Source organism: Erythrobacter colymbi, assembly GCF_002155685.1.
GTDB classification, from domain to species: Bacteria; Pseudomonadota; Alphaproteobacteria; order Sphingomonadales; family Sphingomonadaceae; genus Erythrobacter; species Erythrobacter colymbi.
In genome coordinates, this window is record NZ_MUYK01000016.1 from 1 (window position 1) to 51,709 (window position 51,709).

Annotated in this window: 44 protein-coding genes; 17 read left to right on the forward strand and 27 right to left on the reverse strand. The window is 60.8% G+C overall.

Annotated features, from left to right (window positions below; genetic code table 11):
* Window positions 1-74: 74 nt before the first annotated feature.
* Window positions 75-1,441 (reverse strand): IS3 family transposase gene (locus BZF57_RS17620; RefSeq protein ID WP_120222458.1). Its coding sequence is split into 2 segments (ribosomal slippage): window positions 75-1,090 and window positions 1,090-1,441, totalling 1,368 coding nucleotides; the frame shifts between segments, so codons are not numbered across the junction.
* Window positions 1,442-1,506: 65 nt separating this feature from the next.
* On the opposite strand from BZF57_RS17620, the gene BZF57_RS17625 reads away from it, so the two are divergent.
* From BZF57_RS17625 to BZF57_RS17650, 6 genes are read left to right on the forward strand one after another with little or no spacing between them, the layout of a single operon-like run.
* Window positions 1,507-1,857: a type-F conjugative transfer system pilin assembly protein TrbC gene (locus tag BZF57_RS17625; protein WP_420810223.1), complete on the forward strand. Its 351-nt coding sequence runs from the start codon at window positions 1,507-1,509 to the stop codon at window positions 1,855-1,857.
* Between the two features lie 50 nt (window positions 1,858-1,907).
* Window positions 1,908-3,899 (forward strand): conjugal transfer protein TraN, encoded by a 1,992-nt coding sequence (locus tag BZF57_RS21550; protein ID WP_086740541.1) that lies wholly within the window; start codon window positions 1,908-1,910, stop codon window positions 3,897-3,899.
* Window positions 3,900-3,949: 50 nt separating this feature from the next.
* Entirely contained in the window at window positions 3,950-4,501 is a 552-nt protein-coding gene (locus tag BZF57_RS17635; protein WP_162291043.1) for a hypothetical protein, read from the forward strand.
* Window positions 4,502-4,505: 4 nt separating this feature from the next.
* A complete protein-coding gene (gene traF / locus BZF57_RS17640; protein ID WP_086740477.1) occupies window positions 4,506-5,333 on the forward strand; it encodes a conjugal transfer protein TraF in 828 nt (275 codons plus the stop codon).
* Window positions 5,333-6,790, forward strand: a complete 1,458-nt coding sequence (locus BZF57_RS17645; RefSeq protein ID WP_240506036.1) for a conjugal transfer protein TraH — start codon at window positions 5,333-5,335, stop codon at window positions 6,788-6,790. The genes traF and BZF57_RS17645 overlap by 1 nt, the downstream gene beginning before the upstream one ends.
* Window positions 6,791-6,823: 33 nt before the next feature.
* A complete protein-coding gene (locus tag BZF57_RS17650) occupies window positions 6,824-10,132 on the forward strand; it encodes a conjugal transfer protein TraG N-terminal domain-containing protein (RefSeq protein ID WP_086740482.1) in 3,309 nt (1,102 codons plus the stop codon).
* Here the strand turns inward: BZF57_RS17650 and BZF57_RS20930 are convergent, their stop codons facing one another.
* The 9 genes from BZF57_RS20930 to BZF57_RS17690 all read right to left on the reverse strand — a co-directional run bounded on the left by BZF57_RS20930 (window position 10,133) and on the right by BZF57_RS17690 (window position 22,195).
* The gene (locus BZF57_RS20930; RefSeq protein ID WP_143738557.1) at window positions 10,133-10,354 is read right to left on the reverse strand and encodes a hypothetical protein; all 222 of its coding nucleotides are present in this window, start codon (window positions 10,352-10,354) and stop codon (window positions 10,133-10,135) included.
* Window positions 10,355-10,441: 87 nt separating this feature from the next.
* On the reverse strand, window positions 10,442-10,657 hold the full coding sequence (locus BZF57_RS17655; RefSeq protein WP_086740484.1) for a hypothetical protein: 216 nt from the start codon (window positions 10,655-10,657) through the stop codon (window positions 10,442-10,444).
* A gap of 61 nt (window positions 10,658-10,718) precedes the next feature.
* The gene (locus BZF57_RS17660; RefSeq protein ID WP_086740487.1) at window positions 10,719-11,057 is read right to left on the reverse strand and encodes a hypothetical protein; all 339 of its coding nucleotides are present in this window, start codon (window positions 11,055-11,057) and stop codon (window positions 10,719-10,721) included.
* Window positions 11,058-11,359: 302 nt separating this feature from the next.
* Window positions 11,360-11,845, reverse strand: a complete 486-nt coding sequence (locus tag BZF57_RS17665) for a hypothetical protein (RefSeq protein WP_086740489.1) — start codon at window positions 11,843-11,845, stop codon at window positions 11,360-11,362.
* A 572-nt stretch (window positions 11,846-12,417) separates the two neighbouring features.
* The gene (locus BZF57_RS17670; protein WP_086740491.1) at window positions 12,418-13,512 is read right to left on the reverse strand and encodes a hypothetical protein; all 1,095 of its coding nucleotides are present in this window, start codon (window positions 13,510-13,512) and stop codon (window positions 12,418-12,420) included.
* 15 nt (window positions 13,513-13,527) lie between these two features.
* A complete protein-coding gene (locus BZF57_RS17675; RefSeq protein WP_086740493.1) occupies window positions 13,528-16,968 on the reverse strand; it encodes an ATP-binding protein in 3,441 nt (1,146 codons plus the stop codon).
* A 2-nt stretch (window positions 16,969-16,970) separates the two neighbouring features.
* A complete protein-coding gene (locus BZF57_RS17680) occupies window positions 16,971-18,221 on the reverse strand; it encodes a metallophosphoesterase family protein (RefSeq protein WP_206073295.1) in 1,251 nt (416 codons plus the stop codon).
* Window positions 18,222-18,363: 142 nt separating this feature from the next.
* Window positions 18,364-20,127 (reverse strand): UvrD-helicase domain-containing protein, encoded by a 1,764-nt coding sequence (locus BZF57_RS17685; RefSeq protein ID WP_086740545.1) that lies wholly within the window; start codon window positions 20,125-20,127, stop codon window positions 18,364-18,366.
* Window positions 20,120-22,195: an ATP-dependent nuclease gene (locus BZF57_RS17690; protein WP_086740496.1), complete on the reverse strand. Its 2,076-nt coding sequence runs from the start codon at window positions 22,193-22,195 to the stop codon at window positions 20,120-20,122. Before BZF57_RS17690 ends, BZF57_RS17685 begins: the two co-directional genes overlap by 8 nt.
* A gap of 901 nt (window positions 22,196-23,096) precedes the next feature.
* On the opposite strand from BZF57_RS17690, the gene BZF57_RS17695 reads away from it, so the two are divergent.
* Together BZF57_RS17695 and BZF57_RS17700 are read left to right on the forward strand one after the other, a co-directional pair.
* Window positions 23,097-24,683 carry an AAA family ATPase gene (locus BZF57_RS17695; protein ID WP_086740498.1) on the forward strand — a complete coding sequence of 529 codons (1,587 nt, stop codon included), beginning with the start codon at window positions 23,097-23,099 and terminating at the stop codon, window positions 24,681-24,683.
* Between the two features lie 28 nt (window positions 24,684-24,711).
* Window positions 24,712-25,530 carry an HNH endonuclease gene (locus BZF57_RS17700; RefSeq protein ID WP_143738558.1) on the forward strand — a complete coding sequence of 273 codons (819 nt, stop codon included), beginning with the start codon at window positions 24,712-24,714 and terminating at the stop codon, window positions 25,528-25,530.
* 188 nt (window positions 25,531-25,718) lie between these two features.
* Here the strand turns inward: BZF57_RS17700 and BZF57_RS17705 are convergent, their stop codons facing one another.
* The 9 genes from BZF57_RS17705 to BZF57_RS17745 form a co-directional block, all read right to left on the reverse strand.
* A complete protein-coding gene (locus BZF57_RS17705; protein WP_086740504.1) occupies window positions 25,719-26,828 on the reverse strand; it encodes a Fic family protein in 1,110 nt (369 codons plus the stop codon).
* A gap of 295 nt (window positions 26,829-27,123) precedes the next feature.
* Window positions 27,124-27,504, reverse strand: a complete 381-nt coding sequence (locus BZF57_RS17710; RefSeq protein WP_086740506.1) for a hypothetical protein — start codon at window positions 27,502-27,504, stop codon at window positions 27,124-27,126.
* A 12-nt stretch (window positions 27,505-27,516) separates the two neighbouring features.
* Complete coding sequence (locus BZF57_RS17715; protein ID WP_086740509.1) at window positions 27,517-28,320, reverse strand: restriction endonuclease; 804 nt, start codon at window positions 28,318-28,320, stop codon at window positions 27,517-27,519.
* Entirely contained in the window at window positions 28,320-29,366 is a 1,047-nt protein-coding gene (locus BZF57_RS17720; RefSeq protein WP_086740511.1) for a restriction endonuclease, read from the reverse strand. Before BZF57_RS17720 ends, BZF57_RS17715 begins: the two co-directional genes overlap by 1 nt.
* Window positions 29,363-30,625, reverse strand: a complete 1,263-nt coding sequence (locus BZF57_RS17725; protein WP_086740513.1) for a three-Cys-motif partner protein TcmP — start codon at window positions 30,623-30,625, stop codon at window positions 29,363-29,365. Before BZF57_RS17725 ends, BZF57_RS17720 begins: the two co-directional genes overlap by 4 nt.
* 22 nt (window positions 30,626-30,647) lie before the next feature.
* Window positions 30,648-31,427 (reverse strand): DUF5131 family protein, encoded by a 780-nt coding sequence (locus BZF57_RS17730; protein ID WP_086740515.1) that lies wholly within the window; start codon window positions 31,425-31,427, stop codon window positions 30,648-30,650.
* Between the two features lie 455 nt (window positions 31,428-31,882).
* Window positions 31,883-35,359 carry a class I SAM-dependent DNA methyltransferase gene (locus BZF57_RS17735; protein ID WP_240506037.1) on the reverse strand — a complete coding sequence of 1,159 codons (3,477 nt, stop codon included), beginning with the start codon at window positions 35,357-35,359 and terminating at the stop codon, window positions 31,883-31,885.
* 93 nt (window positions 35,360-35,452) lie between these two features.
* Window positions 35,453-36,223, reverse strand: a complete 771-nt coding sequence (locus BZF57_RS17740) for a WYL domain-containing protein (RefSeq protein ID WP_143738559.1) — start codon at window positions 36,221-36,223, stop codon at window positions 35,453-35,455.
* 85 nt (window positions 36,224-36,308) lie between these two features.
* A complete protein-coding gene (locus BZF57_RS17745) occupies window positions 36,309-36,905 on the reverse strand; it encodes a recombinase family protein (protein ID WP_086740547.1) in 597 nt (198 codons plus the stop codon).
* A 139-nt stretch (window positions 36,906-37,044) separates the two neighbouring features.
* Here BZF57_RS17745 and BZF57_RS17750 point away from each other — a divergent pair, with 139 nt between their 5' ends.
* From BZF57_RS17750 to BZF57_RS17780, 7 genes are all read left to right on the forward strand, one after another.
* A complete protein-coding gene (locus tag BZF57_RS17750) occupies window positions 37,045-38,706 on the forward strand; it encodes a Mu transposase C-terminal domain-containing protein (protein ID WP_086740523.1) in 1,662 nt (553 codons plus the stop codon).
* Window positions 38,707-38,712: 6 nt separating this feature from the next.
* Window positions 38,713-39,609, forward strand: a complete 897-nt coding sequence (locus BZF57_RS17755) for a TniB family NTP-binding protein (RefSeq protein ID WP_086740525.1) — start codon at window positions 38,713-38,715, stop codon at window positions 39,607-39,609.
* Window positions 39,609-39,953, forward strand: a complete 345-nt coding sequence (locus tag BZF57_RS17760; RefSeq protein ID WP_086740528.1) for a TniQ family protein — start codon at window positions 39,609-39,611, stop codon at window positions 39,951-39,953. Before BZF57_RS17755 ends, BZF57_RS17760 begins: the two co-directional genes overlap by 1 nt.
* A 119-nt stretch (window positions 39,954-40,072) precedes the next feature.
* A complete protein-coding gene (locus BZF57_RS17765) occupies window positions 40,073-40,624 on the forward strand; it encodes a recombinase family protein (RefSeq protein WP_086740530.1) in 552 nt (183 codons plus the stop codon).
* Window positions 40,625-40,879: 255 nt separating this feature from the next.
* Window positions 40,880-42,184: a serpin family protein gene (locus BZF57_RS17770; RefSeq protein ID WP_162291045.1), complete on the forward strand. Its 1,305-nt coding sequence runs from the start codon at window positions 40,880-40,882 to the stop codon at window positions 42,182-42,184.
* A gap of 509 nt (window positions 42,185-42,693) precedes the next feature.
* A complete protein-coding gene (locus BZF57_RS21795; RefSeq protein WP_419470498.1) occupies window positions 42,694-43,140 on the forward strand; it encodes an AbrB/MazE/SpoVT family DNA-binding domain-containing protein in 447 nt (148 codons plus the stop codon).
* Between the two features lie 16 nt (window positions 43,141-43,156).
* On the forward strand, window positions 43,157-44,275 hold the full coding sequence (locus tag BZF57_RS17780) for a glutathione S-transferase family protein (protein WP_086740535.1): 1,119 nt from the start codon (window positions 43,157-43,159) through the stop codon (window positions 44,273-44,275).
* Window positions 44,276-44,373: 98 nt separating this feature from the next.
* Here BZF57_RS17780 and BZF57_RS17785 read toward each other — a convergent pair whose 3' ends face one another.
* From BZF57_RS17785 to BZF57_RS17800, 4 genes are read right to left on the reverse strand one after another with little or no spacing between them, the layout of a single operon-like run.
* Window positions 44,374-44,775 (reverse strand): carboxymuconolactone decarboxylase family protein, encoded by a 402-nt coding sequence (locus tag BZF57_RS17785; RefSeq protein ID WP_081096823.1) that lies wholly within the window; start codon window positions 44,773-44,775, stop codon window positions 44,374-44,376.
* Window positions 44,772-44,990, reverse strand: a complete 219-nt coding sequence (locus tag BZF57_RS17790) for a putative antibiotic biosynthesis monooxygenase (RefSeq protein WP_086740537.1) — start codon at window positions 44,988-44,990, stop codon at window positions 44,772-44,774. Before BZF57_RS17790 ends, BZF57_RS17785 begins: the two co-directional genes overlap by 4 nt.
* Window positions 44,987-45,397 (reverse strand): MarR family winged helix-turn-helix transcriptional regulator, encoded by a 411-nt coding sequence (locus BZF57_RS17795; protein ID WP_230959651.1) that lies wholly within the window; start codon window positions 45,395-45,397, stop codon window positions 44,987-44,989. Before BZF57_RS17795 ends, BZF57_RS17790 begins: the two co-directional genes overlap by 4 nt.
* A 38-nt stretch (window positions 45,398-45,435) precedes the next feature.
* Complete coding sequence (locus BZF57_RS17800) at window positions 45,436-45,729, reverse strand: putative quinol monooxygenase (protein WP_062342971.1); 294 nt, start codon at window positions 45,727-45,729, stop codon at window positions 45,436-45,438.
* A 256-nt stretch (window positions 45,730-45,985) separates the two neighbouring features.
* Between BZF57_RS17800 and BZF57_RS17805 the strand changes: the two genes are divergently transcribed.
* The gene (locus BZF57_RS17805; RefSeq protein WP_067403134.1) at window positions 45,986-46,279 is read left to right on the forward strand and encodes a hypothetical protein; all 294 of its coding nucleotides are present in this window, start codon (window positions 45,986-45,988) and stop codon (window positions 46,277-46,279) included.
* A 185-nt stretch (window positions 46,280-46,464) separates the two neighbouring features.
* Here BZF57_RS17805 and BZF57_RS20940 read toward each other — a convergent pair whose 3' ends face one another.
* Window positions 46,465-47,097: an imm11 family protein gene (locus BZF57_RS20940; protein WP_067399893.1), complete on the reverse strand. Its 633-nt coding sequence runs from the start codon at window positions 47,095-47,097 to the stop codon at window positions 46,465-46,467.
* Between the two features lie 198 nt (window positions 47,098-47,295).
* A complete protein-coding gene (locus BZF57_RS17810; RefSeq protein WP_053556534.1) occupies window positions 47,296-47,928 on the reverse strand; it encodes a tyrosine-type recombinase/integrase in 633 nt (210 codons plus the stop codon).
* A gap of 279 nt (window positions 47,929-48,207) precedes the next feature.
* Between BZF57_RS17810 and BZF57_RS17815 the strand changes: the two genes are divergently transcribed.
* Entirely contained in the window at window positions 48,208-49,113 is a 906-nt protein-coding gene (locus BZF57_RS17815) for an alpha/beta fold hydrolase (RefSeq protein WP_086740539.1), read from the forward strand.
* Window positions 49,114-49,291: 178 nt separating this feature from the next.
* Here BZF57_RS17815 and istB read toward each other — a convergent pair whose 3' ends face one another.
* On the reverse strand, window positions 49,292-50,032 hold the full coding sequence (gene istB / locus BZF57_RS17820) for an IS21-like element helper ATPase IstB (RefSeq protein WP_086738086.1): 741 nt from the start codon (window positions 50,030-50,032) through the stop codon (window positions 49,292-49,294).
* A gap of 11 nt (window positions 50,033-50,043) precedes the next feature.
* On the reverse strand, window positions 50,044-51,570 hold the full coding sequence (gene istA / locus BZF57_RS17825; protein ID WP_162290999.1) for an IS21 family transposase: 1,527 nt from the start codon (window positions 51,568-51,570) through the stop codon (window positions 50,044-50,046).
* Between the last annotated feature and the right edge of the window lie 139 nt (window positions 51,571-51,709).

The window sequence follows — 51,709 nt, forward strand, 5'->3', positions numbered from 1 at the left end:
TGTCCGTCGTCAGAACATTTGGCACAGGTCGCGGCGTAAATTAGCGGAGTGCGGGCCTCGTCTGTTGTTGGGTTTTAGGCGGCGAGCTTACGGTGTTGCAAGCGCCGATGTTCAATGGTCTGTCGCTTGATCCTTTCGCGTTGTTTGATGATGGCTGGTGCCCTGCCGAAGTAGGCGTCTGCGGGCGTCACGTTGTTTAGGCTCTCGTGGTATCGGCGGTGGTTGTAGTGCTCGACGAAGGTCTCGATCTGGGCCTCAAGGTCGCCGGGCAGGAAGTAGTTCTCGAGCAGGATGCGGTTTTTAAGGGTCTGGTGCCAGCGCTCGATCTTGCCCTGGGTCTGGGGGTGCATCGGGGCGCCGCGCACGTGGCTCATCTTGTTGGCCTCGATGTATTCAGCCAGTTCGCCCGCGATGTAGCTGGGACCATTGTCGCTGAGCAGCCGGGGCTTGTGCAACACCGTGGCGCTGTCGCATCCGGATGCGACCAACGCTACATCCAGCGTGTCGGTCACATCCTCGGCCCGCATGTTGGTGCACAACTTCCAGGCGATGATGTAGCGCGAGAAGTCGTCGAGCACGGTGGAGAGATACATCCAGCCCCACCCGATGATCTTGAAGTAGGTAAAATCGGTCTGCCACATCTCGTTCGGCCGGGTCGTCTTGGTATGGAACGCATCAGCCGCTTTCACCACGACGTATGCCGGGCTGGTGATCAGATCGTGGGCCTTGAGCAGGCGGTAAACCGTAGCTTCGGACACAAAGTATTGGCGCTCATCGGTAAATCGCACCGCCAGTTCGCGCGGTGACAGCTCGGACTGCTCCAGCGCCATTTCGACGATCTGGTCCTGCACCTCGGGCGCGATCCGGTTCCACACCCGGCCTGGAGCCGATGGCCGATCCGCCAACGCCTCCGGGCCGCCTGCGAGGTAGCGGTCATACCAGCGGTAGAACGTCCGCCGGGCGATGCCGAGTTGGTCCAGCGTTCGCTTGGCAGGCAGGTGGGACTGCTCGACGATCCTGATGATCTCGAGCTTCTCGGATGCGGGATACCTCATTCTTCGTCGCCCCCATCCGCGATCATGCTTTTTTTGAGCAAACGGTTTTCCAGCGTCAGGTCGGCCACGCATTCCTTCAGGGCGCGGGCTTCGCGGCGCAGATCCTGCACCTCGCCAGTGGTCGCGGCACGGGCGGTATCACCGGCCAACCGGCGCTTACCTGCTTCCATAAACTCCTTCGACCAAGTGTAATACAGGCTCTGGGCGATGCCTTCCTTGCGGCACAGCTCTGCGATGCTGTCCTCACCACGCAGGCCGTCCAGCACGATGCGGATCTTTTCTTCGGCAGAGAAATGGCGCCGGGTTGCTCGGCGGATATCCTTGACCACCCGCTCAGCTGGGGCCTTCTTGGGAGGGGATTTTTTCACGGAGGGTTGGGTCTTCATCTTCGTTCCTTCGTCACTACGACGAAGCCCCAACCCTCCTTAAATCACAACCTCAAATCTGTGCCATTGGTGCTGACGGGGGACACGTCGTGTTTCGGGGCTTCCCGAACAATTCGGCCAAGCACTTCATCGCCGGGATGAGCAAGGTCATCAGCAATGACGACCAGTTCGCCTCGATCGGCGTCGATCCGCGTCTGTTTCGTGCTTTCGGTATCCAGGCGGTCCCGACCTATGTGGCGGTCTCGAGCGACTTCATGCCATGCGACGGCCTGAATTGCACCACCACCCCGCCGCCCTTCGACGCCATGAGCGGTAACGTCACCGTGCGCTATGCGCTCGAGACCTTCTCCGACGATAATGGCCCGGGCGCGCTGGTTGCGCGCACTGCGTTGGCCAATATGGCGCGCGCGCGGTGAGGGTAGGGCTCGCCTCGACCCTGGCAGGTGCCGCGTGTCTCGCACTAACCATGCCGTTAGCCGCTTTGGCCCAATCGGCGCAGCCTGCCCCCAGCGGCGGTTTTTACGATTTCGATGACTACACCTATTTTCCGCCAGCGCAGCCGCAACGCAATCCACTTGAACCGATACTCCCTGTGCTGCCCGACGATCCGATCACGACGATCGATCCTCTGCCTGCGCCGACCCCCGCGCCGTCGCCCGTTCCGAATCCCACCCCCAGCCCCACCCCCGCGCCATCACCGTTCAGCCCGCCGCCCTCGGGCGGAGGGGGAGGGGGGACAGTCCCGGTTGCTCCCTATGTTCCTGGAGGCCCGCTTACTTTTCCCAAGGGCGACATCAACGCGGCCAAGGCCGACGGCAAGGCGTTCGGCACCGGCGCTCGTTCCGACAATCGGCAGATTACGACCTCGACCAGTCTCACGGGGACGATCCCCGGATACACAGGCCAGAGGCTTCCCGAAGAGGCGCTTGGCGATGATCCGGATCGGCTGACGTCGCAGGGGGCCGCGGGAGCGCTGGGCAGTGATCCATGGCGTCTTGTGACCAACCCTGATCGGACAGTCGTCACGCTTGACCGGGACGGCCTGTTGCGTGCGCGGGCGGTCGAGGAAGACCCTGACGCCTATCTGGCAGGTTCGAGCCTTGGCGCTGCGAATGCGCAGTGTCAGCCGCTGCCGCCCTCCGGTGCGGGCACCGAGTATTACGAGGCTACCTGCGAGCAGGGTGCGAAGCCAATCGATGAGGCTCGTACGTGCCGTGTCCCGCTGGTCGTTCAGGCCGATGGTTCGCAGTATTGGGAGTACAGCTGCTATTCCGATGAGCCCCAGCCCGGCCATGCCGGCGTCTGTTGGAACATCGCGAGTGCGCTTCAGGGCGGCGGCTGCACCCTCATCGACCGCGAGAGGATCGGATTTTCCTGCCTGCAATGGGTCTATCCTGAAAGGGGAGGTCGCCCTTGGTGCGCCGAGCCCGGTGGCCCCAATTTTCGCGAGGTTTGGTCTTGCCCCGCGCAGCTCCCCGGGGTGCGCGGTGGGTTCCTTCGCAACACCACCCGGATTGTCAGCGAGACCCGTGATGAGGCGATGTGTCAGGCGGCGACCGATGGTCTGACCTGCACCCAGTCAGGCGAGGTCTGCACCGGACAGCCTGAGACCCGGACCATCAACGGACTTGCTGTCACGCGGTCGTGCTGGGAGTGGGAGCGCACCTATCAGTGTTCGGGGACGACGCAGGCGTCGGACTGTGGAGACATTGTGGGCAACCCGCAATGCACTTTCCTGCGGGAGGAGTGCCTTGACGATCCTCAGGAGGGAGCCTGTCAGGTTGCCACGCGGGTTTATCGTTGCCCGATCCCGGGCGGCGGCACCACCGATCCGGCGCAGTATATCTGCGGCGACGACGTCTACTGCATCGACGGCGAGTGTGAGCCTATCGAGCGCGAGGCCTCGACCGAATTCAAGGATGCGCTCGTTGGCCTCCACACGCTCGGACAGGCCAATGCCGAGTTCAACGAGGCCGACTTCACCCTGTTTTCGGGCTCGCGTGAGACCTGCTCGAAGAAGGTGTTTGGACTGTCGAACTGCTGTTCGGGGAAGGGCGTCCCCCTGCTGACACCCTTTCTTTGCAATGCCGCCGAGCGTGAGCTCGACAAGAAGGACGACAAGGGTCTGTGTCACAGGGTCGGATCTTATTGTTCGAGCCGTGTGCTGGGCGTCTGCACGACGCGAAGGGATGCCTATTGCTGCTTTGAATCCAAATTGAGCCGCATCCTGCAGCAGCAGGGTCGTACCCAGATTGGTAAGCCGTGGGGCGCGCCGAAGAGCGAGACCTGCAAGGGCTTCACCCTCGAAGAGTTCTCCCGGCTCGACCTGGCGGTGATGGATTTCACCGAGGTCTACGCCGACTTTCTCGACGCTGCGAAGGTCCCAGATGAATTGGACACGTCCCGGCAAATCCAGCAACGCATAGAGGACTATTTGCAGCAAAATGGACGGCCATAATGGAAACCGTAACCCCGCTCTCCAGCGGACGTGCGTTGCCCGACCTCAGTGTGGTCGAGTTCGCGATCATGATTGCTTTGATGCGCCTCGGCCCGCAGCCAGCGCCTGTATTGCTGCCGACCCTATCGGATTGGTTCGGCTTTGCAATTTCGCTCGGCCACATCCGCCCTTCTCTTCGCAGGCTCGAGCATCAGGGTTACCTGACGACGCTGGAGGACGGGACGCTGCGTCCTCGCCGGGCAGCGTCCGAGCCTGTGGCGCTCTCGTTTACCGCGCTGATCCGAATCGTCGGAAGCGAGTTCGGCCGTGCGCTGAAGAAGGTCGATCCGCCGCTTCTGGCGCATCTCGCGAAGAAATCCGTGGAGGACGAGGCGGTCGAAGCCGAGGAGGCCCTGCGCAAGCGGCAGGGCAAGCCGAACCTCACGGACGTGCAGCGCGAGGGCATTCGCGAGCACGCCCGGCACGAGGCGCGGGTTACCCGCGAGGCTTCCCGCAAGGTCAAGCCTGGGGCCGGGACGGTCGGCCGCAAGAGCGCTGGCAAGGGCAAGGGCAAGGGCAAGGGCAAGGGGCAGGAGGCCCCGAGCGACAGCAGCAAGGAATAGGGCTATGAAACGGATATTGGGCGGTGTGCTGAGCGCGGCGATCCTCAGCACGGCAATCGCGCCTTCCTTCGTGATGGCGCAGGTGAGCGACGAGGGCGACGACGGTCTCATCCGGGTTCAGCAAGGCGATGATTTCTATTGCCGCGAGCGCAACCTGGGCCAGTGGTTCTACTGCGAGAAGCCCAAGCCCGATCCTGACAGTCCTCCCCAGAACCAGCCCAACTTCCCGGCCGCCGCCCGGCTCAAGGCGATCAGCGAAAAGCTCGACGAGCTTAAGGCGAGGGCGATCCTCGAGCCCACCACGCAGAACGTGCAGGCCTATATCTCCTTCCAGCGCGAGCAGCTCGACCGGGCTTCGGACTTTGCCGACGTCTGGCGCCGCGCGATCTGGCAGAACCCCGAGCTCGACTACACGCTCGAGCGGCCCATCAATGCGCTCGGCAAGAAGACTTGGACGACGCAGCGCACTGCGCAGCGCGACGCTGCGTTGGCGGCTATCAGCCAGCGCTACGGCGTCTTCTATTTCTACTCCTCCGGCTGCGCGGCCTGCGAGGTGTTCTCGCCCATCATGAGGGGCGTCTCCGACCGGTTCGGCATGACCGTCATGGCGGTCTCGATCGATGGCGGCCCGAACGCTGCATTCCCCAACTACCTGATCGATACGGGTCAATTCGAGGCGATGGGGATGGCGGGCAAGCAGGTGCCGGCGCTCGTGCTTTTCGACACCGTGACCAAGCAGCCGATGCCGATCGGTTACGGGGTCATGGCCGCCGATGATGTTATGGACCGGATCTTCACCCTCACCAACACCGAGCCGGGGAGTGACTTCTGATGAGCCGTTCTGAACAATCCTTCTGGCGCCGCGGCTTTCGCATCGCCGGATGTTCGCTCGCTTGCCTTGCTGCTTTGAGCATGTCGGCGTCGCCCGCTCTTGCCAATGTCGAGGGCGCGATGAATTCGTACTTCAACTCGGCAGGGGCAGCGGCCAATGGCACCGGGCCCTCGGCTTTCGACGGGCAGGCGGCCGGTTATTACTCAGGCGGCAGCCTTTGGACCCGCTTTCCGACCAAGCAGATCAATCCGGTGAATCTTCAACTGCCCCGCGCGAGCGGCGGCTGCGGCGGGATCGATCTGTTCGGTGGCTCCTTCAGCTTCATCAACACCGACGAGATCGTCGCGACCCTGAAGGCGACGGCCAACAATGCGATCGGCTTCGCGTTCCAGCTCGCCATCGACTCCATCTCCGCTCAGATCGGCGGGGTGATGAAGGACATGTCCCACAAGATCCAGCAGATGAACGAGTTCAACATGAACTCCTGCCAGTTTGCCCAGGAAGCGGTCGGAGCGCTCTGGCCCAAGATGGATGGTGCGAGCCAGACGATATGCCAGAACCTCGGTCGCAGCTCCGGTCTCTTCTCCGATGAGGCCAAGGCCCGGCACGAATGTCAGAATCAGAGTGCGCGCAACGCCGCGACCGACGGAAGCACCGATCCTCAGGCCGAGATCGCCAAGAGCAAGAACTATACGTGGAAGGCATTGATGAGCAATTCGGCGACGAGGCCGGACGAGGATTACGCCGAATGGCTGATGACGATGGTAGGCACGATCATCTACAATAAGCCGCAGAGCGATAGCGTCCCGGGGACGTTCCGCTTCATTGCACCAGCGAGCTGGGACACCTACACCGCGCTTCTCGACGGCACGTCAGTTGCGCCCGCTCAGATTTATCGTTGCAGCGATGGAAGCGGTCCCGACCAATGTCTCAACCCGCAGCCAAGGCCACTGAATGTCGGCCCCAATACGGCCTACAAGGCGCGAGTGAAGGCGATGATGCAAAGCATCGCTGGGAAGATCCGCAACAACACATCCTTGTCGAACGACGAGGTCAATCTCCTCGGCCTGTCCTCGATCCCGATCTACAAGATTCTGGTCGTCAACGCTGCGTCACAATTCGGCCTCGGCGCAGGCGAACTCGACTCGCTCGCCGAGATCGTCGCGGTCGAGGTCCTGCTCGGCAATATCGATCGCATGCTCGATGACATCGCCCGTTCGCAGATCGGCTTCGATGCGCCCGAGCAGAAGAACTTCGATGATTGGCGCCGTCAGGTGCAGGATGTGCGCATCAACCTGAACGCCAAGCGGGTCGAAATGTCGGGCAAGCTGAGCGACACCTATCAGATCATCCAGCGCACGCAGCTTCTGGAGGCGTCGCTGAAAAACACCATGAGTCCGCAGATATCGGCATCCCTGCGGTTCGGTCGCGGCCTTTCGGCGCAAGGCATCAGGTAGACCCTTTGGCGGGTGTGAGGGAAGGGTAGGGCGATGCTTGAGGTCTTTACGGTCGGCGGCGGCGAGTACATCGTCAACGTCCTCAATGCCGTCGCCGCATGGTCTGGCGGGGGGGGCTTCCGCTCCATGATCCAGGTCGTGTTCGTGATGGGCCTGATCTACTCGCTGCTGGTGCTCGCCTTCAATTTCGACTGGCGGGCATGGCTGAACTGGTTCCTGCAAGCGACCGCCATCTACATGATGTTGCTGGTGCCGACCGTGACCATCAAGGTCACCGATCGCATCGACCCGGGCCTTGCTCCTGCTACGGTCGCCAATGTGCCCTTGGGGTTAGGTGTTATGGCATCTTTCACCAGTCAGTTCGGGGACTGGATGACGCGCACCGCAGAAACCGTATTTGTCATGCCCGACGCGCTTAAGATGACCAACAATGGCATCATCTATGGTGCCCGCCTGCTCGAGAAGGCGCAGACATTCCAGATCACGGATCCCATTTTCCGCGCCAATCTCGACGAGCAATTTAAGCAATGCGTCTTCTATGACGTGCTGCTCGGCTTTAAGCCGATGGAAACGCTCACGACCAGCAACAATCTTTGGCGCGATATCGGGCCGGGTAGTCCGGCGCGTGCCCAGAAATTCCTTGCTCGAAGCGGGACGACAGTGACGTCGTCGATCATTCGGTGCGACGCAGCCTATGCAGCGCTTGACGCACAGTGGACTGCTGAAATCGATTCCGATCTGCCTCTGTTCGCGAAGGGTGCCTACCCCGATCTGCTCGACACCATTGCCGCGCAGCGCCTGAGAACGGACCTCGGCATCGTCGCTGGAAGCCTGCACGGGACATCGACCGATCCCTACGCCTACCTTCAGCAGGTCTCGGTCATGGACGCCTTCATGGCAGCGCGCGAGAGCTTCTCCGATGCGGGCTGGGATGCCTATGCCGCCCAGCGCGCCGACGCGCAGGCACGCAACACCTACACCTCGATCGCGCAGCAAGCGATGACCTGGGTGCCGCTCCTCGGCATTGTTCTTCACGTCGTTTTCTACGCGATGTTCCCGGTGATCTTCCCGCTCTTTCTCTTCCCGCGCACCGGCGTCACGACATTGCGCGGCTATGGGATGGGGTTCTTCTATCTCGCGAGCTGGGGGCCGCTCTATGTGGTCCTCCATATGTTCGTGATGAACCGTGCCGCCAGCGCCTACGCGGCCGTCTCGCCCAATGGGCCGACGCTGCTCGTCAGCAATGGCATCACGAACGTGAATAATGACATCGCCACGATTGCCGGCTTCATGATGATGAGCGTGCCTTTCATCGCAGCAGGTATGGCGCGCGGCGCGATGGCGATCGCAGGCCAGGCGACATCGCTGCTCGGTCCGGCACAGGCTGCGGGGCAGGCTGCAGCCGCCGAGCGCACGCTCGGGAACTATGCTCTCGGCAACACCTCTTTCCAGAACCTTAGTGCGAACAACAGCAGCCTCAACAAGCACGATGACACGTTCAGAGTTGCTTCCGGCTTTGGGACGAGCTCCTTTACCGGCAGCAATGGCGTGATCACCAATGGCTTTGCGGATGGGTCGTCCGCCTTTGATGCCCGCCCGGCGATTTCGAGCTTCGCGACCACGCCGACGCGGACGAGCAGCTTCGAGCAACGGATCAACCAGACGTATTCGGAGGGGCAGTCGAACGTAGATCGGCTGAGCCGGGAGGCATCCGAAAGCTGGTCGGCTGTCGCAAGCAGAGGCACCGACCTGATGAAGACGGCTGAGCGCCGTGCCTCGAGCGGAACCGAAAATGGGTCTGGCATCGCCAGTAGCATCAGCCGGATGAACACAGTTAGCGACAATCTCGCCTCCAAGCTGTCGACCACCTTCGGGTTTTCAGAGGCTGAGAGCCGTGAGATTGCCAACTCATCTAACGTAACAGGGAGCGCGGATGCAGGCATCCATGCCGCTGGTACCTTGTGGCAAGACAAAGAAAATGGACATGCGCTTACTACGAAGGGGGATATCAGCGCAAAAATTGCGAGCATCGTCCAAGAGACAACTGGCCGTCGTGTTACAGCCGATCAGGCTTACAACGAAGTGCGGGACTTCGTCAGAAGCGAGATCAATTCCGAGGAAGCTCGTTCAGCGCGAGACAGTTTCAGCCGAGACACGAGTTCGATCACCAATTCTACCGGGGAATCGCTCACAGAGCGCCTCGGGGCGAGCATCAGTCATGCCAATGAGGTCTCGGCCCGCTCTAGCAGGGCCGAGGAAGCTTTCGAACGCTTCAGCAAGGACAACTCGATCTCTGCCGGGTCGGGGTACAGTGTGTCTGGCAATGACTCGCAGGAGTTCGCCAATTTCGCGACGGAGCGCCTGCTTTCCGACAGCACTCTGCGGCAATTCGGTCCTGTGCCCCAAATTCTTCATCCGCGAACGCCCGAGCAAGCTCAGGTTCGCGATGTGCTTCTCGGGGAGTTCGTCACCAAGAAGCATGACGAACTCAACCAGTTGCGGCGAGAGATGGGCCTCGATACCCCCGGACCGCCGGGGCAAACCCTCGCTCCACCGCCACTGACTACCTCGGGTCAGGTGCAGAGCTTCGGTGAGCGGAATCGAGCAGCAGTTCGCGGGGAAGCGCCTGACGTGAGTGTCCGCGGAGACTCGGCGGACGCTGGTCTCGTGGGTGAGGTCGAGGGACGTATCACCAGCGGTGCTCAGCGCATCGAAGCCGGGCGTAATGTTCTCGCTAACGAGAACTCGGCCGCACAAGGACGAGCAGCGGATCTCGCAACCTCAATATCTGATCGGGAGGACGGCGGCGTTTTGGGCAACATTCCCTATGTTTCTCCCTTGGTTGAAGGGACCTGGAATGGCGCAGGAAACGTCATTGGCTGGGCTGCCGACAAGATTGGTCTTGGGGGTGGCAAGAGCAGTGTTGCTCCTCTTGAGCCCGGTGAACGTGCGATTTTCCCTGTCAGCGGTCGCATCACGTCTGACATGGGCATGCGCAACCATCCCATCACCGGAAAGGCAGCGATGCATCAGGGCATCGATATCGCAGCGAGCGAGGGCACTCCTATCTACGCACGTGCATCGGGTGAGGTCATACGATCGGGCCACACGCCAGCGCGCGGAAACTTCGTCGAGCTGCGGCATGACGATGGATCGGAAACCCGCTATTTTCATATGCAGAGCCGACCATCTCTCACGAGGGGGGATACCGTCAGCCCGGGAGACACCCTTGGCAATGTCGGCAGCACGGGGCGCGTTACAGGTCCGCACCTTCATTATGAAGTATGGAAGGATGGAAAGGCGCTGGATCCGCGCCGCTACTCAGTCAAGGATCGGGAGTGATCAGGAAGGAGTCCAGGTTCCAACAAGAATGAACCACCCTAACAGAGCTGCGAGCACGGCGATCCGCCTCCAGCCCGTCATGACACCAGCGGGGACGATGGAATCGCGAGAAGATTTGTTCAGCTGCTCTTGCCCATAAGGTGTTGAAGGGTCGAGCGGGTTCTGGGGATTCATATAATATCCTGAACTAGAGCTCTTCAGGACATCCTTGTCGTCATACATCGTCCGATCCTTTCCCCACTACAATACGACAGGCGTAAGGATCGGACAAGCGTTCTAAATTTGTTCCCTTCCCCTTCCGGGCAACCTTCATTGCGGAATGGAACCATGCAGAGGCGGTAACTGAAACCCATGCTCCTCGCGCGCATGCTTCACGCCGGGAAGGGCGGTGATCTTAGGAAAAAGCCGCATCGGCCTGCGCCCGCCAAGCACACCGGTTCTCTTCATCACCCGCTCGACATCAATGCCCAGTGTTTCGAGCTTCAGCGCAACACTGCTGATCGCGTTGCGGTCGTGAACCGTCACGATAAAGCTAGCAGCTGGCGTCCGATCATGCGCGTCTTGTTCTCTTTTTCGCGCCTACATCCTACCAGAATTCCTTGTCGCCGCGGTGGGCGCGCCAAGCATTGTCCCATTTTTCTCCGATCGAGCCATCGACCGGTCGGTGACCAACTGGATGATCTGCCATGACATCATCGATATGGGGCTTGTCCTTTATCGAAGCGAAGGCCCCGATACCATGCTTCTTTAGGTAGGCGACATAGGCATGCTCATGTTCGGTCTTGGGTTCAGCTTTGCCCCAGGCGACGTCTTGAAACTGGCGCTGGGCTGCGGATTTGGGACGGCGGCGCTTCAGCCTCAGATCTTCGTAAAACTCGAAGTGGTCTCGAAGGAGCCTTTGGACTTGCCATTCGTCAAGCTTCATAGCTGACCATCACCGCTTAGATGCCTACGCCTCTCATTCTAACTTGATTGACGGCCGAGTGCCAGATTTTCAGGGCCTTGCGAACGGCGCTGCTCGAGAGCGCGCGGCCCCATTCCGCCGCCGCTAACTTTGCCATTATGTCCGTCACGTGCGGGTAGCGGTCGAAGGAGTGGCGCCTATGGCGAGGGATTGGAGGCGGGAGGTGGGTAGAGCCGCAAGCAAGCCCAAAAAGCCAAGCAGCCGGTCTACTTCAAGTAAGGCTCCTGCTAGTCGTTGCTTGTGGCCGGCCACTGACATAGGTCCTATCGATCCTCCCGATCCAATCGAACCGCTTTTTCGACGAAACCCTGCGGGTCTTGCACGAAATGCGCGGCGTCAGATTGGAGAACCGTCCTGACGACAGCTTCCCTGCTTGGCTGAATGATCGCACCCTCCGGCGTTGCAAAGACGCAGTCGAAATGACGCGCGACGTCGCAGACCCCGCCGATCAATGGCAGAGAGATATCTGCCACGTCGAAGCGGACCTGGATTTCTTCGATGAATTCGTCATCGAAGCTCACCTGAATGTCGTCGCTCGGCTCGTCACCCCATACCCGGAGACCGGTGTAGGATCGCGGTTTCTCGGGTAGCAACATGTCGAGTTTCGCGAACAGCACATCCGCCTCTGCGGTGGGGAGGGCCAGAACAACGTCATCGAGCTGCGCGCGGCTCATCCGTGCAGCTTTGACCCCTGCGATACTCGCCGCAGAGGCAGGGATCAGGTTGATGACGAACTGCCAGACGGCCATCGCTCGAACATAGCGCCAATGCAGGGTCCGACAATGGGCTCGTTTGCTGAGCGTCTGACTCGCTTTGGCCAAGTCTGCGCCGCCGCCTAGGAGCGCAGAGCGGGGCATGACGAGCTCGCGCGGCTGTTACGGTTCGCCTCCCTCGATTGGTTTTAGGCTGTTCCCAATGGGGGGGTTCCAGTTGTCTGAGGGTTCTGAGACTGCGCAAAATGACGCTTCGCCGCGCGCGCCTCAGTGCCGGGCCACAGGCCTCTATGGTCGCATTCTGGGACTTACCGGTCGTTCCCAGCTCGCCATTCGACCGACATCGTTCGCCGAAAGTGGACGTTCCTGGCTTACGAGGGAGCGACCGCCTCTGGCCGAAGAGGAACGGCAGGCTTGGTGGTGATGCCGGGAAAGCTGCCGTTCGTTGAGCTGCTTCTAAGTTCCCGGATGATCCAGAGCTGGCCACTCAGCTGCATGAAGCCCCCCAGAATTGAACCTCTGATTATGCGGGTGGATCGTCAATCCGCATTGCGTAGACATTGCGTATCGCCAATCTCCTGCTCGTTCACCGGACGGCCGCCTGATCCTCAAACCGCAATCGCCACGCGTCGCTCACCCTCGGCGATCTTGAAGCCCACGTAGTCGTCCACGCCCGGCGGCCCTGCAGGCGCATCGCGGTGTTCGACCCTGGCGATTGCGTCCAAGAGCATCCCCGCGATGCGGTCGGCATCACCGCACCACCAAGTCTCTAGCCGCGCGGCAAGCTCGCGGTGGTAGTCGGACGCGTCTTCGACGTCGATCAGCAGCAACGGCGCGAGTTCAGCCAAGGCCCGGTCGGCCGATGCAAATATGCAGCGCGCCATTGCGTAGCTCCCGGGTTGGGCGCGCCTGGTCAGCTCGCTGAGGTAAGTTACATCCCACGCCGCATTGCGCACTCCAGCCATGGCCCGATCGCGGTTCGCCGAGCGAAACCCTTTGACCAAACCGGCGCGGGGCGCCCGGGGTGAAAGGAACTTCGTGCAGAAGATCGCCGCCGGTCCAGCGAGGATGAATTCGTCCACCATCCAGTCTAACAGCCTGCCGAACCTCTCCACGGGCGAAAGCGTGCCATCGAGTTCCAACGCCGTCGCCGCTAGCATAACCGCGTAATTGCATCGCCAGCGGTGCGGCGGTTGGGAAAGCGGCAGATCCTCCGGGGGGTTGGGCGCTAGGTGGGGCAGCCGGTTGGATCGGCCAACCGCGAGCTCGATCCAGTAGGTCGCACGCGCGCCGGTGTCGGCTACGCGGAACCAGCGCAACTCCTCGTTCGCGACCTCGTCACCCATTACCTGGGCGAGCTCCTGGAAGGCGAGCCCGGGTTCGATATCGATGTTCATCGCCTGACAGAACGCCATCAGGTCGAGCGCCAGCCGGGTGGGCGGATCCTCCCGGCCAATACAGCCGTCACGGGCTATCCTCGCCATCCGCGTGACGACGTTGCGATCCGGGAGAAGAACCGTCGGTAGCCGCTCGATCCGGTCCGCGTAGAGCATCGCATGCACGGTAAGCAGACCGGCCGCCGGCGGAACGAACCCGGGCGTAAGCGCACCTGAAGCCATCAAACGCGAGCCAATCGCCTCCACGTCCTCGAGGGGGAATCGGGGGTCCAGACCGAAGAGGACGGTGGCGTCATGCTCGAGCATCACATGGCCCCTGGATCACGAGAGCACGCATTCCGAATGAAGCTCGGCGCCAACCACAGACTTCGCGATCTGGACCAAGTGCGGATGGTGCGTGAAGAACAGCACCTGTGTGGTCCGCGCGACCTCGGCGAGGACACGGAATCCTGCCTCAGCGCGCCGGTCGTCGAAGTTCACGAAGAGGTCGTCCGCTAGGAACGGCAGGCCGACCCCTGACGCGACAGACTGCTCGAGCGCGGCCAGCCGCAGCGCGAGGAAAAGCTGGTCGGTGGTGCCCTCGCTCATCGCGTCAACCTCGACCATAGTCCGCATGTCGTCGCGCATACCCAGAAGTCGCGGGCTGGGAGCGTCGGTGTCTACCTTCAGCGTAGCGTAACGCCCGGTGGTGAGCGTCGAGAAAAGCTCACCCGCCCGCAGGAGCAACGGATCCTGATGCCGCTCGCGATACTTCTCGATTGCCCACTTAAGCGTCACGGCCTGAGTCCGCTTCAGAATGTAGTCCTCCGCTAGCGCATCCAGCTCGGAACGGGCCTGCTCGGCGTCGGCAGCTGCGCCTACTGCGGAGGTCCCATCCGTATCAAGGGCGGCGAAAGTCGCCCGCGCATCGCCATGCGCGGTAGCAGCTTCGTCGACCGCGGCGTTAAGCTCTTCGAGCCGGGAGCCAAGTGACTCCAGTTGCGCAGTAACCTGGTCAGGATCGGCCGCGCCGACGGTCGCCAGCAGCTCGTCAAGTCTGAGCCCGTCGCCTGACTCCAAGATTGCGCGCTCAGTCGCGACGATCTCATCGGCCAACCCGCGCTTGGCCCGTGACCGCTCGATCGCAGCGCCGAGCGCGACCCTGTCCGCCGATCCCGTCTCGGCGAGCAGCGGCGCTAGTGCCTCCTCGGTTGCTTTAAGCTTGGCCTGCGCCTCCTGAAGCTCGCCATGGCGGCGCTTGTCCTCGTCGTCCAAGGATCCGATCAACGTCGCGGCGCTTCGCGCGGCCGCGAGCCGGTCGCGCAGTGAGCGCAGGCGTTCGTGGACCTCGCCCGCCGGGACGCCGATCGCATCGGCAAGCTGCCCCACCGCCGCCGCGTGCTCGCGCGTGTCCCGACCGATGCCCTCGATGCGCCGCCGCAGCGACGCCTCAGACGCCGTCGCCTCACGCAACTCGTCGAGCAGGTCGAGGACCGCGGAACAGGCCGACACGTCGATGTCCAGACCGGCCTCATTCAACGCTGCGCGCCACGCATCGCCGTTCGCATCAAGCGCGTCCTCGGCCAACCTCTGCCTGCGATCGAGCGCCGCCGTCTCGACGTCGAGCTGGTCGAGTTCGGCTTGTGCCAGGAGCCGCTTGCGCGCGACGTCCTCGAATTCCGCGCGGCGCCTCTCCGCCTTGGCGAGCACCGGTGCGATTGGACCGCCTACGTCCGCGACGCCGAGCGCAGCACTCATCGCCGCCCGAGCGGCGTCGCGTTTGGCTTCGGACAGCTCGACTTCCGCTAACAGATTTCGCACCTCGGCGTGTGCCGCCTCAGCGACGTCGCGGTCCGCCTGCCAAGAGTGGAATCTGCCGGGCTCGAGTGCCGGTAGGCCCACATCGGCGAGCCGTCGCTTCCAGCTGGCGACCGTCTCCTCGTGACAAGTCCTCGCTGATTGCGCACGAGTTTCCGCCTGCCTACGAGTAAGGTCATGCGACGCCCGCGTCTGTTCGAGAAGCGAGAGCTTGCCCGAGGCATCTGCGCTGGCGAACCGCGCATCGGCGCGGTCGTCTGCTGCCGCTACGCCCGACTCGTATATCGCAATGGCCTCAGCGGGTGCCTGCAAGGCCGCGCCATTCAGCAAATGCTCGCGCAGCGGTCGCCAGAGACGGTCTCGCTCGGTCCGTACTTCAGCCATGTCCTCGGGCGACACCGCGGTGCCGGTCGCCAGTTGAGAGATTTCCAACGCGGCGGCAGCCGACTGGTCCGAAGCCCGCTGCGCTGCCTCCTCCTCCCGGCGAACCTCAGCCACCAGCGCCGCCAGTGCGTCGCGCGCTTCGTGAACCTCGCTGTCGTCAACCCTTGGGAGGCAGGTCAACGCGTCTCCGTCGCCCGTCCAGGGTGCGAGTCGCGCGAGGGCGGCGTCGGCCCGGCGCACTACAACGTCCAGCTTGACCCGCAACGCATCGCAGCGTGCGTCGGCATCGGCTCCGAGCGCACGCGCGTGATCTACGGCGGAGGTCAGCGCATCGACCGCGTCGCCGACGATTGTCGCGGCGAGCGCCGCCGCAGCACGGCCGCGCCGCTCCTCGACGCGCTGCCGGTCGTCCTCGACCTGACGCATGGCCAGGCGCTGCTCGCTGTCCACGCGAGCGAGTTCGCGCAGCAGCGCCGCCAGCTCGCGTTGAAGCGTCGCGCCGGCGTTCCGGCCGGCCTCGGCGCGAAGCCGACGGACCGTCGCTGCGGCATCTGCATGCTCAGCCTCTAGGCCAACGAGGTCGCGCTTCGCTTTTACCTCGGAACCCGCATCAGCGACGAGGCGATCGATTTCATCGGCGACGCCCAGTACCTGTGGGTCGGTAAAAACCGCAGCGCGTCGGTCGGCGATGTCGCCCCGAAGGCCCTCAGCGGCCGATATCGCCCGCACTGCCTCCTCGGCCTCGCGCACTAGTTCCTCCGCAGCCGTTTCGCGCTGTCGGCCCATGTCGACGATACCGTCATATCCTGCGAGCGCTATGGTCTGTTCCTCGCGCCGCCGAATGAGCGGCGCGAGGCGTCGAACCCGCTCAGCGGCCCGGGATTCCGCCTGCACCGCGTCACGATCGCGGCGCGCGGCCTCGAGCGCCTCGCGGGTCCGCTCGGTGGCGGCCCGCGCGTCCGACCACGCTTTCGGCTTCAATGCGTCGTCCCGAACCAACCGCGTGGCTTCTGCGAGCTGACGCTGGGCCACTGTGAACGTGCGGCTCCCGCGGTTAGTCGGCCCCCATATAGCGTCGGCCTCTGTCTCTAGGCGCCGCAATTCGTCGGATACGCCGGTGAGCCCGGAGCCAGCGGCGAAGAGCGTCCGCCCAACGTCGTTCTTCGCCTCAACCATCGCCTTTCCTCCGGAGCGGAGTGCCTCCTGATCGAGACTGAAGGATAGGCCGAATGTATCCCGGGTTTGGCCACGCAGCATCGCAGCGAGTGGACCCTCGTCGATCGGGATGTCGTCGGCCCCGAGCAGTGTGCCGCTGGTACCTTTCTTTCGGCGGCAGGCAAGCGTCGTGGCGCCATCCTCCAGGACCGCGCCGACGCGGAGCAGGGAATAGTCGAAGAGGAAGTTGTACGGCGAGCGGACGGGGAACCCGAACAGCAAGTCGGAGACGGCCGCCAGCGACGTCGTCTTGCCCGCCTCGTTCTCGCCATAGATGACGTGGAGATCGGGAATGCCTGCGCGAAAGTTCAGTTCGCAGTCCTCAAAGCGCCCATAGCGCTCGAGCGATAGGCGGGAGAGGCGCATAGTTAGCCCTCCGCCGTGAGGCGCGACCGCAACGCAGTCGAAGCGGTGCGGAGGACGCCCGACCAGTCGCCGCGGGCGGCGGCGAGTCGAAGTCCGCCCTCATCGGGATCGCCGAGGGATGTGCTGGCCGCTAGCATGAAGCGCTCGAGGTCGCGGCTCAGCTCATCGATGAGGTCCGGGTCGTTCGCCGCCTCCTCAATCATTTCGCCTATGTCGTCACCGACGACGAGGCCCGTGCGCGCCGGCTCGGTAACTTCGACCCGGACTTTCTCTACGAACAGGGCGGGCGATATCGAAGAGGCGATCGCGCGGACATCGTCGCGCAGCGTCGCGGCCCTATCATGGAGCGCGCCCGCCTCGACCGTCTCGCCGCACAGCGTCACGCGCGCGATTAACGGCCGACCCGACGCGTTTGCGCCGTCAAGCCCCACGAGTGCAGAGCGCAGCAGATCCCCGACCTCATCCATTCGCGCTCCGGCGCAGTTCACGTCGAGACGAACCCATCGGATAACGTCGAGCTCGATCCGCTCGATAGAGGCAACCTCGCCGTCGTCAACAGCAACAAGGACCGCGCCCTTGGCTCCAGTCTCTCTGATAGTTCGCCCCTGCACGTTGCCCGGAAAAATTACGTGAGGCTCGGTGCTGACCACCTCGAACTCGTGGACGTGGCCGAGTGCCCAATAATCATAGCCCCGAGATTTTAAATCCTCGAAGCTACATGGCGCATAGCCGGCATGCCCCGGCCGACCGGCCAACGCTGTGTGAAGCATACCGATGTTGAACACGTGCGGCTCGGCCGGCGGGTAGGCCAGTACAAGGTTTTCAGTGACCGCCGGCGTCGAAAAGCTCTGGCCATGGACGACGACGGAAAGTTCGGGAAGGCGATGAGTCTCGGGCCGCCGCGATCCGAACAGCCGGACGTTCGGCGGCCAGGGAACCGTGCGGGAGATGACGGAGGCCGCGTCATGATTGCCGGCCAGCAGAAACGCTGGAATACCGGCTTGGTCAAGGCGGCCCATCGCTTTCGCGAAGTAGAGACCGGTCCCCATGTCGCGCCAGTCGCCATCGAACAGGTCTCCGGCAATAACCATGAAGTCAACATCCTCGTCGATCGCGCACTGCACCAGGTTGTCAAATGCAGCGCGAGTCGCTGAGCGGATCTCGTCGACCGGCAGGCCCTCGTATCTCGACAAACCGTGCAAGGGGCTGTCGAGATGGATGTCAGCGGCGTGCAGAAACTTAAAGCTCGTCAAGCTCATTCCCCTTTTGACGAATAGGCGCCTCACTTTCGGATCCCCGCCAATAATGGGATGAATGTGAGCGCAGTTCACCACCACTTACAACACTGCGAACGGATCGGGCCCCACTGGACGGTCGGTGGTCGTATGAAGTCAATCAGACCGCGCTCGGGTCAGCCGGCAAGGCGATCACGTTCTCCTCACCAAAAAGCTCACTGGCCTTCGCTAGCGCTGCCGCGCTGAGCACCTGCGTGAACAGAAGAGCCAGCCTCCTCTTCGGACGCGAACATGCCACGTAGAACAGGTTGCGGTTGCTCTCAAAGAAGGCGACCCTGTCTTCGGGAGGCCCGGGATCCATCCATTCCAGCATCTGAGCGAAGTTATACTTGTTCCAGCCGCGGCCGACGATGACGAGGACGTTCTCGAACTCGGCACCCTTGACGCCATGCTTCGTCGCGAACGGCGTGTGGCCGTCTATGAAGGCGTCCACGGCGATGAGCTCCGCATAGGGCACCTCGCGGAGCTTTCGCAACTGGGTCACCCGGCGCGGCTCGTCTTCAACAGGATCCGCTCCCACGGCGGCAAGCCGATCCTCGCGGTCCACGACCGCCTCGGGAACGCGCATGTGCGCCTGCGCCCTAATGAAGTCGATTACCTGCCCAATCGTGCCCGTCTGCCTAAGCTCGATGAGTTCCTGGAAGGACTGGGACCAAGCCACCTTGTCCTGATGACGGCGGATGCTGGGCCGACCGGCGTCGAGACATCCGAACATCTCGCCGTAGCGCTGCGCTTGGAAGGCGGCGCACGCGGGCTCCACGTGATCCGCGAGGAACTTGATGTGCGGATCGTCCTTCTTCAGCCACGCGTCGTTGAACTGACCGTAGATTTGCTGGATCGTTGGATAGCCCTGCTCCCGTGCGAGGACGCTGTGGCTGAGCATCAGGATCTTCGTCCGCTTGACTGAAAAATCCCAACCTTCGCCGATTAGCCTGGCCTTGAGATGGTTGAAGTAGGCGCGGGCCGCCTCGGCGCTCGTATCTCCGGTCCAGTGCCCGCCTCCCTGGCCTGTGCGGCGCTGCCCCGGCCAAGCGTTGGTATGGAAGAGCCGCGCCTCGCCGGGCACGTCGGCGTCGCTGGGAATCTGCGGAAGCGCAGGCCTCATGCGGTTGAGCATCGAGACGATTGGTCCGGCCGAACGGAAGTTGGCGTTCTTGTCTATTACCTCAAGCGCGGCGTGCTCAACCGCCCCGCATCCCTCGCCGTATATCTTCTGCCAGTGATCGCCGAAGAGGCCCACAACAGGGCCGGTGCCTGTGTCGAGGAAGTACTGCTTCAAGGCGTCCACGAAGCCGGCGTCAGTGTCCTGATACTCATCGATCAGCATAATCGGATAGCGCGCAGTCATCACGGCCCGAAATTTGGGCCGTGCGAGGAGCGCGGTCATGAGCGTGAGCACGTCCTCGTGCCGCAACGACACTTCCGTTTCGGTCACACGGGGATAGCCGAGTTCATAATGGATGGTACGGGCACCGATATCGGCGACCTCCGCCTCGGCGAGCCGATCGGTCCAGCCCCCGAGCGTCGGCACCAGCGCACGGATCTCTGGCTGGAAGTCCTGCAGCAGGGACCAGCAGAAACCGTGGATCGTTTCTGGTCGTACCGCAGGATGCGCCTGGACGCGGGACGTGATCTCGTCCTTCGCGACGTTCGTGAAAGTAATGCAACCGATCTGCTGCCGGTTACGCAGGAGCTCGGTCCCGCGTAGGGCGAGAAGCCTGCGGAGTGCCTTCTCGAGCGAGTAGGTCTTGCCCGCACCGGCGCCGGCCTCGAGACGGAAGCTGCGACCATCGTCGAAGCAATTGAAGACGCGCTCCAACGCAACGCGGCCGGCGGCGTCGGCTGGGCTCTCCCCATCAGCCATGGGCGGGCTGTCCGTCGCCGGCAACTTCCACCCCGATCACCTCGGCGACCAGTTCCTCTGCCACCGCCTCTGGCGGTAGAACCGGAGCGGGGTTGCCTTCGGCGAGCCACCGCAGACCTTCGGCGATGTATCTGGGAGTCCTCCAAGCAGTGCTCTCGATCGCGTGCTCTAGGGCAAAGCTAGACTTCTTCTGTTCGGCCGCATGCCCATAGGCGAGATCCGCCCGATCCCCCTCGCCAAGTTCGAACAGCTCTGGGTTGGCGAGGATAAACGCGTCCTCGAAACTGCGGGCGGAGGGTCCGCCATCCTCCTCAGGGATTTGATAGGCAAGGCGCTTGCCAGCGCTGATCTTCTCATCCGCCGTCTTCGCCAGAAGTTGCGCTGGGGACACGTCGGGCGAGAACCACTCCTTGATGCACGCGTTGCTGGTGAAAGTCCCCTGCGCCACGGGGACCGCCACGCGCTTGTTACTGGCATTGGGAGCCACTGAGTCGATGTCGGTGATTATAAGCGTGCGCAACTCGAGGAAGTTGAGAAGGTCGTAGAACCGGTGCGCGTACGCACCGCCGACCTCCATCACGGTCAGGTACTGGCTGCTGAGCTGCGGCTGCCCGGCCGCTGCCTCGTCAGTCTTGCGGATCATGGAGGGAAGCAGGAGCCGCTCCGACGTGCCCTCAATTAGGATCGCCTTGTCTGCGAAGAACAGGTCACATCGTGAGAGCGTGAGATACTGATGAAGGAATTCGCGAACCGCAGGCTCGGCGCCCGCCATGCCCTGACGCAGATCCTTCACGACCGAACGGCGCATGCCCTCGCCGTCGGGAATGGAGAGGAAGTAGCGGAGGCTCTCGAAACGCGCCTCGTTCGCCATGTGCGGGGAATGTGTCGTCACAACGAACTGCACCGGCCAAGGCCGATCAGCGTTCAGCTGCGCCACGAACGCGGCCGCGACACGCTCGAGCTGCCGGATGAAGACCTCCTGCATCTGCGGATGAAGGTGCGCCTCTGGCTCCTCTATGAAGATGAGGTGGACACCGGCCGATGTTGGTGTCGCCTGATACTCCCGGAAGAAGCGCAGTAGCTGAAGAAGCATATAGACGAGGTTCCTCGTCCCCAGCCCGTTGTAGGTCTCAGGCAACGTCATGCCGTTGACGCCCCGATACCTAACCCTCGTGTGGTCCTTGAGGAGCTTGTTCACGTCGAAGCTCGTCTCGGTCACGAGCCCAGGATCTGAAAGACCGGGGTATCCAAACAGATCGAACGTGGGCAGCAGCGAGGTCAGCCCAGAATTGAAGCTGTTGTGGACGTCGCCCTGAATGGCTTCCACCACGTCCTTAAGTTGCTCCGCGGTCGTCCGCCTCTCGGGGTTGATGTCGTCCGTCAAAGCCGACTGAAACAGGACCTCGACAACTTTGCCGAGGACGTCGCGTTCGCGGATGGTGTCATCGTCGAGACCACGCTGCGCGTTAATGAAGCCGCCTCCGATCAGCGTCGTGAGCAACTTGGTCTCAAGCAACTTGCGGTTGGTGGCGTCGTTGGGATCGACGGCTTCAAGCGTCCCCGCATAGGCGGACGGGAGCCGTTGGCTCAGGTTCCGAAAGAAGCGGGAGCGGTCGTCTGCAGCGTCTTCGAGCGGTATCAGGTGGTCGGTGAAGAAGGCCTCGGGCGCTGTCGCTTTCGGGCCGAAACAAAACTCCAGGCGGGCCTCGTGACAGTCCTCGTTTAGGTCGATGATGCAGTTGCCCAGCGGTCCGAGATCCGGCGCATCCGTGTCGTATCCGATGTCGAGAACCAATCGGATCGATGGCAGCTGCCCTAGGACATCGGCGGCCTGCGGGTCGGCGCGGTAGGCCTGCAGCGCCTGCCAGAAACTCTCGTGGCACCCTAGAGAGAAGTCCTCGAGCCGAAACGCCAGATTGCCGCCGGATAGGAGCCGCCGGAACAGCTCCGCTATCGAAGTCTTCCCGCTGTTGTTCCGCCCGACGATGAGCGTTGTACGTTGCTCAAACCCAACTTCGACATCCCGCAAAAGACGGAAATTCTCAATTCTGGCCCGCACTATCTGCATTTTAATCGCCCCTAGCGAAGAGCTTTAGCTGACGAATGGCTTCATGTCGCCGGACGAAAGCGCCGGTTTCAATGCACCGGCGTGGCCATCGCATGCGCTCGCGAGTTGCGACAGCCTTAGAGACCTCGGCGGGGAAATCACCACGGGGTCGTTCATCCGGCCGCTGTCCGTATTCAAGGCTGAGGCACTGTCTTGAAATTGATAATCGATCCCGATTGTTAGCGTGAGTTGGAAGAAGACGCCATTCCGAATTCCACCCAATTGCAGTCATCAGCGGGGTCAAGGCTCGATGCCGAAAGCCGAGTGGCGGCTTCCGCCGGAAGCAGACGTTGTTTCCTCTGATCGGGAACGACTGGGTCTGGGTCGGCAGCTGCCTCTGGGAAATGTGCCCTCAAGCTGTAGGTTCAGCACATGTGACCCGCCTGCGTAAAGCTGCGGGGGTTGTTAGCCACCACGTAGCCGCTAATGACGCGTGCAATAGGCGAGAGGCAAACACTGCGGCCGGCCATTCGAGGTGATCCCGGAGAAGATCCGCCTTCTCCAGGAGGTCATGGGCAAACGCAAGAATTCGGACTCGATTTTGTCGCCTAGATCGGCATCTTGAAGGCGACCGCGTATCGCTATGTTGGCCGGGACGGAAAGTTTCGTCCCACTGCCATGCGCGTCTTGGAGATGAACGGGGCAGGGGAGGGCAGTCTCCGGTCATTTCACGGCTTACCTGACCCCGGTGCCATCTGCCTCGAACGTCTTAGAAATGCGATGAACTTAGAAATGCGATGGTTTCGGCTGCAAGCTCAGTGACATGAGAACGCCATCGAGCATTCCTGCGGCGAACCAATTGTTTTCGGCGCGGGCGGAACGGTATAGGGTGCGGCATCGGCTAGGGGGATAATAGGCTAGGGTGCGATTTTTTGTCGGAAGCCAGCAACCTGCCTATCAAGGCGTGCCGACGTTCCAGTTGATTAAGGACAATTGGAACGACTGGTTTAAATGGTACACGCTCTACGCGATCCGTTCGATCCAGCCTGACGGGTCGATCATCGAGCTTGGAAGCGCGAAAATCGGGCGCAAGGGGATGACCGAAGATCAAGGCAGCACCGAACTGCCCCCCAACTTCGATGCCTTGGACGCGACCTATTTCTCCGTCGGTCAAGGCGAGAATTATTACGAAACCCTGATCTCGCTCGGGGACAATGTGCGCAACGGGTTCCTGATCGCGATGCGCGACTGCGCGTACGAGCCGGCCATTCTTGACGCCAACGCTGAGGAGCCCGTCCTTCACAACTCGCTCCTGCGCGATGTCGAGATGTCACGTGTTCGTGAGCGCTTCAACCGTCTCGCCCACGGTGAGGTCGCACTCTCGCCATACAGCTTCGACTATCTCTTTCCTCCTGATCCGCAGGCGCTAACCCCGCCGCCCGTGCTCAACTTCGCCGTGACGCCAAACTCGCTGCCGGCGACCAACATCCATGTGCTGATCGGCCGCAACGGCGTAGGCAAGACACGCTGCTTCGACTTCTTGGGCCGTGCCTTTCTCGGCATGCCGGCGCACGACCCGCAACAGACCGTCGGCCAATTGCGTAACCGCGTGGCCAATCAGTGGGGTTTCGGCGAGCCGGACGCGGACCCCGGCTTTGCTGGTCTGGTGACAGTTTCGTTCAGCGCCTTCGATTCCACCGGCCTGCTAGGGGGAGCGAGCAGCGGCGACAAGCGCTACGCCTATGTCGGGCTAGTCACTCACGAAGCTCCGCAGACCGGAGCACCAGTCGCAATGCCGCGAGGCCCACGCGTCAAGGACGGGCACGAACTCGCCCACGAATTTGCCAAGAGCATGCTCGCCTGCCGTGAAGGCGTTCGCCGGCGCCGCTGGGAAAATGCCTTGCGAACCTTAGAGGCCGATCCCCTCTTTGCTGAGGCAAACGTCTCTGAGCTTGCCGATTATCAGGGACCAGATCTTGAACAACGTGCACGTAGCATGTTTCGGCGGATGAGTTCGGGCCACGCGGTTGTTCTTCTTTCGATGACCCGGCTCGTAGAGTTGGTCGAAGAGAAGTCTCTCGTCCTGATCGATGAACCCGAAAGTCATCTCCACCCGCCCTTGCTTTCGGCGTTTGTGCGTGCGCTGTCCGACTTGCTGATCAATCGAAATGGCGTCGCGATCATAGCAACCCATTCGCCTGTTGTTCTGCAGGAGGTTCCGCAGTCCTGCGTCTGGAAGCTGAGCCGCGTCGGCCACGAAGCCCGCGCTGATCGACCCGAACAGGAAACCTTCGGTGAGAATGCCGGGACCTTGACTCGCGAGGTTTTCGGGCTCGAGGTGACCCAGACCGGCTTCCACAAACTCATCGCCGATCATGCCGAAGGGCGCACATATGAACAAATCTTGGCGCTGTTCGGCGGCCAACTCGGTGCCGAGGGCCGCGCGCTGGCGCGAGCGCTCAGTCTCATCTTACCGGATCAGCTTCCACCGCTCGGCGGTGATGAATAGGATGCGTACGTTGCCAATGCCGCCCCATTTGGCGGCCGACGTGCTGGCAACCTGTTTTGGCGGTGTCGCCGATGCAGAATTGCAGCTACGCCTTCAGGCAATCACCCCACTGCTTGTTGCGGCGGCCGCGAACTACGATCAGCTCGCGCGCGTGCAGAGCCTCCATGAAGTGGTGCGCGCACCGAACGTTGGCGCCGTCACCCGGTCCGAGTTGGAAGCGCTCTATTCGAAACAGATGAGCGCCTCGAACGGAGCTGCACGGGTGATCTACAACGCAATCCGAAACGCCCCGCCTAATGGCAAATGCCCGCTGTGCGGTATAGGCACGGTCACAGTGCTTGATCACCATCTCCCGAAGGCGCACTATCCAAGCCTGTCGGTCTGTCCATTCAATCTCGTTCCAGCCTGTGATTTTTGCAACAACGCTAAACGGGCGCGCTTCCCAACATGTGCGGAAGAACAAACCCTCCATCCCTACTACGACGATTACACCCAGCAGCAGTGGATCTTCGCCCAGCTCGATATCGAAGGGCCGCCCGTCTTGGTTTTTCACGTCGATGCACCGGCACACTGGACGCAGATCGACAGGCTCCGGGCAAAGCGGCACTTCGATGTCGTCAAACTCGGGGTTAGCTACACCTCGAATGCCAATGACGACCTGATCCCGCTCCGCGGCCACCTCACGACAATCGCAGCGACCAAGGGAGCGGGTGGCGTGCAGGCTTATCTGGCCGAGGAACAGGCGCGTTATGCAGATCGGCTCAACAGCTGGCAGCATATCATGTTTCAGACCTTAGCCGCCAGTCCATGGTTCATCGGCGGCGGATATCTCCAGATTCCCGACTGATACGAAGCGATCCCAACCGGGGCGGCTTAAAAGATGATGTGGTGGCATCGAAAACAGGATTCGGGAGCGTAGCAGTCGAGTTCTCGGATGGAATGCGAAGACAGGCCGCGGCTCCAGCAGATGATCTAGGGTTGGTTGCGGATTGGCTCGCACTGGTCATCAGATGAAACGGCATAGCTGTGTCGAGGTTACCCCTCTTCCGACACCTCAAGGAACAGCCGGACGAGCTCAGTGTTGATGTAATAGTTGTGCTTGCCAGCGCGCTGCTTCAGCACGAAGCCGTGCTCCGCTAGCGCATCGAGGTATTTTGCTGCTGTCTGGCGGGCTTTCAGACCGAGGTCCCGCTGGACGTACTCGATGCGCGTGTAGGGATGCCGGAACAGATTGTTGAGCAGCTCCTGACTATAGAGCCGCGGCAGCTCGTCACGCATTCTGTGTTTGGCCCGGGCCATCTGGTCACGGATCCCTTCGACGATGCGAAGCGTGGTGGCTGCCGTCTCGGCGACACCCTCGAGCATGTAGATCACCCAAGCTTCCCATGCCTCCTGCGCCCCGTCGCTGTCGCGCACAGCCTGAAGCAGGCGGTAATAGTCGGCCTTGTGCCGCGTCACGTGGCGGGAAAGGTAGAGGACAGGAATATCGAGCAGACCGGTGCGCGTCAGATAGAGGACGTTCAGGATGCGGCCAATGCGCCCGTTCCCGTCGGGGAAGGGGTGTATGCTTTCGAACTGATGATGGATCAGCGCCATCTTGATCAGAGGATCAAGGCCGCTCAACGTGTCATCGTTCACGAAGCGCTCGAGCGCGGTCATTTGCGTGACAATGTCCCGCGCGTCCTGTGGCGGGACATAGACGATTGCCCCCGTCCGGTCATGCTTGAGGGCAGTGCCGGGGGTCACCCGAAACCCGTCGTCGCGCCCCTTCAGGAGCCTGAACATGTCGATGAGAACGGAATTGGGGATCAAACCCCCGGTCTCCTGTATCCGGGCATAGCCGAGCCGCAAGGCGTCGCGGTAGAGCGCCACCTCTTTGGAGGCAGGCGATTGCGGGTCATCAGGAAAGAGGTCCGCCTGAAAAAGCTCGTCCTGGGTCGTGACTATGTTCTCAACTTCGGAAGATGCCTTTGCTTCCTGAAGGGCAAGGGTGTCGATCAGGATCCCCTGATTGGGGATTGTGCGCGCCTGCCCCTTCAGGTCGGCAAGAGCCCGACTGGCGGCATTGAGCGCCTTCAGGATGGGCACCGTCTCGAGGTCTATACCCGGAGGAAGTGGTGGGATGATGTAGGTCGGCGCTAACATGACACTCGCAACGTGTTAAAGAAAATGCGATTGTCCTAACACGACAATGCCCACATGTCAGCGTTCTGCCAATCGCGGATACGCGAAATATGCACTCGAGCCCACTGTCAGGCAAATCGTCGTGTGATGCTTCTGGGGCCTCATCGCCTTGCCGTACTTGTTTTCTCAGGCTTCGGGCAACCCGCCTCACCAGAGCTTCATCTAGTGCTCCACGCTCCTGATATAGCAGGCCTGCTCTATCTCATCGGGCCGTAACCGGTGCCCGCGCTGACAACTGTCGCGGCCGCGGCGTCGCTCAGGGCTGCTCCTGAGCCGCCCCGGCGGCGGCCTTCGCCTTGGCTTCGGCTGAACGAAAGTCGCTGACCCGCTCGACGATTGCCAACAGTTCGGCAAGGTCGGTCTCGCCGGGCTCACTGGCGAAAAGCGGGCAACCGTTTCCGGGGCCGACCGCAAAGCCGACCTTGCACGGCGCGTCGTTCTTCTCGATCCAGAGCTGCCGATCGTCCTTCGCGGGACCCGCTTGGCGGCCTTGGGGATCGAGCCGGCGCCAATACGCCTCGATCGGCTCGTTGTCGAATGCATAGGCGTCGCCGCCGCCGCATATCACCCGCTTGCAGTCGGCGCTGCAGACCTCGGTCGTCTCGTAAAGCAGCGTGCTCAGGACGGGCTCCAGCAACCCAAGCCGCACCTAGCCAGGGTAGGGCGCGCCATCGCTGTTCTGCAGCTGCGCTTCGATCATCTCGGCAACGTCCTTTGCGCTGATCACACGAAGCGTCGCTAGCACGAGATAGGCAATCCCACGAATCACTGGCTCCTGATCGATCCCGCTGCGCAGCGCGCGCCCAAACAGGTACGGGAGGTTCGCGGTCGCGAGGCTGAGCGTTTCGAACATAGCTTGCGGCTCGCATGCCACGCCCCAGGGGCGGTCGCCGATCCGACCATGGGCAAATTCAGAGACGACGAGCGCGATGCGCTCAAGCGGCCCGATAGCGAGATCCTCGCGCGTGTCCCAGAAGGTCTGAAGCGTTCTCGGCGACGTATAGTCGAACCGATTCCAGAAACCCTCACGGGCGACTTCCAGGTGACCCGCGGTGCTGAGCGCTTGACTGAACAAACGAAAGACGGCGTTAGGATGCTGCGCGAGCATACGTTCGAGCGAGGACTTGTCCCACAACTTGACCCTCGGGTGTGGGTGTGACTTCTGCCACTGCTTGACCCAGTCGCGGGTCGGATTGGAGAAGCCGGTGTTGGTTACCACGACCAGATAGGCGAGATCGTCCTGCGCGAGCGCATTGTTACATGCCGCCTTGACCGTGTCGGCTTCAACCGTGCCGCTGCGCCCCTTGCATTCGATCCACCATCGCTGGCCTTCCATCTCGCCATCGGGCGAAGGGGAGAAGAACCAAGCTTCGAGATCGCGTCCGCCGTCGGAAGTCCCCGCGCCGATGCCGCCGACACGCCACTCCAAGTCCTTGGCTCCGAGCGAATCCATTAGCCAATAGACGCATTCTTCCAGATCGTGGCCTTTGAGGCGCTCGAACGGAAGGGCCGATGGCAGCACCCAGCGGGCCGCGTCCTTACTTGGGTCGGACGGAGAGCTGCTCCTCGCTGCGCAGGCCAGTCACCGGCCGCGGCCATGGACTGCCGATCAGTCGCATCGCTCGGAAGCTGGAGCGCGATGCGCCAAGGATCGCACGTATGCGCGGACTCAAACTCGAGACGCTGCAAGCCCTGTCGGTCCTTCTCGCCGTACTCGACCTTGGCCGCGTCCGATTTCCAAACCGGCTCGACCGTAATTGCCAAGGCAATGCTCAGGACGACGTCGCCAAGCCGCCTCGGACCGGATGGCGTGTCGACTTCGACAGTCCCGGGATAGGGAAAGCAAGCCGAACGAATGACGGGAGCCGCACCCTTCTCGAGCCCAGAAAACGGGTCGACGGCATCCTGCAACTGGTGCCACAGGTCGTTGATCGACCAGCGACGTCCGTCCTCGACATGGTGGAAGATAGGGGCGAGGGGATCGCAATCATTACCCAAGCGCAAATCGCGGTCGCCTGGGCGCGGCACTGCCCACGGCGTGCTCGCCGCGAAGCGCAGTTCGACGCCGGCGAGCACCGCGCGCTTGTGGGTGAAAAGCACGAAATCGAGATTGAGGTTGGGATTTAGCTCGGCCTCCTCGATCTGGCGCAGATCCTTGAGCGTGATGCCGTGCACAGCGGCGATGCTCCGCGACGCGGGCGAGAATCCCGAGGCGCTGACCGCGATTGTATGGTCGGCGCCGAGCGAATCCTTCTTCGTGGCCAGCTGCTCGATCCATGTCACGTCTTGACGCGCACGGCGCTTGCGGCATTCGATTGTGGTCAGTTCCCCGTCGGTCGTGCGGAGCGAGGCGTCGACTTCACGAAGGCGTCCACTGTACCGACACCGTATTCGATCCGGTGAAGCAACGGTCGCGTCACGACCGGCTGTATCGCGCTCGATCCGCGCGACGAGCCGCTCGAAGGCGCGCCATTCGGGATCGATGCGCCTGCTGGTCATTCCGATCGAGCGCCCGTGGTCGGCCCGAGGAACATCGGAAAGAAGCTCTTCTGGTTCTTGAGACGAAGGATGTCGCCGATTGCGATGGTGTTGGCCTTGCGGCGTTCGCCGCCGCCCGGCGTCAGCACCTCGACATCTGGGTTGTCGATGATTGCCTGATGAACATCGTCGGCATGGGCAGGTGTCGAATTATAGATGCTCTCGTAGAAATCGCTCACGGGAATGGCATCGCCCGACTCCGATACTAGCCGCGGAATGTCTTCGAGTAACTGTCCGAGCGCCTGCTGTCGCCCGGATAGATCAAACAGATAGAGTGCGCCGGTCTCGTGGCGCGGATCGTAGCTCAGCATGTTTAGGCCCGAACGACCGAAATGCGCCTGCGCGCTGCTGTTCTCGTGCAACACGTTATTGTAGACTTGGCGCGCGCGATAGAAGTTTGCGAAATGGATCAGCCAGTAGCGCCAGCCATCCGGATTGTTGATCGAAAACGGGCTTACGAAGGGTGCGCAATTGCGAAAGGTCTCGAAGACGATCCGTTCGGCCGCACCGAGCCAGCTTCCTTTGCTCATTGCGCCTTCGAGACTTGCGAGATTGCCCGGCTCGATGTCGAGGTGCTGCAGCTGCGCGGCGAGGAGGTCGGGAGCGCTTTTCTGCAGGAACGCGACCAGCGCTTCGATCGCGAAGGTGTAGAAGATCTCGACCGACGGGTAGGAGCGCATGATGTCGATCAGCGTACGGCGGTCGACGCGGCTGTGCCCGCACTGGTCGAGATTGAAGAGTACGTTGCGATAGCGGCCCGCTTCGAGCAACTGCTTGATGGCCGGATATGCCGCCTCAAAGGGCTGGTTGAGATAGTCGACGCGCACATGAAGATTGGGCATCGATGCGGCGATCTCGGCCTGGACCGGCGCCATATGGTTTTTGAGCGATTCAAGCGCGTCGGAACTGAAATCGTTGAGGACCAGCAGGCATTCGACTGCGACCTGACCAAGCCCTTGCGCGGCGCGGTCTAGGTTGACCGTCTCGACGGCGTGCTTGAGCTCCTCAAGAATGATGATAGGCGATCCTGCCGCGCCGCAGCGATAGCGGCCACCCCCGGCGAAGCCGTCGACGATGGCGAGCCGGAAGCGCGACTGCTGGGGCAGTCGGCAGCGTACGACCAAATACTCGAATAGATATTCGCGCAAAATCTTATGCTTGCGCCGGGAATGTTCCTCAAGCGTCGCGCCTCTGGCCCATTCGTATCGCTTCTCAACCATCTCGTGTTCCTGCAACTGCCAGTTACGGCGCCGCCTCCAGCGTCGGCATCGCGTTCCAGGTCTGGCCACGATAGTGACGACCGTTCGCCTTCTTGGAGCGACGCTTGTTGTCCTCGCCCCAAGTGCCCCATTGTTTGAAGAAGAAGGCGGTCCCGTAGGTCTCGCACTGATCGTGAATCTCGTCGATCCATTCCTCCTTGATTGGGCGGGCCGAGCGGCCGCTCTCTCCGCCGACGATCGCCCAGTCGATCCCGCTGAGATCGACTTGCCCGACCGGCCCGATCAACGGCTCGAACGAAATGAAGCGGACCGCGGCGGCGACCTTTCGCAGTGCAGTGATGCGTGGAACGACGTCCGCATCCTCTACGCTGGTGCCGAGCCAGACATTGGGCAGGACGTCATCGCCAGCTTTGTGCAATACGTCGGCCATTCGATCGGGTCGCTTAGTCAGGATTTGATAGTGGTGATGCGGCGTATCGCGCATCACCTGCCACACGTCGGCGATGAACGCTTCGCTCACCGCGTCGTGGAACAGGTCGCTCATCGAATTGACGAAGATCTTGCGAGGTTTGCGCCAGCGCCGGGGAATGGCGAGCGCGCTGCGATCCTCGCGCACGATGCCGTTCCAGACGGTTCGCTTGCCGCTCTTGCGTGTCAGCCCTTCATATTTGGTGACGCCCATCGCTTCGAGCCGTCGAGCCATATCCATGGCATAGCAGTGGGTGCAGCCGGCCGACACCACTGTACACCCCGCAACTGGGTTCCACGTCGCATCTGTCCACTCGATCTGTGATTGCGCCATAGATACTTCAGTCGCTTTCAACACCGGAATAAATTTTGCGGCGTACCGCGTACGAGATGAGATCAAGCGGAATAGCGGATACGTAGGCCTTACGAGCGAGTGCTGGTCGCCTCTGATATCCTACCCCACTGAATTCAAACCATTCTAACCGAGCGTTTTGACCCCATCGGCCCCGACGGCAGGTTAAGAGTGCTAACCAAAGACGATACACCTTAACTAGCCATAGCGGATCAATCGGTTGCAATGAAGTCGCCCCTTCTCTGATTGTCCCACGATCTGATCTGACTGGGTGCTGGCGATAGCGAACATTGGGTGAACATATCGATGAGATCGGTACTTGCCAACTGTTTGTCTGCCCATTTCGCGGGAACTAAATCTTTGATCGCAGGCGTTCGTCGTAGCGAAGCTGAAGGATGGGTTTGGCTCGGAAACTGTCGTCCTTCGATCGGGCGACGCTACGCCGCGTACCGCCCGTCCTTCAGCCGCCGGGCCATGCCGATCCCCGCGAGCGCATCCAGCACCGGGCGGATGGTCGCGGCGCGTTTGCCCTTGAAGGCTCGGGCGACGTCTTGCGGCGCGAGGGGCGTGGCGGCGGCGGTGAGGATGGATTGGACGGCGCTGACCTGTTCGGGGAGTGAGCCGGGCCAGGGGATGACGTTGTCGGGCAGCGCGGCGGCGGTTTCGCCGAGGTCGAGCGTCTGGGTGACGGGGGCCTTGTAGTCGGGCGCCTGATATTCGGGGCGCAGCCAGCGGATCAGGCCTCGGGCCTCTTCGGCGGCACGTTCCTTGTTGAGGGCGACGAGGCGCGTGAGGATTTCCTCGTCGGACAGGTCGGCGGGCCAGCCATAGGCTTCGGCGACCAGCGCATCGATGGTGTCGTGGTGTTGGCGGATCAGGGTGACGAGCCCGCGATCATGCATGTCGCGCTCGCCATCGGTCAGCGCGCGACCCTCCCGCAGGGCTTCGAGCACGTTGTAGAGCTTGGTGAGGGTCAGGTCCTTATGGCTTTCGAGCACCCGCTTCCGCAGTGCATCGAGCGCCTCGGCCTCGGCCCGGATCTTGGCCTTGAGTGGCTCCGGCACGTCGGCAGGGAGCGGGAATGTCGTCGCGCACTTGGTATTGTAGACGGGTGTGTTCCCTACGCCATGTCGACCACCAATACGTGCAGAAAATTTCGCGTGAGCTTGAGAACTCAAAACTCCGAGCACGAAAGCATCGTCGGACCCGACACAGCGAAGCTTCTGGTCCGGCAGAACCGAAGAGGGGAGGAATACGAAATATCTCGTGGGAGAGTTCTCGACCGTCACGATGTAGCGATCGATTTGCTGGATACCGCTTCGCAGGCCATCGCGCGATGCCTCAAAACGCCACCATTCTTTACGCAGCCGGGGATTCCGTTCTTGGCTTCGTTCGGGCTTGGTATGGGTCACAAGGTACTGGAAAGCGGATTCCGAAATCTGTCGAACCGCTGCCTCGGAAGTGCAATCATTGAAATCGAGCACCCTCGCATTCCGTGGTCGCCGGGCAACGCCCTGACCATTCAAGTATCTCGGTGCATACCGGTCCATTGTTACCGCATCGGGAAAGAGCCTGACAGCGACATCTTCAGTGACAACCAGCGTGGTCGCATATGGCTTCATGCCGGCATGGGAGAGGTCAGACCACGCCTTGAGCTCGGACAGACCATCAATCTCGACCGACGGAGACAGGTCCGGTGTGATTGATCTACGAATTTTGGTCTCCAAATCAGCCTGTTCCAAGATCGTGCCATCGGAAACACGGCTCCTTGATTCGTCATGATCTGGTGCCAGCAACAACCGTCTTTGCTGGCTCTTGTCCTTGGACACGACTGTGAATGCGACACGCACCCCTGCTTCAGCATCTTTCCCTGCCCAAGGATGATCGGGGATCGCGAAAGTGATGTGCAGATCGTTGGCAAGCGCACTGGAGGTCACCTTGCGGTTTTGCTCCATCCGAATTCGGCTTGTGGTGATCAGGCCAAACTCGCGAGCACCTGCACGGACGCTGTCAGCTGCGAGCTTCCAGAAATACATCACGAGATCAACGTTACCGGGCACATTAGGATGGCTATCGCGAAGAGCATCTGCATAACCGTCGCCCAGCAGCTCTCTGGTCTCACGGCTCGAAACGAAAGGCGGGTTCCCGACAATGAAGTCCGCTTTCGGCCACTTCGTGGCACGCGGCTTCACGTACCGGTAGATTGGGATGCGAGCGGTATCGTCTGGCACATCGATACCAGTAATGGGGTCCTCCTTCATCGTCTCGCCGTCCCAGCGGGTGACGGGGTCCCCGTTCACGTCCAGCTCCGCAACCTTTTCGTCCCACTCGATCAGGGCGTCGCGGTTCTCGATGGTCTTGACGTCGCGCAAGATCGGCTCAGGCGGCGTGCGGTCCGCACCGTTCACCCGAAAATGCCATTGCAGGTAGCCGATCCACAGCACCAGCTGCGCAATCGCGGCGGCGCGCGGGTTGATCTCGATGCCTAGGAAGTTCTCGGGCGTGATGGTGTGGCCGGTGAGCTCGGCGACATATTGGTCATCGCCCAGCTCGACCAGCAAATCGAGCACCTCGCCCTCCAGCTCTTTCATGCGCGCCATGGCGACATAGAGGAAGTTGCCAGTGCCGCAGGCGGGATCGAGCACCTTGGTCTGGGCAAGCCGGGAATGGAACGCCTCGACGAAGGCCTTGGCCTCGTCCGCCTTGCCCTCTTCGATCAGGGTGGCAGCCGCCCCGCGCACCCCGTCCCAGTCGGCCCGCAGCGGCTCCATGATGGTGGGGCCGATCAGCCGCTCGACATAAGCGCGCGGGGTGTAATGGGCGCCAAGCTTGGCCCGCTCCTTGGGGTTGAGCGCGCGTTCGAGCAGGGTGCCGAAAATCGCGGGCTCGACCTCGGTCCAGACATGTTCGGCGGCCTGAATCAGCACCTCCAGCTCCTCGGCATCGAGGGGCAGGGCGGAGCGCTCCTTGAAAAGGTAGCCGTTGAACTTCCGGAGCGGGACGCCAAGCGCGGGGGAGAACTCGCCCTTGTCCATCGCCGCCCACAGCGCGGACAGCTGGTGTTCGAGATGCTCCGGATGGGCGCGCTGGTTCTTGAGCAGCTGGGTGAAGCTGCCTTCCGGGATCAGCTTGCTGTCCTCGGCGAACATTGTGAACAGCACGCGCATGAGAAAGCCGCTGGTGGTCTCGGCATCATAGCCGCGCTTTTCGAGGCGGCGAGCAACGGTGGCGAGCAGATCGGCAATGTCGCGGGTGACCCGGGCGGCGCGGGCGGTGGGATCGAGGCTTTTGGGATCGGTCCAGATGGCGCGCAGGCGGTCGCGAACATCATCGTCGCGCAAGTCCTCAAGCATGATCCGGTAGCGCGCGCGGTCGGGGAACTGGGCGTAGGCTTTGCCGGTGCCGGTGAAGTCGGCATAGACCTCGATGCAATAGCCGATGTCGGCGACAAGCAGGAACGGCGGCCAGCCATGATCGATGGGGAGCGCCTTGGCGTAGCGTTCGGCCTGGCCTTTCGCCTGCACCATCGCCTTGGCCCATCCGGGCGTGCCGCGCCGGGCGGTGCCGCGGGCGACACGGGTCTTGGCGGTCTGGCCGAAGATGTCGAGATCGTCCTCGCCCTTGTCGGCAGCAGCCCGGTCAGCCTCGCTGCCCTGCTTGGCTTCGAGGATGAAGCACCCGCGCTTGTAGCAATCGATCCGGCCGAAACTGGTGGTGCCGTCGCCATTGTCCTGAAAGACCCGGCGTTCGAAGACGTAGTCGTTCGCGGTGTCGTCAGCCTTGGCGCCGCGCGGGGGATCGACGCCGAGCAGCCGGGCCAGGCCGTTGATGAAGGACTGGGTGTTGGCGAGTTCGCTGCCGCCTGTGCCGCGCCATTCAGCTATAAAGCTTTCAATTTGATCGGCTTCGAGCATCTGAAGTAACATAAAGCACAGGCATCAACGGCAGGCAACGAATGTCGGATGAGCGCTCCAGCAGGCAAGGGGCAGGCGCGCGATCAAGCCTCGTCATGCTGAACTTGGATCAGCCCCGTTTATGTGGCGGAAGCGATGTCGCGCGCCGAAATGATCAATTGATTCCAGCGTCTCGGCGAATGCAGACTTATCGAAGCGGCCACCCCTGATGCGATCGACTTCAGCCTGCCAGTTGAAGTTTTTAACATCCGTGTTCAGAGCCAGAAAAGCCACACCCGCCGCCTTGCCATCTGTGTAGGAATCTGCCCAGACACCTCTACTCAGGCTTCGTGCTGCAAATTCGAAAATGAAACGAAATCGCTCGGCTTTAGGAACGGAAACATCCATCATTTTTCGAACCAAGATCGAACACGGTCTGCGGTAATCTCCCCAAGTCTTGGGATGAACGAAAAAGTCACTAATCTCGAGAACGGTGAGCGGATAGCTTACATATTTGCCCCCCTCTAAGACTCGGTTGCTCAGCATACGATCCAACTTGAAAGTGCGTCTTTTTTGCCGGTAATGGCAAAATGCATCCAAATATGCCTCGCAGGAAAACATAAAAACGCTCTCTGCCGTGATCCGGCGCGTTTCAGGATCTGAGAATTCTTTCTGATACTCTATTTCAAGTTCGCACCTACACGGAAGCAGATCACGCCCAACTCTCGCTGATAATTCGAAGAGGAGCCTGAGTTCCTTTCGAACAATGTCTTCATTCCGTCGCTCGTAAACCGGAATCTTCGACTTTCCATCGAGTGCCCGTTGAGCGATCTCGAAGGCTATCGAATTCTCCATCAGGCTTCCTTTGTCAGCAGCAGCGTCCACCTCGGGGCCGATCCTCACTAGACCGCGCGGGCTGGTTTATCGCAGCTGAGTGCATCTGGCTGCATTATCTGAATTTCAGCTGGTTTCATTCTTCGGGCCCTTCAACGGCCGTCGCGCTCTCCTTGCGCCGGATCGTCCGATACACTGTCGGCCGTGAGACCGTGAACAACTTGCCGAGGTCGCTGATCGAGTATTCGCCGGTGGTATGCATCTTGAGAAGTTCGCGCTGCTGGAGGTCGGACAGCTTGGGCGGTTTGCCGCGCAGTTTGCCCTTGTCGCGGGCGATCTTCATGCCTTCGCGGGTGCGCAGGCGGATCAGGTCGCTCTCGAACTCGGCGAAGGTGGCGAGGATGTTGAAGAACATCCGGCCCATGGGATCGTTGGGATCGTAGACCTGCTTGCCGAGAGCGAGACTCACACCCCGCTTCTCGAGCTCATCGGCGATCGCGCGTGCGTCGGGCACCGAACGAGCAAGACGATCCAGCTTCGGCACGACCAGCGTTTCGCCGGCGCGCACGGCAGCGAGCGCTTGGGCGAGGCCGGGGCGATCGCGGTTGCGGCCGGTCAGGCCGTGGTCGGTGTAGATGCGGTCTTCGGGCACGCCGAGTTCAATCAGCGCCCGGCGCTGGGCGGTGAGATCCTGCTTGTCGGTTGAGCAGCGGGCATATCTGTCGTTTGTCACAATCCTGATCAGCACTGCCTGCTGATTTTATTGATACATGCCCACCCCCTAAGTGCTATGATGTTGTGCACGCAGCAGTTCAGTATGCCGCAAAGCCTTTCGGAAACAGGTCAGCGTGGTGCAGGAGGCGCGGTCGGCAATGGATCTCGAGTCCGTTCCAAAAAGCGTTTGGCAGGAAGCTGAAAAGCGGGCGGTTATGCTCCGACCGCTTGCCGCCTGCCATGAAGCGCCAGCGTACCTTGTGCGCGCTGCCGCGAACGATCTGCAGATATCCGAACGCTGGGCCTACAAGCTGATCCGTAGACTGCGTGAAGAGGGCGGGGCGGTGACGGCAATTCTTCCGCGCAGCGGCCGGGGCGCCCCGCGCAAGAGCAGGATACCGAGGGACCGGGAAGCAGTCATCAGCAAGGTGATCGAAGGCTGGTACCTCAAACGCCAGAAAGAACGCCCGTCGGAGATTGTAAGGGCGGTAATGGCCGAGTGTCGAAAATCCGGTATCCATCCCCCGAGTGAAGCCACAATCCGGCGGCGAATACGCGGGATCGACAGGGGTGTATCCTCACGGTTGCGAGAGGATGATGCCGATACGAAGCCGATCATTGGCGCAACACCGATCCCGCAGCATCCGCTCGACGTCGTGCAGATGGACCACACGCCGGTCGATGTGATCCTCGTCGATCCGATCGAGCGGTTGCCGATCGGTCGCCCGTATCTGACGGTTGCTATCGACGTGATGAGCCGGGCGATAGCTGGCTTTTACCTGAGTCTCGATGCTCCGTCGGCGACCAGCGTTGGGCTTTGTCTCACACACATAGCTGAAGATAAGACCCTATGGATGGCCGCGCGCGGCATAACCGGCGCCGATTGGCCGATCATGGGCAAACCCAAGAAGATTGGCGTGGACAATGGTAGCGAGTTCCACTCCCAGGCGTTCGAACGCGGCTGTGCGCAACACAGCATCGAGATTGATTGGCGGCCACCAGGGCAGCCGCAATTCGGAGGGATCGTGGAGCGTTTAATCGGAACGCTCATGCAGCGCATTCACTCACTGCCGGGAACGACCTTTTCCAACACAGCGCAGCGCGGAAAATACGACAGCGAAGGGCGTGCGTGCCTGACACTGGAAGAATTGGAACGCTGGCTTACTGTGGCAATCTGCAAGGACTATCACCGATCAGGGCATCGCGGACTGGATGGGGCTGCGCCACTCGCGAGGGTGCGTGAGGGGCTTGCGGCACTGAGCCGATCTGGCGGCGGCATTGCCATTCCCGCTGATCGGCAAAGCTATCTGATTGACTTCCTACCTATTCTGAATCGGACCCTGCAGCGCGATGGTTTTGTAGTCGACCACATCCGCTATTTCTCGAACGCCCTGAAGCCGTGGATCGTCTCGCGCGATTCCCGAACCGAAGGGCCACTGACCCTCCGCCGCGATCCGCGCGATCTTTCGCGCATTTACGTGCTCGATCCTTTCGACGGATCATGGCTCGAGTTGCCGTATCGCAATCTGTCGCGGCCCTCGATCACCATCTGGGAGCATCGCGCGGCGCGCCGTCGCGTTCTGGAACGAAGTAATGCCGCGGTGGACGAGGACGCCATCTTCGCGGCTTTCGAGGAGATGCAGCAGATTGAGCGCGACGCAGCCAAGCTGTCCAGAAGTGTCCGCCGTCGCCGTTCGCGGCCGCCGTTAGATCGACAGGATGTGGTGACGGCGGGATCGCAACCTCCGCAGGTAAGCGAAACACCCCATAACGAGGTCGGCGCCGCGCCGAAGCCATTTGCCGACATAGAAGAGTGGTAGGGCCCCATGGAGCATCTTCGACCGGAGGCCAGACGAATTGCCGAACTGCCAAAAGTTGAGCGGCTAGGCCATCTCGCGACCGATCGTTGGATCGGTTATTCGCGGGCGCGGGATGCCTTGCAACGCATGAATATGCTTCTCTCGACGCAAGCTGGCCGTGTTCGGCCTCAGAATTTGTTGATCGTCGGACCAAGCAATAACGGCAAATCGACTATCGCGGAAAAGCTTCAGCGTCAGCATCCTCGGCGCTGCTCGCAGGAACGGGACCGCAACATCTTTCCGGTGCTTTCGATCCAGATGTTGCCCAACGCAACGGTGCCGCGCTTTCATGCACAGCTGCTCGATGGACTGGGTGCACCTGTCGGCCATTTTCAGCGAGGCGACACGCTCAGCGCCATCACCTTGAACCTCATGCGAGCATGCGAGGTCGGACTGCTCGTTATCGACGAACTGCACAACCTTCTTTGCGGTTCATCATCGCGGCAGCGCGAGATTCTTGGGCTCATCCGATATTTGGGTAACGAATTGCGCATTCCGATCGTCGGGATAGGCACAAAGGATGCATGGCTTGCGCTGCGGCTCGACGACCAACTGGAGAATCGTTTCCAGCCATTCCTGTTGCCGAGATGGGCCAACGATGCCGAAACGGGCCGACTGTTGGCGAGCTTTGAGACGGTTATCCCACTTCAAGAATGCTCCGGCCTCGGTCTGCCTGTTTTGCGCAAGGTAATCGTGGAGCGTTCAGAGGGCCTGATAGGTGAAATGCACGAACTTCTTTTGCGCGCGACCGATCATGCGTTGACGCAGGGCCGGGAGCGCATCGAGGAATGCGATTTGATGGAATGCTCTTTTCAGGCTCCAACTTATAGGCGACAGATGATGGATCGAGAGCTTCGGTCGTGATGTCGGAGCCAGCTTGGCCGCTGCATCCGCGGCCAGAAGATAACGAAAATCTCCGCCAATATGTTGAACGCCTTGCGCGGGCGTATGGCGTGTCATTCAAGACCTTCTGTTTCAATGCGCTCAATATTGCGCACGAGGATGAAGAGGCGCGTCTTTTTCTCAAGCCAACAGGGGAAGTTCTATCCCGGCTGTCCGCCGGCGTCGGGATATCGATAGAAGAATTGCGGACGCTTCCGGAAAACGGGTGGCGAAGGTTTGCGCAAGCGACTGCCGACTTCAACGAATGGATAGCCATTCCTGCAAACAGGCAAAAATTTGAGGAAAGGTTTGGATCGGGCCTATAACATTTGGGCACACTCATAAGTGATCATTCGGTGTTACAAGATAAATCGTCACAAATGAGTGGCGAACCGGCTTTTGTTACAGTACCAGGGTATCGACCACCTTAATGTGACAGTTTGCCATGCCTCGCATCGGATACGCCCGCGTCAGCACCACGAGTCAAGATCTGGAAATTCAGCAGGCCAAGCTGAAGGCGGCGGGCTGCGAGATTATCCGTGCCGAGACAAGCTCCGGGGCATCTCGCGACGGTCGCACGGAGCTTGCCACCGTTTTGGAATTTCTGCGCGAAGGTGACGAACTGGTCGTACATCGGCTTGATCGGCTCGGCCGCTCGACACGCGACGTCCTCAATTTGGTGCATGAGCTCGACGCCAAGGGAGCTTCACTGCGGGTCCTTGAGCCGGAGGTGACGACCGCAGGCGACATGGGCCGCATGGTCATCACCATTCTTGGGATGGTGGCTGACATGGAACTGAAGTTCATCCGCGACCGGCAGCGGGCCGGTATCGATGCGGCTAAAGGCAAAGGTATCTACAAAGGCCGGCAGAAGCGGGTGAACGATGACGCTATTTGCAGGCTGGCATCGGAGGGCGTGCCTAAAGCCCAGATTGCCCGTGATCTCGGCGTGTCGCGCATGACCATCTATCGGGCTCTGGAAAAGCAGAAGACGTAGGCAAAGACGAATGAAAATGCGTAAGCGTCGGGCCGATGCCATGGTAGGCGTCCGGCAGCTTTCGGCGTGTGTCCTCGGCCAGGCTTATGACCGAATCTGGGTGGTTTTCGGAATGGCAGGTCTTCCAATCAAGATTTGGCAACCTGACGTTTACCGAAGTGGGCGATAGCTATCTCGATAGAGTATCGTCTGATTTTTATTCAAAAATCGAGAGAACCGCTCATGAGAAGACTACCTCTCGCTGCCGCTTTCGCATTGGCCTATCTGCAATCAGCCTCCGTCGTCGCGCAGGATATCGAGCCTGCAAGCCTCGCAGAGGCAGAGGCAGAGGCAAAGGCAGCTATCGAGCCGACGATTTCCGTTTCCCTCAATCCTGATGCGCAAGCGCTTGTCGCAAGCACCAACGCCTTCTCGCTCGATCTTCTGCGTGAAGCTGATGCGCCCGACACCAATCTCATTATCTCGCCGGCGAGCGTCTCCACGGCGGTTGGCTTTGCCTATCGCGGGGCGGTTGACGACACCGCGTCTCAGCTCAAAACCGTCATGCGATATCCGTTTGATCCGCAGCAGAACCTCAGGGCCAGCGGCGCATTGATGTCGACTATGTCGTTCTCTGCGAAGGGCCGCGAACTTCGGACCGCAAACGCCATATGGCTGCAAGAAGGCATGCCTTTTGACCAACGGTTCGAACAGGACATGAATGCCTATGCCAAAGCAGGGATCGGACGCACGGATTTCCGGGCCGATCCAGAAGGAGCGAGACAGCTCATCAACCGCTGGGTTGAGGGTGCAACCAACGGCAACATCGCCGAACTGCTGCAACCTCGCATCGTGACCACCGGCACCCGTGCAGTTCTGGTGAATGCCGTCTGGTTCAAGGCCGACTGGCAGTTTCCCTTCAGCAAGGAGGCAACGCGAAGCGAACCTTTCACCGCCATTGACGGGTCGATCAGCACTACATCGCTGATGCACCAGTGGGGCCGGTATGCTGCGTTTCGGCGTGATGGCGTGAGCGTGATCCAGCTGCCTTACAAAGGCGGTGAAGTCGCACTCGTCGTCTTCTTGCCGGACAAGGCAAGTGCGCTCCCGAAGTTTGAAGAAAGCCTCACCTCTAAAGCGCTATCCCGATGGCTCACCGACCTCGACAAGACCGCTCCTCGCGAAACAGTCCTCACGCTTCCCAAATTGAAAATGCGCTGGCACTCCGATCTGGCCGAGGACTTGACACGGATGGGCGCGCCGATCGCTTTCTCCGACGATGCCGATTTCTCGGCCATGGCGCGACTGCCCTATCCTGGTGGTGAAGCCGAGGAGATTGGACTGAAGATCAGCCATGTAATCCATGAGGCGACGATTGAGGTGGATGAGGTCGGATCGGAAGCAAGCGCGGCGACCGCTGTGGTCATGGGCATCGTGGTAAGCGGGCGTCGCGGCCCACCTCCACCGCCGCCCTTTGTCTTCAAGGCCGACAAGCCATTCCTGTTCGCGCTTCGGGATCTTCGGACCGGGCTTCTGCTATTTGTCGGGCGCTATGTCCGGCCCGACCCATTGCAAGAATGACCTGCTCGATCTGTCCGGTTCGAACGTCTTGGGCATCAAGCCCGATGTCGCCCAATGGCCATCGCGACTGCAGCTCCGAATGACCACTTCGGGGTCGATTCCAGAATGGCAGGAAGTTTCCAGAAGGGGAGCAAAGCGGCCGTGCCGCCTTCGGGGTAGCGTATCGGCTTTGGTTGAGCATGTTCAGGAAGTATCATGTTCGCTGAAGCGGTCATGACAAACACTGAACTTATTTATGAAGAACGACAGTATCCGATCAAAGTCCCGGTCATCTGTAACGCTTAGCGCCCCATCAATGAGAATCTAGTCGTACTACCTTAATGAGACGGACTGGTCGACCCCGATTTTGGAGGACGAAAGCCAAATTCTATTGATTGGCGATCGGGCCAAATTTTGTGTCCGTTGAGCGACCCCCTATCGTACAACCAAATTTCTTATGGCGTTGCGTCCTATCTGATTGTGTGCCACTTTTTAAACCGTGGCATATTTGGTCTAAGGTTCAACGTGTGATGACGGCTATTGATCTGAAGGTGGCTGCCAATGGGCGAATGGTTCTTCCGAAGTCCGTGCGCGAAGCAATGGGCTTGTCGGGCGATACGAAGGTGACCGCGATCGTAGAAGCGGGTGGCGTCCGACTTGTGCCCATCGGCCATCGTGTGATGCGCGCACGCGAGCTGTACCTGCAGGCGGTCAAGTCGCCGCGCACCACCGAAGACTTCCTACGCGACAGGCGTGAAGAGGCCGGGCACGACGAAGCGAGCATTAGCGATCCTGCCCCACGAGCGAGGTGGTGCTGGATGCATCGGCCGTGCTGGCGCTTCTGCGTGACGAGCCGGGGGCGGACATCGTTGCCGGCCACATGCCCAGAAGCGGACCAGCCGCAAACGACCCGTTGCAGACATTCGGCGGCATCCTTGTTAGCGGGCAAGCTCAGCGGCCTTGCAGTTTCATATTGAGGAATCAGCCCACCTGATGACAAATGTTCTTGTCCTCTATGGCCTGCCGCACTCGCTCTATACCGGCAAGGTTCGCAGTTACTTGCGCAAGCAGGGCATCGGCTACCGTGAGAGACCGCCCAGCGACCCCCATTTCGCGCAAGTAGTGGTGCCGAGAATCGGGCGGGGCATCATCCCGGTCGTGGAGCTTGCCGATGGTAGCGTCGTGCAAGATACCGTCGACATCATCGATCACTTCGAACGCGCCGGTGTGCGCTATTCTGCCTATCCGAAGACGCCGCGCCAACTCGCAGTCGCGCACCTGTTCGAACTCTATTCGGTGCTTGGCCTGACGCGACATGCCATGCACTACCGCTGGTCCTACCTCGATAGACAGAAAGCTTTTCTGCAAGATGCTTTCGGGGTCGGCGGCAATGCCGAGCGCACCGCCTCGGTGATGGCGCGGATGAACAGCTATCTGCCAATGCTGGGCGTGTCGGACGAGACAATCCCGGCAATCGAGGAAAGCTATCGCCAGCTACTTCAAGGGCTCGACGCACATTTCACACAGCATCCCTATCTGGTTGGCACCCAGCCTTCGATCGGCGACTATTCGCTTTTTGGCCCGTTGTTCGCTCATCTTGGGCGCGATCCGGTTCCGCTCGCAATCATGCAGCGCGACGCGCCCAAAGTTCATCGCTGGGTCGAACGCATGCATGCGCCCGATCTCGACCTTGTGGAATATAACCTAGAGGGCGAACATGGTTTTGCTGCCGGTGATGAGATCCCGGCGTCGCTAAGTCCGGTGCTAGATCAGATCGCTGTCGAACTGCTGCCCGGCCTGACCGATAGGCTGAAGTTTCTGCGCGCTTACGTCGCCAGCGGCGCCGCCAAACCTGGCCAGCCCGTCACCTCCAAACCGCATCAGCGGATCGTCGGCGAAGTGGAAACGTCATTCCGCGGCATCCCCTATACGGGAGGGGTACAGCCCTACACTTTCCTTCTTTGGCAACGATTGCAGGACGCGGCAGCAGATAGCGAATCCGTACGAGACCTATTTGCCGCGCGTTCCCTCTCAGCCCTTCTCGAGGAGAAGCTGCCCATCAGGATCAGGCGCGCCGACAATATCGAAGTGTGGGACGAACGGAGAGACTGACTGCCCCAACTACTCATTTAAGGAAACCGCTACTCATGGCCGCTTTCCACCCAGTTGCGGACATTCGCCTGGGCAGAATTCCTTACCGCAAGCTGCCGTCAATTAGGCTCATCCTGATCGAATTCGCTGGCATCCGAGCTCGAGTAGACTTCCTTGGCGGCTTGCATCCCGTTCAACGCTGCTGGAAATCCGGCATACACGCTCATCTGGATGATAATTTCCTCGATCTCGCTCTTCGTAAGACCGACATTGAGTCCGGCTTGGATGTGGACCTTCAACTGGGGCTGTGCCGTGCCCATCGCCGTAAGGGCTGCGATCGTCGCGATCTCTCGTTCGCGGAGGCCAAGACCGGGCCGTGCGTAGATATCGGCGAACGGGTATTCGATGGTGTAGCGGGCAAGATCCGGCGATATGTCCTTTAAGCTTTCAACCACCTTCTCTCCGGCTTCACCGTCGATTCTGCGAAGATTCTCGAGGCCTCTTTCGAACCTGTCAGTCATGACCATTCCTTCATTAAGCGAGTTGCCAGCGAATGCATCGCTGGAGCAAGCAGCAGACTGATGAGGGGAACAAGGATTGCCGTCAGAATGAGTGCCTGAAATCCAAGCGCCATATCGCTCGCGATGAACCCCAGCAGCTTGAGCATCCCGGTCACAAGCGGCCATACGACGAGCCAGACGAGCATGGTCCGCAATATAACGATCCGGAATGTCATTTGTCGGCTGCTGGATCGGGACGATGAAGGATGGCGAAGTATCCCGGCAGAACCTCGTCGAGCTTGGCTTTCCCCGAGAGAGTAAGGGTCACGTTCCGGGAGCGAGCATCTTCTGAGTTTTCCGAAATCGCGATCAGGCCAGCCCGTTCCAAGCCCTGCAAGGTGCGCGTGACGACGGGCCGCGATACGTCCAGCCTTTCGGCAATTTCACTTGCAGCGAGGCAGTTTCGCTCGGGTTCGCGGTCGATAAGGATCATCATCAAAAAGCGAAGCTGCGAGAGGTCATGGCGCGCGAAGTATGCTTCCAGCTCGCGGATCAGCAGGCTCGCGCGTCGCATCAACCGAAGCGCGTCGAGCACTCTGTCGACATCGACATCGGCGAATTGGTCGGCATAACCGTCGACCATTTGTCGGCTGGGAAGTTCTTTAAGAAAGAACATCAGCCTTACCGAACCGGACGGAGATGAAGGATTTGCGGCTCTTCTGCCAGCCAGTCCCGGTAGGCTTCAAAGACGGCCCGGGTGTATGGTTGATCGTGGTGCGATGCCAGTGCGGCCTCGTCTCGCCATTCCTCATAGAGATACAGTGTTCCGTCCTGTGCATTTTCGCTGAGACGAAACTCCATGCAGCCGGGTTCGGCGCGCGTCTGTTCGATGATCTCGCAGATGGCCTCGCGCGCCTTGTTGTAGTGCGTTGGATGTGGCGCGATCCGTGCGATGATGTTCAACTGATGGATCATGACATTCCTTTAGTTATCATGCTAACTATATAATTCAGGGTGATGGCTGGTCAAGTCCAGAACTTCCTGAAAGCAGACCGTCCGCTAACCACCCAGTTTCAGTCGAAACGGAAGCCTGGGCTTGATCCCAAAAGCGGTCTTGCAGCTTTGCCATGCTTCTGAAAAATTTCTGCCATTCAGGAAGCGACCCCATTGCGGACATTCATCCTGATCGGCATTCTGGGCATGAGCATGTGAAGTTCGGGGAATGTGACCAGTGAGCGAGCTCATCGAATACTGGCCCGGCGCGCTCATCATGTTTGGGCTCTTCTTTGGGCCGCTCATCGCGATCAAAAAGGCCCGAACCGATGCAGCAACGGCTACAATCGTCTGCGCCATAACCTGCGCCCTGTTCCTGGGGCTTTTCATACTCGGGGCCGGTCTGCAATCGCCCTTGGGATACTGGCCCTCGGGATTTTTTCTGGACGCCATCAAGATCGCTGCAACATTCGGGGGCGCGCTTGGACTTTGGATCCTGTTCGTGGTGCGACCGAGATCGTCTAATCGCTGAACGTCGGCCAAACCCGATGCGACCGAGCTGCGAGCGCTGGATAATTTGCTTTCCACCCCAGCTCGTGACCTAGCTGCCAAGTGCGAGGCGACCCAGAAGCGGACCAGCCCCTAACGACCCCATTGCGGCCGTTCCCGAAAACCAGCATAAATCCCTGATGATTATTGCCCATGCCTCTGGCCTCATCATTCTTCGATAACACGAAAACAGGCAACGCCAGTTAGAAGTTTCCTCTGTCCCAGCAATGTGTAGAGTTCATTAGATACAGCGATAGCCGACGTGATTAACTCGTCTGGAACCCACAAATGGGAGCCCCCTATTGCTGATCTTTTCATGACAATATTGCGCGTCTCTGCCAGAGTCTTTAGTCCCAGCATCTTGCGCCCATGTTTGTATTCTTTCGACGGGACATCGGTTTTCTGCCAATCGACGGCATCGGATATTGCCCGGCGAACGTTGATGGCATAATATGAAACCTCAAAGGGTGCCCCGTCGGAGCGAAGCACCTCTACCGCCCTGAATTCGTGAAGCCCGGGCTCCAGGCCATCAATGCAATCACGGAATGGCTGGCTAACCCCCCAGAAGGAGCAGAACCCAACCCAATCGGGAAGCGATTTTCGTGGCGTTTTCAGTCGTGCGCGTTTCGGCCAAAACTGATCGTCGATATCGATGGCCGCGCGGGTGGGACGAGCCGAAACATGAGCAAGACCGCGCTGTTCCAGAAGTTCGTAAGGTATCATTATTTCGGAGCATGATGGCTCCATGTCGAACTTGACGGTCGCTACCGTCGTGTTCTCACGCTCAAGAAGCCAGGCCATTTACTGCGTTCTCTCATTGGCCCGCATGGGGCGTTCTCGCTCCATAAGTTGACTCCGACTTGCGTTCCAGTCGCCACGACGATGGACAGAACGAGCGTTGTCGTGAATGTCAGCTTTCCACCCAATTTCGGTCGATCACGCCATTCTAACGCCGCCTCAAAGCGGCCGACCGAATAGGTCGGTCGACCGCTTGCTGTGTCAGATTTCGGTGCGCTCCGCCAACAGTAAGGCATCCTCGAGGTCGACACCAAGGTACCGAACCGTGTTTTCGATCTTGGTGTGGCCGAGCAGAATTTGGATAGCTCGGATATTGCCGGTGGCACGGTAGATCATCGCAGCTTTCGTTCGCCGCAGCGAGTGAGTGCCGTACTCAGCCTTACGCAAACCGATGGCGGTCACCCACTCATCGACGAGGCGGGCATACTGGCGTGTGCTCATATGGCCATGGAGATCGACGCGGCTCGGAAATAGATAATCGTGAGCCGAACCGCCGCGTCGCTCTAGCCAGGCGATCAGAGTCGCGCGAACATCCGCTGTCAGTTCGAATTGGACGGGACGGTTGGTCTTTTGCTGGATGACAATGGCGCGATTGCGAATGTCCGCGCCAGCAACGACATCGCCAATCTTGACCTTGACGAGATCACAGCCACGCAGTTTGCTGTCGATCGCGAGATCGAAGAGAGCCTTGTCCCGGAGACGGCCTTCGCGATCTAGGTGGAAGCGTATCGCCCAGATTTGCTTCTGCGTCAGAGGTCGCTTGGTGCCAACGGTCTTGCCGGCGTTCCAGGCTGCACGGGCTTGTATTGCGGGGTCAAATCGAGAGTATCCCATGGTTCATCTCCTCGGCCGTCATTGGCCAAGCGGGGAACGCTGAAAGAGGAGGCTTTTGGGCCGGAAGCGGAAAGGCAGCTTTTATATCTTTGAGCGGATTAAGCGGACAGCGACTGCTGACCGAATCGCAAGCCGGTGCATTAGAGAATGGTCTGGAGAAACCCCTCTTGGCATAGACTTTTGCCGTCGTTGAAACGCCCTGCAGGACAGCCAACACGGAGCCGAGAGCCACAAACTAAATCGGTTTACTATTTAGCGCGCCTTTCCTACCATCCAGAGATGGCGAGAGAAACCTTTACGATTGAGGGCGCAGGCGCGATTTCTCTTACAGCCGAGGCTGAGGGGGATGCCTACGCTAAACCCGTCCTTCTTGCGCACGGCGGCGGGCAGACACGGCGCGCGTGGAGAAGGGTGGTCAGCGAGCTGGCTCAAGCCGGCTTTCGCGCAATCGCCTTCGACATGCGCGGTCACGGAGACAGCGATTGGTCGCCATGCGGAGCTTATGAAATGCGCGACTTCGCGGCGGATCTGGTCGCTGGAGCGTCGCGCCTGGACCAGAAGCCAGCGCTGGTCGGCGCTTCACTGGGCGGGCTCGCTGGACTGATTGCCGCAGGGGAGCTTGCTCCAGGTAGCTTTGCTTCACTCACATTGGTCGACATTGCCCCGCGCATGGAGCCCAGCGGTGTGATGCGCGTGGTTGGTTTCATGGAAGAGCATGTCGATAGCGGCTTCGCCTCACCAGAGGAGGCGGCCGACGTGATCGCTCGCTACATGCCGCATCGTCCCAAGCGGGGCGCGAGCGATGGTCTGAAAAACTATCTGCGGCAGAAGTCGGATGGGCGCTTCTATTGGCACTGGGACCCGGTGTTTATCCGTAATATAATGTCAGCCAGACAAGGCGACCCAGACAGCCAAGAACGTCAATCGGCAATGCTGAGCCAAGCTGCGGCGAATCTCACGCTTCCGCTTCACCTCATCCGAGGCGGCTCTAGCGATCTTGTTTCCGAAGAGGCCGTTTTGCATCTGCGACAACTCGCCCCCCATGCAGAATACACCGATATTGCCGATGCCACGCACATGGTCGTGGGCGATGCGAACGATGCCTTCTCCGCCGCTATCGTCGATTTCCTAGGGCGCCATCACTCATCCGATACGGCTCAGCCACAGGGGACGAGGGAGCTATGATCGATCGAGAGCGCTTGCAGGAAATGCTGCATATCGCGCCGTTTCACCGATGGCTTGTGCGGATTCCGACGATCGCGCGCATGTATTCCGATCTGATGCCGCGCAGCGTTCCGCTTTGATCGCGCGCAGGTGAAGCACCTGATCGTTGGTATGTTGTGGCACTATGCTTTGCCGCGGGTCAAGCGGCTTGAGCGGCGATGCTTCGCCGCATGGATTCCCCGGATAGCTCGAGCCTGTGGGCGTTGTGGACAAGCCGATCGAGGATGGCATCGGCGTAGGTCGGATCGCCGATGAGATCGAACCAGCGCGCGATGGGTAGCTGGCTTGTTACGAGCGTTGAACGGCGCCCATAGCGATCCTCGAGGATCTCCAGCAGATGATGGCGGGCATTGCCATCGAGCGGCTCAAGCCCCCAGTCATCGAGGATGAGCAGGTCCACGCGGGCCAGGCTCTTCATGCGCGCAGCAATGCGGCCATCGCCCTTGGCAAGCGACAGCTCGTCGATCAACCGCGGCAGGCGGGTGTAGAGAACCGAGCGATTGTCACGGCAGGCCTGATGCCCGACGGCGCAGGCCAGCCAGCTCTTGCCGACCCCTGCTGGTCCGATAATCGCACAGTTCTCATGGGCAGCGATCCAGCTGCCCTTCAGCAGCATTTCGAACAACCGCCGATCGAGCCCGCGGGCGCTGCGATAATCAACGTCCTCAGGCACGGCTTGGTGCCGCAGCTTTGCCTGACGCAGGCGCAGGGCGAGGCGCTTGTCATTGCGCCATGTCGCTTCATGATCGAGCAGCAGCGCCAGCCATTCCGCGTGGTTCAGGCTGGCGGCATCGCCATTGCCATCCAGATCCGCAAAGGCTTGGGCCATGCCGATAAGGCCAAGCTGGTTCAACTGATCAAGTGTGGGGTGTTTGAGCATCCTTGCTCCTTTCAGTGGTAGTATTGAGAGCCCCGGATATTGTCGTGCAGGATCGGCTCGCGCTCCGGGGCTTTGGACACGGGCACCTTGTCGAGCCCCTTTTCGAGGATCGATTTTACAGACGGATAATTGCGCGCGCCGATCTCCAGCGCGCGAAGCGCAGCCGCTTCAAGGCGCTCAGCGCCGAACCGCTTGGACAAGCCGATGATCCCCAGGCACGAACGGTAGCCTTGCTCGGGATGCGGCCGGTCCTCGATGATGCGCGCCATCAACAGCGACAGCATCGGGCCGATCCGGCCCGCCTCCTCCTGGATCTTTGCCGGTGTCCAGTCGAGATAGCGCCGGTGGCTCGATGGCATGTGCTCGGGCACGGTCGTGTGCCGACCATTGCCACTGCCGCGCATGTGCACCGCGATCCGCTCGCCGCCGAGGAAGATCTCGACGCTGCGGGCCGTGTAACGCACCTCAACCTCGCGCCGCGCGTAGCGGTGCGGCACCGAGTAATGATGCTGCTCGAGCGCGATATGGTAATCGAGCCCAACCCGGCAGCGCTTCCATTGCGCATGAACCCATGGCTCCGGTGGCAGCGGCTTCAGGTTCGGCGCATCGACCTCCTCGAACAGCTGGCGGCGCGTGCGGCCGAACTGGCGAAGCACACGGCGCTCATTCAGATCAGCAAGGCACTCGGCAATGGCAGCGTTGAGCTCGGCCAGGCTGTAGAAGATGCGATTGCGCAGACGGCCCAGCACCCAGCGCTCGACGATCCTGACACAGGCCTCAACCTTCGCCTTGTCCTTGGGCCTCCTCGGCCGTGCCGGCAGCACTGCCGTCCCGTAATGCCGAGCCATGTCCGTGTAGCTGCGGTTGAGCATCGGATCGAAGTGGCAAGCCTTGATCACCGCGACCTTGGCATTGTCGGGCACCAGCAGCTGCGGCGCTCCGCCGAAGAATGCGAAGGCAGCATTGTGAGCCTCGGCCCAGTCAGCAAACTGCTCGGTCCAGGTCGCACACGCAAACGACAGGCTCGAGCCGCCCAGCACCGCGACGAACAGATGCGCATCGCGGATCTCGCCGGTTCTGCGGTCTACCACCACCGGCACCGTGTCGCCCGCATAATCAACGAACAGCTTCTCACCGCCGGCATGGCTCTGGCGCATCACCAGCGGCAGCCGGCCTTCCCAGCGCCGGAACAGGTCGCACCACCGGCTGTAGCGATAGCCGTCGGGGTTCGCCGCGTGGTATTCCTCCCACAGGATCTGCAGCGTCACGTGCTTGCGCTTCAACTCGCGCGCCACCACCGCCCAGTCGGGCTCAGGCAACTTGCGGCGCCCGGGCTTCACCCCTGGCACGCCGTAGAGCCGGGACTCCAGGTCGCTGTCCGTCATTTCAGGCTGCACTGGCCAAGTCAGACCCGACCGATCGAACCGCCGAAGCGTATCCCGGACCGTCGTCGGTCCGACCCCGACCCGCTCGCCAACCACCCGCGTCGAAAGCCCGCAGTCCAGACTCAGACGCAAAATCTCGCGCACATGGCGCATCGTAACTCTCCTCGTCGGCATGCATTCCTCCAACCGTTATCCGGTCGAAAGAATGCCCCAACGATCAGGTGAGCCTCACCTCAAACTGCGCGCGATCATATCGGAATGCTGCGCGCGCAATTCTCGGAACACCGCGCGC

Excerpts from the sequence above, each read along its gene's own strand:
- BZF57_RS21550 (WP_086740541.1), top strand. The coding sequence starts at position 1,908 with ATGCCGTTAGCCGCTTTGGCCCAATCGGCGCAGCCTGCCCCCAGCGGC.
- traF (WP_086740477.1), top strand. The coding sequence starts at position 4,506 with ATGAAACGGATATTGGGCGGTGTGCTGAGCGCGGCGATCCTCAGCACG.
- BZF57_RS17645 (WP_240506036.1), top strand. The coding sequence starts at position 5,333 with ATGAGCCGTTCTGAACAATCCTTCTGGCGCCGCGGCTTTCGCATCGCC.
- BZF57_RS17650 (WP_086740482.1), top strand. The coding sequence starts at position 6,824 with ATGCTTGAGGTCTTTACGGTCGGCGGCGGCGAGTACATCGTCAACGTC.
- BZF57_RS20930 (WP_143738557.1), bottom strand. The coding sequence starts at position 10,354 with ATGTATGACGACAAGGATGTCCTGAAGAGCTCTAGTTCAGGATATTAT.
- BZF57_RS17660 (WP_086740487.1), bottom strand. The coding sequence starts at position 11,057 with ATGAAGCTTGACGAATGGCAAGTCCAAAGGCTCCTTCGAGACCACTTC.
- BZF57_RS17665 (WP_086740489.1), bottom strand. The coding sequence starts at position 11,845 with ATGGCCGTCTGGCAGTTCGTCATCAACCTGATCCCTGCCTCTGCGGCG.
- BZF57_RS17670 (WP_086740491.1), bottom strand. The coding sequence starts at position 13,512 with ATGCTCGAGCATGACGCCACCGTCCTCTTCGGTCTGGACCCCCGATTC.
- BZF57_RS17675 (WP_086740493.1), bottom strand. The coding sequence starts at position 16,968 with ATGCGCCTCTCCCGCCTATCGCTCGAGCGCTATGGGCGCTTTGAGGAC.
- BZF57_RS17685 (WP_086740545.1), bottom strand. The coding sequence starts at position 20,127 with ATGGCTGATGGGGAGAGCCCAGCCGACGCCGCCGGCCGCGTTGCGTTG.
- BZF57_RS17690 (WP_086740496.1), bottom strand. The coding sequence starts at position 22,195 with ATGCAGATAGTGCGGGCCAGAATTGAGAATTTCCGTCTTTTGCGGGAT.
- BZF57_RS17705 (WP_086740504.1), bottom strand. The coding sequence starts at position 26,828 with ATGTTAGCGCCGACCTACATCATCCCACCACTTCCTCCGGGTATAGAC.
- BZF57_RS17715 (WP_086740509.1), bottom strand. The coding sequence starts at position 28,320 with ATGGATTCGCTCGGAGCCAAGGACTTGGAGTGGCGTGTCGGCGGCATC.
- BZF57_RS17720 (WP_086740511.1), bottom strand. The coding sequence starts at position 29,366 with ATGACCAGCAGGCGCATCGATCCCGAATGGCGCGCCTTCGAGCGGCTC.
- BZF57_RS17725 (WP_086740513.1), bottom strand. The coding sequence starts at position 30,625 with ATGGTTGAGAAGCGATACGAATGGGCCAGAGGCGCGACGCTTGAGGAA.
- BZF57_RS17730 (WP_086740515.1), bottom strand. The coding sequence starts at position 31,427 with ATGGCGCAATCACAGATCGAGTGGACAGATGCGACGTGGAACCCAGTT.
- BZF57_RS17735 (WP_240506037.1), bottom strand. The coding sequence starts at position 35,359 with ATGCTCGAAGCCGATCAAATTGAAAGCTTTATAGCTGAATGGCGCGGC.
- BZF57_RS17750 (WP_086740523.1), top strand. The coding sequence starts at position 37,045 with ATGGATCTCGAGTCCGTTCCAAAAAGCGTTTGGCAGGAAGCTGAAAAG.
- BZF57_RS17755 (WP_086740525.1), top strand. The coding sequence starts at position 38,713 with ATGGAGCATCTTCGACCGGAGGCCAGACGAATTGCCGAACTGCCAAAA.
- BZF57_RS17760 (WP_086740528.1), top strand. The coding sequence starts at position 39,609 with ATGTCGGAGCCAGCTTGGCCGCTGCATCCGCGGCCAGAAGATAACGAA.
- BZF57_RS17765 (WP_086740530.1), top strand. The coding sequence starts at position 40,073 with ATGCCTCGCATCGGATACGCCCGCGTCAGCACCACGAGTCAAGATCTG.
- BZF57_RS21795 (WP_419470498.1), top strand. The coding sequence starts at position 42,694 with ATGACGGCTATTGATCTGAAGGTGGCTGCCAATGGGCGAATGGTTCTT.
- BZF57_RS17780 (WP_086740535.1), top strand. The coding sequence starts at position 43,157 with ATGACAAATGTTCTTGTCCTCTATGGCCTGCCGCACTCGCTCTATACC.
- BZF57_RS17785 (WP_081096823.1), bottom strand. The coding sequence starts at position 44,775 with ATGACTGACAGGTTCGAAAGAGGCCTCGAGAATCTTCGCAGAATCGAC.
- BZF57_RS17790 (WP_086740537.1), bottom strand. The coding sequence starts at position 44,990 with ATGACATTCCGGATCGTTATATTGCGGACCATGCTCGTCTGGCTCGTC.
- BZF57_RS17795 (WP_230959651.1), bottom strand. The coding sequence starts at position 45,397 with ATGGTCGACGGTTATGCCGACCAATTCGCCGATGTCGATGTCGACAGA.
- BZF57_RS17800 (WP_062342971.1), bottom strand. The coding sequence starts at position 45,729 with ATGATCCATCAGTTGAACATCATCGCACGGATCGCGCCACATCCAACG.
- BZF57_RS20940 (WP_067399893.1), bottom strand. The coding sequence starts at position 47,097 with ATGGCCTGGCTTCTTGAGCGTGAGAACACGACGGTAGCGACCGTCAAG.
- BZF57_RS17810 (WP_053556534.1), bottom strand. The coding sequence starts at position 47,928 with ATGGGATACTCTCGATTTGACCCCGCAATACAAGCCCGTGCAGCCTGG.
- BZF57_RS17815 (WP_086740539.1), top strand. The coding sequence starts at position 48,208 with ATGGCGAGAGAAACCTTTACGATTGAGGGCGCAGGCGCGATTTCTCTT.
- istB (WP_086738086.1), bottom strand. The coding sequence starts at position 50,032 with ATGCTCAAACACCCCACACTTGATCAGTTGAACCAGCTTGGCCTTATC.
- istA (WP_162290999.1), bottom strand. The coding sequence starts at position 51,570 with ATGCGCCATGTGCGCGAGATTTTGCGTCTGAGTCTGGACTGCGGGCTT.